Source organism: Tautonia sp. JC769 (assembly GCF_040717455.1).
GTDB lineage: Bacteria > Planctomycetota > Planctomycetia > Isosphaerales > Isosphaeraceae > Tautonia.
In genome coordinates, this window is sequence record NZ_JBFEFH010000023.1 from 1 (window position 1) to 57,671 (window position 57,671).

At 69.6% G+C, this 57,671-nt stretch carries 44 protein-coding genes (1 of these 44 running past the window's edge); 17 read left to right on the plus strand and 27 right to left on the minus strand.

Translation table 11 applies throughout. The features are described from left to right. The first annotated feature begins 865 nt into the window (after positions 1-865). Positions 866-2,023: a hypothetical protein gene (locus tag AB1L88_RS19915; protein ID WP_367098443.1), complete on the plus strand. Its 1,158-nt coding sequence runs from the start codon at positions 866-868 to the stop codon at positions 2,021-2,023. Between the two features lie 110 nt (positions 2,024-2,133). Here the strand turns inward: AB1L88_RS19915 and AB1L88_RS19920 are convergent, their stop codons facing one another. Next, complete coding sequence (locus AB1L88_RS19920) at positions 2,134-2,970, minus strand: hypothetical protein (RefSeq protein ID WP_367098444.1); 837 nt, start codon at positions 2,968-2,970, stop codon at positions 2,134-2,136. 207 nt (positions 2,971-3,177) lie between these two features. Between AB1L88_RS19920 and AB1L88_RS19925 the strand changes: the two genes are divergently transcribed. Next, on the plus strand, positions 3,178-3,837 hold the full coding sequence (locus AB1L88_RS19925) for an MBL fold metallo-hydrolase (RefSeq protein WP_367098445.1): 660 nt from the start codon (positions 3,178-3,180) through the stop codon (positions 3,835-3,837). A gap of 180 nt (positions 3,838-4,017) precedes the next feature. Here AB1L88_RS19925 and AB1L88_RS19930 read toward each other — a convergent pair whose 3' ends face one another. The 15 genes from AB1L88_RS19930 to AB1L88_RS20000 form a co-directional block, all read right to left on the minus strand. Further along, positions 4,018-5,172 (minus strand): iron-containing alcohol dehydrogenase, encoded by a 1,155-nt coding sequence (locus AB1L88_RS19930; protein WP_367098446.1) that lies wholly within the window; start codon positions 5,170-5,172, stop codon positions 4,018-4,020. 9 nt (positions 5,173-5,181) lie between these two features. Next, positions 5,182-5,478, minus strand: coding sequence for a putative quinol monooxygenase (locus AB1L88_RS19935; protein WP_367098447.1), 297 nt, complete (start codon positions 5,476-5,478; stop codon positions 5,182-5,184). 90 nt (positions 5,479-5,568) lie between these two features. Then, positions 5,569-6,063, minus strand: a complete 495-nt coding sequence (locus tag AB1L88_RS19940; protein WP_169972939.1) for a Fur family transcriptional regulator — start codon at positions 6,061-6,063, stop codon at positions 5,569-5,571. Positions 6,064-6,315: 252 nt separating this feature from the next. Next, entirely contained in the window at positions 6,316-6,735 is a 420-nt protein-coding gene (locus AB1L88_RS19945) for a flagellar biosynthesis anti-sigma factor FlgM (RefSeq protein WP_367098448.1), read from the minus strand. A gap of 88 nt (positions 6,736-6,823) precedes the next feature. Further along, complete coding sequence (locus tag AB1L88_RS19950) at positions 6,824-8,110, minus strand: MlaD family protein (RefSeq protein WP_367098449.1); 1,287 nt, start codon at positions 8,108-8,110, stop codon at positions 6,824-6,826. A 45-nt stretch (positions 8,111-8,155) separates the two neighbouring features. Continuing rightward, entirely contained in the window at positions 8,156-9,049 is an 894-nt protein-coding gene (locus tag AB1L88_RS19955) for an ABC transporter permease (RefSeq protein WP_367098450.1), read from the minus strand. A 47-nt stretch (positions 9,050-9,096) separates the two neighbouring features. Next, positions 9,097-9,489: a HEAT repeat domain-containing protein gene (locus AB1L88_RS19960; protein ID WP_367098451.1), complete on the minus strand. Its 393-nt coding sequence runs from the start codon at positions 9,487-9,489 to the stop codon at positions 9,097-9,099. 187 nt (positions 9,490-9,676) lie between these two features. After that, on the minus strand, positions 9,677-10,372 hold the full coding sequence (nfi, locus tag AB1L88_RS19965; protein WP_367098452.1) for a deoxyribonuclease V: 696 nt from the start codon (positions 10,370-10,372) through the stop codon (positions 9,677-9,679). A gap of 9 nt (positions 10,373-10,381) precedes the next feature. Beyond that, positions 10,382-11,440, minus strand: coding sequence for a low-specificity L-threonine aldolase (ltaE, locus tag AB1L88_RS19970; protein ID WP_367098453.1), 1,059 nt, complete (start codon positions 11,438-11,440; stop codon positions 10,382-10,384). Next, complete coding sequence (locus tag AB1L88_RS19975; RefSeq protein ID WP_367098454.1) at positions 11,437-14,610, minus strand: PVC-type heme-binding CxxCH protein; 3,174 nt, start codon at positions 14,608-14,610, stop codon at positions 11,437-11,439. The genes ltaE and AB1L88_RS19975 overlap by 4 nt, the downstream gene beginning before the upstream one ends. A 33-nt stretch (positions 14,611-14,643) precedes the next feature. Further along, positions 14,644-15,240, minus strand: coding sequence for a hypothetical protein (locus AB1L88_RS19980; RefSeq protein WP_367098455.1), 597 nt, complete (start codon positions 15,238-15,240; stop codon positions 14,644-14,646). Next, positions 15,237-15,818, minus strand: coding sequence for a hypothetical protein (locus tag AB1L88_RS19985; protein WP_367098456.1), 582 nt, complete (start codon positions 15,816-15,818; stop codon positions 15,237-15,239). Before AB1L88_RS19985 ends, AB1L88_RS19980 begins: the two co-directional genes overlap by 4 nt. Positions 15,819-16,063: 245 nt before the next feature. After that, the gene (locus AB1L88_RS19990) at positions 16,064-17,746 is read right to left on the minus strand and encodes a Gfo/Idh/MocA family oxidoreductase (RefSeq protein ID WP_367098457.1); all 1,683 of its coding nucleotides are present in this window, start codon (positions 17,744-17,746) and stop codon (positions 16,064-16,066) included. A gap of 100 nt (positions 17,747-17,846) precedes the next feature. Next, a complete protein-coding gene (locus AB1L88_RS19995) occupies positions 17,847-18,797 on the minus strand; it encodes a DoxX family protein (RefSeq protein ID WP_367098458.1) in 951 nt (316 codons plus the stop codon). 125 nt (positions 18,798-18,922) lie between these two features. Then, entirely contained in the window at positions 18,923-20,026 is a 1,104-nt protein-coding gene (locus AB1L88_RS20000) for an FAD:protein FMN transferase (protein WP_367098459.1), read from the minus strand. A gap of 516 nt (positions 20,027-20,542) precedes the next feature. Here AB1L88_RS20000 and AB1L88_RS20005 point away from each other — a divergent pair. The 4 genes from AB1L88_RS20005 to AB1L88_RS20020 all read left to right on the plus strand — a co-directional run bounded on the left by AB1L88_RS20005 (position 20,543) and on the right by AB1L88_RS20020 (position 27,457). After that, positions 20,543-22,090 carry a sodium:solute symporter gene (locus tag AB1L88_RS20005; protein ID WP_367098460.1) on the plus strand — a complete coding sequence of 516 codons (1,548 nt, stop codon included), beginning with the start codon at positions 20,543-20,545 and terminating at the stop codon, positions 22,088-22,090. Positions 22,091-22,153: 63 nt separating this feature from the next. After that, positions 22,154-24,481, plus strand: coding sequence for an exo-beta-N-acetylmuramidase NamZ domain-containing protein (locus tag AB1L88_RS20010; protein ID WP_367098461.1), 2,328 nt, complete (start codon positions 22,154-22,156; stop codon positions 24,479-24,481). Positions 24,482-24,603: 122 nt separating this feature from the next. Beyond that, a complete protein-coding gene (locus tag AB1L88_RS20015) occupies positions 24,604-26,328 on the plus strand; it encodes a M3 family oligoendopeptidase (protein ID WP_367098462.1) in 1,725 nt (574 codons plus the stop codon). A gap of 109 nt (positions 26,329-26,437) precedes the next feature. After that, positions 26,438-27,457 carry an HAF repeat-containing protein gene (locus tag AB1L88_RS20020; protein ID WP_367098463.1) on the plus strand — a complete coding sequence of 340 codons (1,020 nt, stop codon included), beginning with the start codon at positions 26,438-26,440 and terminating at the stop codon, positions 27,455-27,457. 84 nt (positions 27,458-27,541) lie between these two features. On the opposite strand, the gene AB1L88_RS20025 is transcribed toward AB1L88_RS20020, so the two are convergent. Next, positions 27,542-29,182 (minus strand): alkaline phosphatase family protein, encoded by a 1,641-nt coding sequence (locus AB1L88_RS20025; protein ID WP_367098464.1) that lies wholly within the window; start codon positions 29,180-29,182, stop codon positions 27,542-27,544. 25 nt (positions 29,183-29,207) lie between these two features. Next, positions 29,208-29,924: a class I SAM-dependent methyltransferase gene (locus AB1L88_RS20030; protein ID WP_367098465.1), complete on the minus strand. Its 717-nt coding sequence runs from the start codon at positions 29,922-29,924 to the stop codon at positions 29,208-29,210. Positions 29,925-30,192: 268 nt separating this feature from the next. Here AB1L88_RS20030 and AB1L88_RS20035 point away from each other — a divergent pair, with 268 nt between their 5' ends. Next, a complete protein-coding gene (locus tag AB1L88_RS20035; protein ID WP_367098466.1) occupies positions 30,193-30,774 on the plus strand; it encodes a sigma-70 family RNA polymerase sigma factor in 582 nt (193 codons plus the stop codon). Positions 30,775-30,828: 54 nt separating this feature from the next. Then, entirely contained in the window at positions 30,829-33,039 is a 2,211-nt protein-coding gene (locus AB1L88_RS20040; protein ID WP_367098467.1) for a YfbK domain-containing protein, read from the plus strand. Between the two features lie 31 nt (positions 33,040-33,070). Here AB1L88_RS20040 and AB1L88_RS20045 read toward each other — a convergent pair whose 3' ends face one another. From AB1L88_RS20045 to AB1L88_RS20055, 3 genes are all read right to left on the minus strand, one after another. Then, positions 33,071-34,663 (minus strand): FAD-dependent oxidoreductase, encoded by a 1,593-nt coding sequence (locus AB1L88_RS20045; RefSeq protein ID WP_367098468.1) that lies wholly within the window; start codon positions 34,661-34,663, stop codon positions 33,071-33,073. A gap of 71 nt (positions 34,664-34,734) precedes the next feature. Continuing rightward, positions 34,735-36,438, minus strand: a complete 1,704-nt coding sequence (locus tag AB1L88_RS20050) for a SpoIIE family protein phosphatase (RefSeq protein WP_367098469.1) — start codon at positions 36,436-36,438, stop codon at positions 34,735-34,737. Between the two features lie 175 nt (positions 36,439-36,613). Next, the gene (locus AB1L88_RS20055; protein ID WP_367098470.1) at positions 36,614-38,311 is read right to left on the minus strand and encodes a protein kinase; all 1,698 of its coding nucleotides are present in this window, start codon (positions 38,309-38,311) and stop codon (positions 36,614-36,616) included. Between the two features lie 399 nt (positions 38,312-38,710). On the opposite strand from AB1L88_RS20055, the gene AB1L88_RS20060 reads away from it, so the two are divergent. Beyond that, positions 38,711-39,463 (plus strand): hypothetical protein, encoded by a 753-nt coding sequence (locus AB1L88_RS20060; RefSeq protein ID WP_367098471.1) that lies wholly within the window; start codon positions 38,711-38,713, stop codon positions 39,461-39,463. 39 nt (positions 39,464-39,502) lie between these two features. Here the strand turns inward: AB1L88_RS20060 and AB1L88_RS20065 are convergent, their stop codons facing one another. From AB1L88_RS20065 to AB1L88_RS20075, 3 genes are all read right to left on the minus strand, one after another. After that, entirely contained in the window at positions 39,503-40,918 is a 1,416-nt protein-coding gene (locus tag AB1L88_RS20065) for a multiheme c-type cytochrome (protein WP_367098472.1), read from the minus strand. Further along, positions 40,918-42,531: a prenyltransferase/squalene oxidase repeat-containing protein gene (locus AB1L88_RS20070; protein WP_367098473.1), complete on the minus strand. Its 1,614-nt coding sequence runs from the start codon at positions 42,529-42,531 to the stop codon at positions 40,918-40,920. The genes AB1L88_RS20065 and AB1L88_RS20070 overlap by 1 nt, the downstream gene beginning before the upstream one ends. 158 nt (positions 42,532-42,689) lie before the next feature. After that, a complete protein-coding gene (locus AB1L88_RS20075; protein ID WP_367098474.1) occupies positions 42,690-45,359 on the minus strand; it encodes a pitrilysin family protein in 2,670 nt (889 codons plus the stop codon). A 396-nt stretch (positions 45,360-45,755) separates the two neighbouring features. On the opposite strand from AB1L88_RS20075, the gene AB1L88_RS20080 reads away from it, so the two are divergent. Both AB1L88_RS20080 and AB1L88_RS20085 read left to right on the plus strand, forming a co-directional pair. Further along, a complete protein-coding gene (locus tag AB1L88_RS20080) occupies positions 45,756-46,919 on the plus strand; it encodes a protein phosphatase 2C domain-containing protein (RefSeq protein ID WP_367098475.1) in 1,164 nt (387 codons plus the stop codon). A gap of 119 nt (positions 46,920-47,038) precedes the next feature. Continuing rightward, positions 47,039-48,244, plus strand: coding sequence for an aminotransferase class I/II-fold pyridoxal phosphate-dependent enzyme (locus tag AB1L88_RS20085; RefSeq protein WP_367098476.1), 1,206 nt, complete (start codon positions 47,039-47,041; stop codon positions 48,242-48,244). 142 nt (positions 48,245-48,386) lie between these two features. Here AB1L88_RS20085 and AB1L88_RS20090 read toward each other — a convergent pair whose 3' ends face one another. Further along, the gene (locus AB1L88_RS20090; RefSeq protein WP_367098477.1) at positions 48,387-48,824 is read right to left on the minus strand and encodes a CBS domain-containing protein; all 438 of its coding nucleotides are present in this window, start codon (positions 48,822-48,824) and stop codon (positions 48,387-48,389) included. Between the two features lie 356 nt (positions 48,825-49,180). On the opposite strand from AB1L88_RS20090, the gene crtI reads away from it, so the two are divergent. Together crtI and AB1L88_RS20100 are read left to right on the plus strand one after the other, a co-directional pair. Next, positions 49,181-50,725: a phytoene desaturase family protein gene (crtI, locus tag AB1L88_RS20095; RefSeq protein WP_367098478.1), complete on the plus strand. Its 1,545-nt coding sequence runs from the start codon at positions 49,181-49,183 to the stop codon at positions 50,723-50,725. Between the two features lie 14 nt (positions 50,726-50,739). Further along, a complete protein-coding gene (locus AB1L88_RS20100; protein WP_367098479.1) occupies positions 50,740-51,957 on the plus strand; it encodes a glycosyltransferase family 2 protein in 1,218 nt (405 codons plus the stop codon). A gap of 25 nt (positions 51,958-51,982) precedes the next feature. Here AB1L88_RS20100 and fhcD read toward each other — a convergent pair whose 3' ends face one another. Together fhcD and AB1L88_RS20110 are read right to left on the minus strand one after the other, a co-directional pair. Beyond that, a complete protein-coding gene (gene fhcD / locus AB1L88_RS20105) occupies positions 51,983-52,888 on the minus strand; it encodes a formylmethanofuran--tetrahydromethanopterin N-formyltransferase (RefSeq protein ID WP_367098480.1) in 906 nt (301 codons plus the stop codon). After that, positions 52,878-54,224, minus strand: a complete 1,347-nt coding sequence (locus tag AB1L88_RS20110) for a formylmethanofuran dehydrogenase subunit B (protein ID WP_367098481.1) — start codon at positions 54,222-54,224, stop codon at positions 52,878-52,880. The genes fhcD and AB1L88_RS20110 overlap by 11 nt, the downstream gene beginning before the upstream one ends. A 341-nt stretch (positions 54,225-54,565) precedes the next feature. Between AB1L88_RS20110 and AB1L88_RS20115 the strand changes: the two genes are divergently transcribed. The 4 genes from AB1L88_RS20115 to AB1L88_RS20130 all read left to right on the plus strand — a co-directional run. After that, positions 54,566-55,138 (plus strand): glutathione peroxidase, encoded by a 573-nt coding sequence (locus tag AB1L88_RS20115; protein ID WP_367098482.1) that lies wholly within the window; start codon positions 54,566-54,568, stop codon positions 55,136-55,138. Between the two features lies 1 nt (position 55,139). Next, positions 55,140-55,790 carry a DNA-3-methyladenine glycosylase gene (locus AB1L88_RS20120; RefSeq protein ID WP_367098483.1) on the plus strand — a complete coding sequence of 217 codons (651 nt, stop codon included), beginning with the start codon at positions 55,140-55,142 and terminating at the stop codon, positions 55,788-55,790. A 64-nt stretch (positions 55,791-55,854) separates the two neighbouring features. Then, complete coding sequence (locus AB1L88_RS20125) at positions 55,855-56,394, plus strand: hypothetical protein (RefSeq protein ID WP_367098484.1); 540 nt, start codon at positions 55,855-55,857, stop codon at positions 56,392-56,394. 9 nt (positions 56,395-56,403) lie between these two features. Beyond that, positions 56,404-57,671: the 5' portion of a D-aminoacylase gene (locus tag AB1L88_RS20130; RefSeq protein ID WP_367098485.1), read on the plus strand. 295 nt of this gene lie beyond the right edge of the window; only the first 1,268 of its 1,563 coding nucleotides appear in the window; the start codon lies at positions 56,404-56,406; its stop codon lies off the right edge, out of view.

The window sequence follows — 57,671 nt, forward strand, 5'->3', positions numbered from 1 at the left end:
CTTGTATCGGCGCGGGGTGCCACTGGCTCGGCCAGTGCCGGGCTGAACCGGAGCACTGGCTGATCCAGTGGAACCCAGACATCAGCATTTTTCACCCGCCAGTGCCACCCCGCCGCTCTTGACATCAGAGGCCATGAGAACCCTGAGGCGGTGGCCGGCCTCATCGGGCGGGCGCCTCTGCGACTCGCCCCCAATAGAGTTTCACGCCATCACCATGAAGTTCCCAGAGCTCTCCCGTGACGGTATCAACCATGTAGCAACGGCGGTTATCCTCACCGAAGGTAGAGATCTGATACCTTTGGCCGAAGCCTTGACCGTCGCCCTGAGCGGCAGCCTCCTGCCATCGTGTGCCCCCGATCAGCCCCAGGAAGACAAGACCAATCGCGAATGCCAACCATCGTCCGTGACTCATGCCCGATGCCTCCCGCCGCCTCACCTTGTTTCGGCGCACGTTTCATCGCAATCGCGACAAGCCGGCGCCCGAAAATCCGTGGTACAACACGACTGAACGGACGTCGAAAACCGAGCGTCACATCATCAATGTCTCGGCAGTCGACAGAGATTGCAAGGGAATTCACGGGCTCCAAACGCAGGACGGCGGGACCATCGGGGCATCGGCGGACTCGGATCGACGACACGTCGGCCCAGTCGTCGGCCTCCTGTCCCATCCTTGCGGCCGCCTCCGAGCCGACGCCCTCGACACCGAAAGGCTCGGCAATTAGATAATCTGGGTCCATTGCGCGATTTCGTATGACCAAAAACCCGTCCTGACACGATGGTAATGTCAAGGAGATCGTGCGCGGCCAACGCGTCGCGGTCCCGAGTGATGCACCTGTGAACGTCACCCGAGCCGGAATTCCCGATCATGCCCAGCCTCCGCCAGATCGAGGCCAACCGCCGCAACGCCCAAAAATCGACCGGCCCGGTGACCGACGCCGGGAAAGCCAGAGTCGCCCGCAACGCATTGAAGCACGGCCTGGCCGGCCACGGGGTCGTCTTCACCGACGAGATGACCGAAGCCATCGAGGAGCGCAAGCGGCACTGGATGTCCCAGTACCGCCCCGACAGCCCCGCCCAGCACTGGCGGTTCGAGCGGATCGTCATCGAATCGGTCCGGGCCGATTCCTGTTTCCACCGCTCGCTCGCGCTCCGCGATGAACTCGCCCGGCGGGCCTCCGAGACCTGGGACGACGACCGCGCCCTCGACGCCGAACGCCTCGGCCAGTCCCTCGCCGACCGCCCCGAACTCGTCCGGCCGACCCTCCTCCAGACCCGCCACGGCGCGCTCTGGCTGCTCGACCGCTGCGACGACCTGGCCGACCGCCTCGCCCGCTCGCCCGGCGACCCGACCGACGCCGACCTCTCCCGCCTGCTCGACCTGCTCGGCGTCCCCGCCTCCGACCGCGACGACGCCCGAACTCGTCTCCTGGAAACGGGTTCCGACCCTTCGGAGGCGATCGCCTCGCTCCTTGACGACACCCGCGCCGACCTCCGCCACCGCCTCGACGCCTCCCTCGACGACCGCGACGACCGCGCCCGGATCGACGCCCAATCCGGCCTCGCCGACGACCCCGCCGCCGTCCGCCTGCTCGACCGCTACGAAAACCAGGTCCTCCGCCGCCTCCGCCAGGCCGAGGCCGACCTCCGACGCCTCCAGTCTCCTCCCTCAGCCCCTCTCTCCACCTGCTCTGCCCCTCCGACCGATCCTGCCGTCCCTACCGATCCTTCCCGCTCTCCCGATGTCCCGTCCTCTGCCCACTCGCCCCACGCCACGGCACCACCCAATGCCCCCGCCCCCTACGCCGGACCCACTGCCCAGCACCGGCCGACGTCCCCTCCGAGCCGTCCCGATCGGACCCAGGCCCGCACCTCCCTGCCCTCGCCGCCGGTCCCCGCCGCGACGCCCCCGACCGAAGAACCTCCAGTGGCCGTCAATCGCCGCCAGCGGCGGGCCTTGAAGGCGTGGAAACGTCGCCACGCCGGCCCCCATGTCCCGGAGAATCGCCGGAATCCCCTGTCGTGATTCGAGAGGGGCCGAAACCCGTTCGAATCACCCTGGACGGAGCATCCTCCATCGACCCGGTTTCCCCTCGGAACCCGGCGAACCCAAACAAACCCAAATTCAAGCGACCCTCACACCTCGGTCGGCACCCGGACCAGTTCCCCCTCGAACCGATCCCAGCCGGACCAGACGCCCGACGCCCCCGGATGATGCTCCCGGACCCACCGGGTCGCCTCGTCGAGCCGGGCGATGCGTCCCGCGTCCGCCCCCGCGTTGAGCGCCTTCACCAGCAAGGCGGCCAGCCCCGCCTCGGGAGCTTCACCCCGGGCGATCTCTCGCAACTGCCTGTCCTCGATCTGGTTGTATCGCGACGACTCCGCCAGGGTGTACAGGGCCCACACCCGGATCATCGGGTCCTCATGCGTGCTCAGCTCGCGCAACGGGACCGGCTCGATCGCCTCCCCCGCCCCCGATCCATACGCCAATGGCCGCAGCATCAAGAGCCGGAACCAGGCCGGCCAGCCCTCCCCCCCGCTCCGTGCCACGGCCATCGCATAGGCCCTCGGGTCCCCCGTGGCGGCCTCGGCCGTCAGCGACTCGGCCATCAGATACCGGGCCAGGTCGGGCAGGTCGTTCCGAATGGCGATGTCGTACCGCTGCCGCTCGGTCGTCCGCGGGTTCCTCGCCAACCGGTCGGCCGCGTTCACCCGCTCGACCGTCCCCCGCCTCGGGTCGTGCAGGACGTACACATCCCGCCAGACCTCCCGGAGCGTCCAGACCCCCCAGGCGAACCAGAGGACCAAGCCCGCCATGACCACCAGCCCCGCCAGCGCCAGGTACCAGAAGGTCCCGTACTTCTCCAGGTTCGACCGCTGCTCCCACGGCTCCAGGGTCACGATCGGCAGGCCGGGCAAGGCCGGCTTCCCCGGCTCGTGCGGTGGTGGTGGTGTCGCCGAAGGGTCCGCCATGCCTCCCGTCCTCCTTCATTCGTGCCCAACCGCCGCCACCCGGTCCCGACGCTCCCCTTCGGTTGTACTCGATCCGCCGACCCGCTCCCAGGCCCGGCCCCGCCCTCGACTCGTGACCGCCCCGGCCCGGCGCGATACCCTTGGGCCATCATCCCGAGGCCGATCATCCCCCCGATGACCCCCGACCCCACCCAAGGACCCCTCGCCATGCGCATCCTCTGGTACGGACACGCCGCCTTCCTGATCGAGACCGAGGGACGGCGGATCATCCTCGATCCCTACACCTCGGCCGACGCCGGCTCCTACGCGCCGATCGCCGAGCCGGCCGACCTGGTCGTCGCCAGCCACGAGAACGCCAGGTACCACAGCGGCCTCTCAGAGATCGTCCCCCCCTTTGAATCGCTGATGGCGACCGCCTTCCCCCCCGAGGGGGTCGAGGCCCTCGGCCTCCGGTTCGAGGCCATCCCGGTCTTCGAGACCCCCGAGAAGCTCCCCGGCGACGAGGTCACCATCCTCCACTTCCGGGCCGAAGGGTTGCACGTTGCCTTCCTCGGCGACCTCGGCCACGCGCTGAGCCCCGACGAGCTGGCCCGCCTCGGCCGGCCCGACATCCTGCTGTTTCCCGCCGGGGGCCCGCCGACGATCGACTTCCCGCTCATCCCGCCCCTGGTCGAGGCTCTGGCCCCCCGGCTCATCCTCCCCATGCACTACCTGACCCCGAAGATCAACCTGAAGCTCCAGCCCGTCAAGCGATTCCTGGACACCCTGCCCGACTGGCCGGTCGATCGCCCCGGATCCTCGTCGATCACGGTCGATGCCGATCGTCTCGGGCCTCGTAGGATCGTCGTGCTCGACTCGGCCCGATAGCCCGTCGTGTCCGCTTCAACGGCCCGATCGCAACCAGAAGCCTGGGAAGACCCCGAGCGCTCGCCACCACTCGCGTCGACTGACGCACTCGGAGTCCTTCCCACAATGCCGCACACTGTCGCAGCCCCGGCCTCCGACCCGATTCGCACCGATGTCGCATCGATCCTCGACACTGCCGGGTCAGATCGCCGCGTCGAGAATCGATCGCAGCTCCTCGTCGGTCAACGGCAACGGGTTCCCCTTCATGCTGCTCGCGCGCCGGGCAACCGGGATGATCCGATCGCAATCGCCAACGGTCAGCCCCGCCTGCCCGAGCCCCGGGATCCGGAACTCCTCGCAGCGCGATCGAACCCACGCCGCGCCGTCGAGCGCACTCGCTTCGGGATCGCCGGTCAGGGTGCGAGCGACCTCGGCGTAACGATCGAGGATTGCCGGGTCGCCTCGCTCGGCGATCGCGCGGAGATTGGCCTCCATCACGATCGGCAAGAGCCGCGCGCAAATCGCCCCGTGAGCGTGGCCGGTGGCCCCTCCCAACACCCCGGCGAACCCGTGGACGGCCCCCAATCGAGCGTTCGCCAGGGCGATCCCGCCGCAGAGGGCCGCCAGCGCCATGTCTTCCCGGGCGGCCACATCCGAGCCGTCCCGATACGCGGTGCTCAGCGATCGCGCCACCCGCACCAGACCTTCCCGGCAGACGCCGTCGGTGATCGGATTGGCCATGTTGCCCACGAACGGCTCGATCAATTGCGTCAGGGCGTCCATGCCGGTGAAGGCGGTGATGTCCGGCGGCATCGAGACGGTCAACTCCGGGTCGATCACCGCCAGGCGAGGCAGCAGGTATTGGCCCCGCAAGCTGGCCTTCACCTTGTGCTCAGGGACGTCGAGCACGGCGTTCCGCGTCACCTCGGTCCCCGTCCCCGCCGTGGTCGGCACGGCCACGAAGGGCACGCCCGGCCGCTCCAACGGCCGTCCCTTGCCGACCAGCTCCAGGTAGTCGAGCACCGCCCCCGGGTTGCCGATCAAGGCCGCCACCGCCTTGCCGGCGTCGAGGACGCTGCCGCCCCCCCGGGCGATCACCAGATCGACCCCCTCGGCGCGGGCCAGATGGGTCGCCTCGTCCACCCGATCCGTCGTCGGCTCGCCCCCGACCGCCACCACAACCGACGCGATCCCGACCTCGGCCAGGCCCGCCGTCAACGCCTCTCGACCCCGCTCGGAGCCCCCGAGGACCACCAGGGCCCGACGGCCCCCCAGCTCCCGGGCCAGGCTGGGGAGCTTCGCGGCCGATCCCGACCCGAAGACGATCCGCCCGGCCGTGGCAAACTCGAAGTTCATGGGCTCTGCTCACGCCTCGGCATCGACCGCGTCGAACTTCACGCTGAACCGGGGCGCCGCCATCATGTCGGCCACCGCCTCGGCCCAGGCCTGGTAGTGGGCCGTCTGCTTGTGCGCCGCCGGGGCCTCGGCGGTCCGGTAGATCTCGACCAGGAGGAACCGGGTGGGATCGTCCTGCTGCTGGAAGACGTCGAACCGCGCGACCCCCGGCTCGTCCCTGCTGGCCCTTGCGTTCGCGACCGAGGCCGCCTTGAACGCCTCGACCCGATCCGGCTTCACCTGAACATGCACATGGACCGTCAGCATGGGAGCAATCCTTCGGAGCACTCGGGCCGCGTCCGTGGCTTCAGGGGTCGACCACGTCGTGCCGCCGGTCGCCGTCGCCCGGGCCTCGCATCAGATCTGGTCGAGCTTCCGCCTTCGGCTGCGGGCCTTCAGGCAGTCGGGGCACTGGCCGGTGATGACGAACTTGTGATTCTCGGCCCGGAAGCCGAACTGCTGGGCGATCACGTCCCGGATGCGCCGGATCTCGTCGTTGCGGAACTCGACGATCGCGCCGCATTCGGAGCAATGCATGTGGTCATGCGACGGGTAGCCGTAGTTGTGCTCATACGCGGTCCGGTTCGTCAGGCGGAGCTCGCGGAGCAGGCCGGCCTCGACCATCAGGCGGAGGGACCGGTAGACGGTCGACCGGCTGACCCGGCGGCCGGCCTCTCGCAGGTCGGCCACCAGCTCGTCGGCGTCGAAGTGCTTGTGAGAATTGAAGATATGGTTGACCAGGACCCGTCTCGGCTCGGTCAGTTTCTCGCCCCGGATCTCCAGAAACTCGCGGAACTTCTCCTCGGGGCTTTCTTTGACCTGGAGCGGTTCGAGGTCGGCAGGTGGCGTCACGATGCTCGTTCCTGTGGGGCGGTTCCCGGGACGTGGCGATCGGCCGAGGACCGGGTGGCTCCGGCAACGAATCGAGAACGATTCTCGATTATAGTGCCTTCGCCCGGCCGCGGCCAGGGGAGCCCGCCCCGGGGCGGTCGATTGGCCGATCCCCCGGGATCGGGGGCCGCCCCGGGTCTCGGGGCGACCCGGGCCGGGGCCGCCGGCCCGGGGTCACGCCCGCGGGGATCGGGGCCGATCGGCCCCGACCGGTCAGAAGCCGGAGAGCTCGGCGAGCAGGTTGTCGAGGGCCCGGTCGAGCTTCTCGGGCGTCTCGTAGGTCCCGTCGGCGATCTGCTGGCGGATCGCCTCGACCTTCTCGTGCCGGATCTCGGGGAGGCTGTGGATGCCGTCGAGCACCAGGCCGAGCTGCGAGATTTCGACCTGGTCCTTCGGCGCGGCGGCCGGGGCGTTGGCCGCGGATTCGACGCTGAAGGACGCCAGTCGGGGGTAGATCGGTTGCGAGCCCTGGGGGCCGCCGGCGCCGTGGATTTCCATGGTTTGCGTCTCCTTCTGCACCTGGGAGAGACCCGTGCCGATCGAGTCCGGCTCGGCCTCAGTGTTCTGGCCCGGCGATCTCGACCCCCCGCCCCCTGGTGGGGGCAAGGCCGCGGCCGAGGGCTTCAGGACCATCACAATCATCTCGTCTGCTACTTAGATCGGCCGGAAGCTGGAACGAATTTAACCGAAAATGCGAAAATCGGGGGATCGATCCAGGCGTCTACTCCCGATTCATCAGCCCGCCCCCCCGCCCCCGGTCCGGCTGCGGCTGGGCCTGGATCCCCTGCGCCAGGCCCCTCATCATCGGCTCGAGCTGCGCATTGATTGCCGAGGCCCGCTGGAGCATCTGGTCGACCGCCTGCTGCTGCTGCGGGCTCTCCATCTGCGTCCGCAAGGCCTGGAGGTGCTTGACCGCGTCGTTGAACTCGCTGGCGGCCTTCAGCACCACGTTGGCCGTGTCGAAGTTCGCCAGGGCGATCTCGGCGTCTCGGCCCGGCTTGTACAGGGGGCTGATCAGGAGCGGGTTGGCCCGGATCTTCTCCACCGTCATCCGGCCCGAGTCGGTGATGTCCCGCACGTTGCCGATCGTCCGCTCGATGTTCGCCCGGTTGTTGACCAGGATGCCCGAGATGTTCCCCAGCGAGATGTCGGCCTGGTACAGGACCCGGTCGGCCCGCATCCGGGTCTGGTCGAGGTTCTCGGCCAGCTCGCCGAGCTTCGGCCCGTACTGCTGGAGCATCACGTTCGACTGGGCCGAGAGGTGCCGGACGTTGGACACCGTCTCCGTGATCCCCTCGCGGTTCTCCACGACCGCCCCCTCCAGCTCGTCGATCAGGGTGACTGCCTGCACGAGCAGCCCCTCGATCCGCTCGGTCATGGCGTCGAGCTTGCCCGAGGCCCCGGCCACGGCCGGCCCGGCCACCTCGGTCGCCCGCTGCACGTCGTCGGCCGCCTGCTGGAAGGCGGCGAGGGTCTTCTGGAGCCTCGGCGAGACCTCGTCGATCGTCCGCCGCACCTGGCCGATCGTGTGGCTCAGGTGGCCGCGCTCGGCCGGGCCGAGCCCGACCTGCTCCAGCAGGGGGTCGAACAGGGAGCTCTCGATCCCCTCGATCGGCTGGCCCGGCACCCAGGCCACGCCCGACTCGCCGACCGAGGCGATGTTGACGCTCGACGAGCCGGTCAGGCCCGACGCGATGACGATCACCGCGTCCTGCTTCAGCCGGCCCGCCAGCTCCCTCGCGATCGACAGGCGGACCCGGGCGCGCAGGGCCCCCTCGTGGTCGACGATGTCGACGGCCGAGACCCGGCCCGCCTCCAGGCCGGCGATCCGGACCGGGTGGCCGGGGCGGATCCCCTGGCCGTCCCGGAAGAAGACGTCGATCGAGGTGCGATCGGTGACCAGGTAGCCCGGCCCTCCCCCGGCCACGACGACCAGGCCGAGCAGGCCGGCCACCGCCGCCACCAGGACCAGGCCGACGCGGGCGTCTCGGATCGTCGAGCGACTCATGAGGATATGCGTCTCCAGTGCTGGGTCGGGCGGGCCCGCCCCGAATCAGGTCGGCAGGACCGTCGGGCCGAACGCCGGCCCCGCCAGATAGGCGAAGAGGAACCACGAGAGGTTGAATCCGAGGATCAGGGCCATCGACAGGCAGCAGGCCCTCAGGGCGGCCATGTGCGGCGGGAGGGCGTCGCGCCGCGACCCCTCGAAGCAGGCCACCGCGGCCGCGATGGCGCCGAAGGCCATCCCCTTGACCACCAGGCCGAGGATATCACGCATCCAGAGCATCTCGGCGAACGTGTCGAACAGGGTTTCGAGCGGGATGCCCAGCACGACGTTGGCAATCCGGTAGCCGACGAACGTGCCCACGGCCGTGCCCCATGCGGCCAGCACCGGCCCCATCAGGGCCGCGGCGATCAGGCGGGGCAGGGTCGCCCTCGCGTCGCTCGGACCCGATCGGTCGTCGGCCCGGAGGCCGAGCGCCACGTCCCGGTCGGCGATCCAGCCGGGATCGGCGTCGAGCTCGGGGCGGGGCCGGGTCCGCAGCTCGACCGTCGCCCGGCTGGCCAGCAACCCGGCGAGGATGAAGCCCGAGAGCAAGGGGCCGCCGTTGCGGATCAGGCCGACCCCCACCACCGGGCCGACCCCGGCCTCGAAGGTTGCGCCAAAATATGCTTGCATGGACAAGAACGAACCCATGCCGACGTGGACGAGGCCGACGATGGGGAGCCCGGCGAGGATCAGCCAGTCGAGCTGGGCCATCGTGGCGGCGCGGATCGAGAGGGTCCCCGTCGGCCTCGGCTCGGCGACCGCGGCCAGCGACCGGATCGGCCAGACGGCCAGGCCGCCGAGGTAGGCCAGCAGCAGGACGACCGGCCGGAGGGGCGCGAGCATGCCGGGCAAGGGGTCGGGCTCGGGTTCGATCGTCGCGGCGATGCGGTCGGACATGGTCCGGCCCTCCCTGGCCGGGGGTCGTTCTCAGGGTGGCGACGCGATTACGGGCGAGAGGAGCGATCGGTTCCGGGGAATCGCCGGCGATCCGAGGGAGCATTCGATTGCGTAGCCCACCATGACCGCCAACGGGCCACGGCGGCGGCGCGGTCCTCGGGGGTGCCGTACGGCACGAAGCCGAAGTCCTGGCCGGTCCGCTGCCGGAGCGTCTCGTGGCTCGACAGGCGGACGACCGGGTCGCTGTCTTCCAGGTGCGCGATCAGGGCGGGGATCGCCTGGGCATCGCCGACCGACTCGTCGAGCCCGGCCGCCCGGGCGCGGACGAACGGGGCCGGATCATTCAGCTCGGCGAAGTCGCGCACGCCGGTCCGACACCCGGCAATCGGGGCGATCGACAGCCCAACGATGAGCACGATCCAGCAGTGCCGGCGATCCATCCCTGCGTCCTTTGATTCCTCGGGTCCTTCCGAAGACTCGCCGTGCTCCGGGCGACCCGTTCAGGGAACACCCGGCGCGATCGGGGCGAAGCTTACCCGAAGCCTCCCTGTGGGGCAATGCCGGTCGGGGCGTCCCGTACCTTTCCGCGGCGAGGGGAGCGGCGAACCCTCGGCGGGAGGCGACAATTCAGGGGGATTCCGGACGGTCGCCCGCCTGGCGACGCAGTTCGTTGACGAAGGCGTGGGCAAATCGGATGGGCGTCGAGAGCCGGTATTTGCCGGTCGTGTCCAGGACGATCCGGAGGGCGCTCTCGAAGTCGCAGCGATGGCCGGGGGAGACGAAGACCGGGTTCGTCCGTCGCTTGGTGCGGAGGGCGATCCCGATGGTTTCTCCCTGGTGGATCAAGGGGGAGCGATCCCCTCGCTCCGGCCCCGGTTCCTCGAAGGTCCCGCAGAGGCGGGACTTGGCGCAGCCGACGGTCGGCAGGTCGAGCCAGAGGCCGACGTGCGAGGCGATGCCGAGGCGCCTCGGGTGGGCGATCCCCTGGCCGTCGCAGATGAGGACGTCGGGCCGGTGCCGCAGGCGGTCGAAGGCTTCGAGGACGGCCGGGGCCTCCCGGAACGAGAGGAGGCCGGGGACATAAGGGTAGCGGGCAGTGGCGATCAGGCCGCTCCGCTCGACGATCGCGTCGGTCTCGGCGTCGATGACGACCACGGCGGCGAACAGGCGGTCGTCCCCCCGGTTGTACGAGACGTCGGCCGCGCCGATCAGGCGAGCGGATGGGAGCGGCGAGGAGGTGTCGATCCGGGCGGCCAGCTCGCGCTGGAGGACGCGGGCGTCGGCGGGGGAGAGGTCCCAGGAGTGGAGCGGATCGCGGGGCATGGGAGGGCCTCAGGCGGTTCGGGCCATCCCCGCGGTGACCTGGGCGATGGCCTCGGCCGCCCGCTCGGCCTGGGATCGGGAGCAGTCGAGGTGCGTGACCGCCCGGAGGATCTGCGGGCCGAGGGCGCTGACCAGGACCCCGACCTCGCGGAGCCGATCGGCCACCTCGCGCGCCGAGCCGACCTCGGGATCGACGGCGATCCAGACGAGGTTCGTCTCGACCGGGCCCGATTCCAGGGACAGGCCGGGGGCCTCTTCGACGGCTTGCGCGATCAGTTGAGCATGTCTGTGATCGTCTGCGATGCGGTCGACGTGGTGCTCCAGGGCGTGCAACGCGCCCGCCGCGAGGATGCCGGCCTGGCGCATGCCGCCGCCGAGGGCCTTGCGGAGCCGGCGGGCGCGTCGCATGAGGTCCGCCGACCCGGCGATGGCCGAGCCGACGGGGGCCCCCAGCCCCTTGCTGAAGCAGATGGAGACGGTGTCGAACTCGCGTGCCCAGTCGCGGGCCGGGACGCCCGAGGCGACGACGGCGTTGATCAGGCGGGCGCCGTCGAGGTGCATGGCCAGGCCGTGCTCGCGGGCCCAAGCCGAGATGGCGCGGACCGACTCGATCGGCTGCACCCGGCCGCCGGCGCGATTGTGGGTGTTCTCCAGGCAGACGAGGCGGGTGCGGACGTAGTGCTCGTTGTCGGGCTGGATCTTGTCGCGGAGGTGGTCGACCGTGATCAGGCCGCCGTGCGGGTTGATCGTGCGGGCCTGCACCCCCCAGTGGCGGGCGATGCCGCCGGCCTCCCAGACATAGACATGAGCACGGGCGTCGCAGATCAACTCGTCTCCCGGACCGGCATGCAAGCCGATGCCGATCTGATTGGCCATCGTGCCCGAGGGGACGAACAGGGCGGCCTCCTTGCCGAGCAGGTCCGCCACGCGGGCCTCGAGGGCGAGGACGGTCGGGTCCTCGCCGTAGACGTCGTCGCCCACCTCGGCCTCGGCCATCGCACGGCGCATGGCGGGGGTGGGCTGCGTGACGGTGTCGGAGCGGAGGTCAATCAATGATCGGGTACTCATTCCTGAGATCCTTCGGACGAGGCGGCGGGCGATGGGGGGGTGATGAGGGTGCGGGGGGTGCCGTCGATGGGGCGGGCTTCGGGGTCTTCCGGGGCGCGGTCGAGGCAGAGGAAGGCGAAGAGGTCGGCCATCTCGCTCGGGGTGATCTGCTCCTCCAGGTTCTCGGGCATGAGGGAGAGCGGGCTGACCTGGACCTCCTCGACCTGGTCGCGGGGGATGACCGCCCGCTCGCCCCCCTGGAGCTTCAGGACGATCCGGCGGTCGTTGTCCTCCTCGACCAGGCCGGAGAGGATGCGGCCGTCGGCCGTGGCCACGATCGTGCCTTGATACGAGGCGCCGATGACGAGGCTGGGGTCGAGGACGTTCGAGAGCAGTTGTTCATACGAGCCTCGGCCGTTGCCGGTGAGGTCGGGGCCGACCTGCTCCCCCTTGCCGTAGATTTGGTGGCACTGGGCGCAGACACGCTCGAAGACCAAGCGGCCGGCGATGGGGTCGCCGTGGGCCTCGGCGAGTTCGTCCCGGACTCGGGCGAGGACCTGTTCCCGGGCCGGGTCGCGGCCTTCGCGGACGGTGCCCCAGGTCTGGCGGACGAGTTCGGCCAGCTCCCGATCGGGGCTCTCCAGCAGGGCGCGGACCTGATTGACGTTGAGGGCCTGGGCGGGCAGCTCGCCGCGCCCGATCGCTTCGAGCAAGGCCCGGGTCCAGGCGGGGCGCTGGGTGAGCAGGGCGACGGCGCGGGGTTTCAGCTCCGGCTCGAAGGCGGAGTAGGAACCGAGGATCACGTCGGCGATCCGCGGTTCGTTGATCTGGCCGATCGCGGCCAGCACCTCGCCCCGGAAGTCGACGGAACCGGCCTCGGAGCGGGCGATCACGTCGGCGATCGCGGGGAAGACGTCGGCATCCTCGGCCGCGACGAGGACATCGAGCGACGCGCGACGCTCGGCGTCCTCGGCCTCGGGGTCGGCGAACCGCTGACGGACGTGGGCCAGGGCGTCGGCGTCTCCCCAGAGGGCGGCGAGCCGGGCGAAGGCGGGGCGGAGCGGGTCGTCCTCGTTGGCGAGGCCACGAGCAGTGGGGTTGATCGGGTCATTCTCGTTGGTCAGACTGCGGCGAGCGGCCGGTTGAAGTCCCTCGCGGAGCGAGACAAGGCGGTCGCGGTCGAACCGCCCTTGCCTGACCTGATCGGCGATCGTGGCGAGGCTGGATCGTTTCGAATCATCAGAAACCATGACATGCCCGAGGATGAGTCGTGTGAACTCGGCGATCTGCCTCCCCTCGACCGCATCGACGGCGATGATACGGTCGAGCATCCTCGGCAGCATCTCGGCCAGGGCGGGCGACCAGCGTTGGTCGACACCCTGGAGCAACTCGGCCAGGCGGACGACGGCCTCGGGGTCGTCGAGCATCGGGTGGAGGTTCTGCCAGACGACGCGGGGGAGCAAGGGGTCGGCGGATTCGGTCGAGCCGAGGACGGCGAGCAGGGTGGCCATGCCGTCCAGCCCCTCCACCTTGCGGGAGGCGATGGCGAGCTGGAGGCGGACGTCGGGCGAGGGGTCGGCGGCGAGGTTGGCCAGCGATTCGAGGACGTCATCCTCGACCCGTCCGAGCGTGGCGGCATAGCGGACGCCCCAGGCGCGGAAGGTCGAGTCGTCGTGGGCGAGCAGGTCGCGGAGGTAATCGGACGTCAGAGTGACGAGGGATCGGGCGACGTCGGGAACATGATCCAGCGAGTCGAGGCCGTCAGCTTGCCAACTGACAAGGGCCCAGAGGGCGTGCAGGCGTCCCTTGCGGCCCAGGTTGTCGGAGAAGACGGCGGAGCGGAGCTTCTTGTAAAGTGGAACCTCGTGGCCGACCCCTCCGAACTTGAGGCGTTCTGTCAGGAGACGCTGGGCGATGTCGCGGTCGTAGACGTTTGGGCTGTCGAGGAGCCGGATGAGGGAGTCATTCGATTCGGAGCCGAGGTCGAAGTTCGCCCGGCGCGGGGTGTCGCCGTAGCGGACGCGGTAGAGGCGGCCCTTGAGGCGGTCGATGCCGGCGGGGTCGCGGTTGGCGTCCTGATAGCAGTGGTAGCGGTCGTACCAGTCGAGGATGTAGAGGGAGCCGTCGGGGCCGACCTTCTGGACGACGGGCATGAACCAGGCGTCGTTGGCGGAGAGGAAGTCGGGCTCGCCGTGCCCCTGGTAGGTGGAGCCGTTGCGGGTGAGGGAATCGACATTGATGGAATTGCCGTGGATGTTCCCCATGTAGAGCTTGCCGCGGTACTCGGGGGGATAGGCGTCGCTGTCGAAGTAGGTGATGCCGCAATAAGCACGTTTCTGATGGAAGTGGTCGACGATGGATTCGATCTTCCAGATGAACGGCGGGTACGGCCCACCCTGCCGGTGGTAGTAGCCGGTCTCGACCAGGTGCCAGAGGTGGTCGATCACGCAGGCCGAGGCGAAGAGCGAGCCCTCGGGGTCGATGGCGATGCCCCAGGGATTGCTGGTGCCCTCGCAGAAGAGTTCGAATTTGCGTGTCCAGGGATGGATGCGGAAGATCGCGCAAGTGAATTCGAAAGTCTTGCCGTTTTGCTCGACCTTGCTCGGGTTGAAGACGCCGTTCCAGCCGTAGAGCCAGCCGTCGGGCCCCCAGGTGAGGCTGTTGGGCAGCTCGTGCGTATCGAAGCGGCCGAAGCCGGAGACGACGACCTCGGGGGGGCCGTCGGCGACGCCGTCGCGGTCGCGGTCGGGGTAGAAGAGGATGTCGGGGGCGTTGGCCACCCAGACGCCGCCGTGGCCGACTGCGATCCCCGAGGGGATGTTCAGCCCTTCGGCGAAGATGCGGACGGAATCGGCGGTGCCGTCGCCATTCGTGTCCTCGAGGATCTTCACGCGATCGCGGCCGGGGCCGGGCTCGCGGCGGGGGTATTCGAGGCTCTCGGTGACCCAGATGCGCCCCTTCTCGTCGAAGGTCATGGCGACGGGGTTGACCAGGTCCGGCTCGCCCGCGACCAGCTCGACGGTGAAGCCGTCGGGGACGGTCATCGCGGCGACCGCCTCGGCCGGGGAGCGGGCGGGGTTGGGGGGGCGGTCCTGGCCGTGGGGGATGGGGGTTTCCTGTCGCGCCCGGAGCGGCAATGACGCACCGAGCGCCAGGAGGACCATCGCGGTGAGGGCCGACTTCCGTCTCATTGGTTACGCTCCTCGACCGCGATGGCGGCCGGATCAGGGGATGACTGCCGGGTCGACGGAGCCGAGGAGATCCGGCCGTCCTCGCCGAAGTTGCGGGCGGGGCGGGACCTCGTCGTTCGGGACGACGCGGATCGTGCAGACGGTGTCTCGGAGGCGGAAGACGTCGAGCGGCGGTCCGATCGGGTAGTCCCCGGCTTTCAAGAAACCCTCGACCAACCGTTCCGTGGGGAGGCCCGGCGGGACGTCGGGGATCGACTGGATGCTTTGACTCCGGCCGGCCTTCGTGATGCGAAGGCATGATTCGCCGGGCATTCTGCCAGACCCGGGGTCGGTCCGGAAGACCCCGAAGCGGTCGATCACGAGGGAGAAGCGCTCCCGGGCGAACGGCCGGTCCCCCTCGGCGGCGGGGATTCGCGTGGTCATGCCCCCGAAGTCGTCGATCAGGAGGGTCGTCCCGGCCGGGATGTCGATGTGGAATTCGATCAGGGCCAGGTGGGCGGTCTGACCGAAGTCGGAGGAAGGGACGCGGAAGTGCCCCTCGGGGATCGCCGGGCCGGGCGGGTTGTCGTCCGCCGCCGGGGGGGCGGCGGGGAGCAGCGCGGAGGCGATCAGCAGTGCTGGCGTCATCATCGGCGGTTCTCCCCCACCACGGCGCCGGGGTTGGTCACGGTGATCGTATACGTCTTCCCCTGGAATCGGAAGGCATCGGCGCTCGAACCGAGCCGGTGGAGTCCGGGCTTCATGACGGGGGTGAGGATCTCGTCGAGCGGCTGGTCGGTCGGGATGACGACGGAACCGCCGCCGCCCCCGCCGCTGCGGGCGGCCTTGGTGAAGAGCATGAACGTGCTCAGGCCCTCGACATCTCGGGCGATCGGGGACTGGTAGACCCCGAAGCGGTCGAGCAGCGCGAGCATGTGGAGCCGGCCGGTGGGCTTACCCGAGGGAGACGAGATGCTCGACCGGCTCCGCGAGCCGCCCGGGCCGGGGCCTTCCGACCGGATGTCGACGATCGAGCCGACCGGGGCCTCGATCTCGGCCTCGATGGCCATGATGTTGGCCGTCTCGGCGAATTCGAACGAAGCGATCCGGAAGTGCCCTTCGGGGAGCGGGGCGCGGGGATCGTCGGGCTCGTCCTGGGCGGCGGCGGCTTGGGAGAAGGCGACGGCGAGCAGGAGGCTGAGCGAGACGGCTCGGGAAGGGAATGTCATCGGTGTCCTCCGGAAGATGGGGTTCCCGCCACGCGGGCCGGTGCGATCCCGGCCCGAGGGGATGAGGCTACCCGCCACCGAACGCCTCGTCCAATGAAATTCCAACCAATCCTTCCTGGATGGATTCGAGGATGCGAGACCGGTCGCGCCCCGGGAATGACAAGGCCCGGCCCGGGGGAAGGACCCCGGGCCGGGCTCGCTGGGACCGAAGGGGGCGGTCGGCCTACGGGCCGATCGGGTCGAGATCAGGCGCGGCCGCGGGCGAGGCGGCCGGAGAAGTCGGCCTCGGGGACGGCGGGGGACTCGGGGTCGAACCACTCGGGCTTGAACTCGATCCGGGCGTTGTGCCGCATGGCCAGGTTGCTGGTCAGGGCGATGACGGCGTCGGCCAGGGCGACGGGGCCGGGGCAGCGGGGCTGGTGGTCGGTGTCGCCGTTGTAGTTGTTCGGGTCGCCGTTGCGGATGCAGTAGGCGAAGTGCTCCAGCTCCTCGCGGTAGCCGCGGGAGGGCAACTCGCCGGCGCCGGCGGCCATGGTGCCGAGCGACTGGGCCTGCGACGGCCCTGCGAGGCTCGGGCTGGTGGCCAGGGCGTTGCCCGACTCGACGGAGATGGTGGTCGACCGGCCGGCCCAGTTGTCCTGCGGGCGGTTGCGGTCGTATTCCTTGTAGAGGTAGATGTCGTATTCCTTGGAGACCATCAGGGTGCCGTAGGTCCCCATGACGGTCTCGCCGTAGTCCTCGAAGGCATTGGTGGTGATCGAGGAGTAGGAGACGACGACGCGCTCGTCGGTGTCGGGGACGCCTCGGCTGTCGAGGTTGGCGCCGATCTTCGGGAACTCGAAGTTGACGAAGACGTGGTCGTCGACCTCGCGGCCGTCCTGGTAGTAGTAGGTGCCGCCGAAGCCGGAGACGGCCAGCGGGTGCTGCTTGCCGAGGAAGATGGAGCAGGCGTCGAGCTGGTGGCTGCCGAGTTCGGCCATCAGGCCGGCGCCGGTCTTGTCAAAGAGCCGCCAGCGGACGAGCTCGTCGTGGTTGTTGCACTTGTAGACCTTGCCGTCGGACGCCTTGTAGGCGATGGCGTCGAGGTCGACCTTGTCGTCCCCCTCCATGTAGGGGGGCTTCCAGGAGTCGTAGTAGAGGGGATTGCCGTCGTCGTCTCGGAGGATGACGGGCTCGCCCTTGTCGTCGCGCTTGATGGTGCCGTCGTCGTTCTTGGCGAACTGGAGCTGGCCGTTGTTGCGGTGCCACGAGGCCCGGATGTGGCGGATCTCGCCGAGCATGCCGGCGCGGATCAGGGCGTTGGCGTTGTCGTAGATGGCCGAGTAGTGCCGCTGGTGGCCGATGGCCAGGAGGCGGTTGTTCTCGCGGGCGGCCTTGATCATGGCCTTGCATTCGCTGATGTCGTGGGCCATCAGCTTCTCGCAGAAGACGTGCTTGCCGGCCTTCAGGGCGTCGATGGCGACCGGGGCGTGCAGCCAGAGCGGCAGGGCGATGACGACGACCTCGACCTCGGGGTCGTCGAGGACCTCCTTGATCGTGCCGTAGTTCTTCAGGGCAGCGATGTCGGACTTGGTGTACTGGTTGAGGTCGTGGCGGGGGCCGAAGTAGTCGAGGGCGCGCTTCTGGTTGTAGGGGCGGGCGTCGCAGAAGCCGATGTAGTTGATGTAGTCGCGGTTCGACTGGCGGATCATGGCATCGCAACCCTCGTTGCCGGTGCCGATGATGGCGGCCTTGACGGCCGGCTTGTCCCCCAGGGGCTTGTAGCCGAAATAGAGGGCGCCGAGGGCGGGCCCGGCGGCGGCGGCGGCCACGAGGAAGTCGCGACGGGTCGGGTAGCCCGCCCGGGGGCCGGTCTCCAGCCCGCCGATCGCGGCGTAGGCGTTGGCCCGACCGATGGCACGCTGCTCGTCGGTGAGATGGTTGGTCATGCTTGGCAGCTCCTGTCGGTTCGAAGCGGTCCGGAAACGGTTGCGGACCGGTCAACGTCGGGGCGATCGGGCCGGGGCGACGGCCCGGAGAAGGTAAGGATTACGCGGTGGCTCGATGCTCGGCGGCCTCGGCGGCCGGGGCATTGCGGCGGTCGATCCAGCCGAACAGGAGGCGGTCGACGCCGAACCAGAGGCCGTTGGGGGTGGCCGCCAGGGCGAGCAGGGCGATCATCTCGATCAGGGTCTTGTTCACGATCAAATACGTCCCCTCGGCCCGAGGGTTCGGGGGCAAACCCGGGAGCGGGGGCATGCTGATGTAAAAGAGGAACAGCAATCCGGCGCCCCCGAGGGCGGCGACGGGCGTGAACATGCCCGCCATCAGCAGGAGTCCGAAGACGGCCAGGCCGTACATCGTGATCAGGTCGATCCGATCGAGCGACGAGGGAGGGGGGCCGAGTTCGCCGGCCGTCTCGCGCTGATCGGGCTCGGCCAGGGTGGCCCACGAGGAGCGCAGGTCGGCGGTCCACTGGTCGATCGGGGCCACGAGTTCCTTGCGGAGGGTCTCGACCTCGTACTGGAGGTCTTGCAGGCGGTCGCGCTGGAAGTCCATGGCCGGCGGCTGGCGGCGCCCCTGGCGGATCAGGTCGACCTTCTCCTTGTAGTCGGCGATCTGGTCGGCGTTCTCGTCGTCGGCGAACCAGGCGGCGGCGCGGTCCCTGGTCTGGGCCAGCTCGGCCTCGGCCTGGGTGAGCTGGTCGGGGGTGAACTGGTAGTGGGCCGAGGCCCGTCGCAGCTCCTCATCCCACCACTGGTCCAGGAGTTCGGGGTCGAGCCGGTCGAGGCTGTCGACGTCGGGGACGAGGTTGCGGAAGTTCTCGGCGAACGGCCCGGTGGCGTTTCGGAGGTAGGAGTCGGAGGAGAAGGGCTGGGCGGTGTCCTGGCTCCGGATCTTGTCGCGGCCCTCGTAGTAGAGATGCCAGCCGATCGCGATGCGGAGCAGCACCAGGAACAGGGCGCCGAAGAATCCAGGATAATACCAACGCGGGGCCATCGTGGGCGACCCTCCTTCAAGGCAGGGGAAACGAGACGCGGCTCCGTTCGAAGGGGCGAGGAGCGGCTCTCCCGGGGGGGGCTCCGGCAGGCGGCCGGGGGATCCCGGGATGCGATCCCGCCAGTTTACGGCGGGGCGGTCGCGCCTTCGAGGGACTCGGGGGAGAAATCGTGATCGGAGAGGTTGAACGTCACCGTCCGGGAGCGGCCATCTTCTCCCCGGAGGATGAACAGGGCGGCGATCTCGGGGCGATCGCGGAGGATCGGGGCCGAGCCGTCGGGGCCGAGGATCGAGAAGGCGGTGGACAGGGCATCGGCCTCGGCGGCGGTGGGCGCGAGGACGGTGACGCTGGCCGGGGCGTCGGCGTCGAGCGGCTCGCCGATCCGGGGGTCGAGGATGTGGCTGTAGAAGCGGCCATTGGCCTCGAACCACTGGATCGAGCCGCCGGAGGTCGAGAGCCCTCGGTTCCGCAGGTGCAGCGTGCCGACCGATCGGGACAGGTTGAACGGGTCGACCACGCGGATGTCCCAGCGTCCGCCGAGGCGGTCGGGGGGCGAGCCGAGGGCGTACAGGCTCGACTGGCCGCCGTGGACGAGGGCGGAGGTCGGGAACCAGGAATCGCGGATGAGCCGGGTGACGCGGTCGAGTGCGTAGCCTTTGCCGATCGCGCCGAAGTTCAGGACGACGCCGGGGCGGGCGAATTGGACGGTCGATTGCTCGGGGTCGAGCCGGACGAGGTGGCTGCCGGAGCGGTCTCGGGCGTCGGCCAGTTCGTCGGGCGAGGGGACCCGCTTCGGCCCCCGGATGAAGCCCCAGGCGAGGCTCAGGGCGCCCGAGGCGAGGTCGTACGCCCCGTCGGTCTGGCGGCCGATCTGGAGGGCGTGTTCGATGAGGGCGAACAGTTCGGGGGAGACGCAGACGGGCCCCTCGTGGGCCGAGGCGTTCAGGCGGCTGACCTCGGAGTCGTCCCGGTAGATGGTCAGCAGGAATTCGACGGCGTCGATCACGTCGAGGGCCGACTGGGCCAGCGCAGCGGCCCCGGGGGTCCGGACGGGGATGCGGACCTCGAAGAAGGAGCCCATGCCCGGCCGTCGGGCCAGGATCAATTCGCCGCCGTTGAGCCGTTCGAGCGCCGGGGACGGTGCCGGGACGTTCGGCTCGGACGCTCGGCCGGGGGAGCGGAACCGGAACAGATCGCGGCGGCTGACGCTCGATGGGGGAGGGAGCACTCCGGACCTCGTTTTCGCGGGGGTCGGCGACCGGCAACGGGCGGGCGGGAGGGGCCATCACGCCTGGCAAAGGCTCGGTGATGACCGACCTGCCAGCAGACATTCTGTGAACATCGGACCGTGAGGGCACCCTTCATTATAACCTCACGGCAGGGTCGGTAGGAAGATCCCCGGACGACAAAAGACGTGGCGGGCGATCAACGTAGGGCTCCGGGAGGCCGATTGGCGAGGGTTTTCGGGGATGGGGCGAGGGGCCTCCCGCAGAGTCGCAGAGACGCGACGAGGAGGGAGAGTGAGGAGTGCGGGGAGTTTCTCCGATGCCCTGTGATTGTTCCACTCTGCGGCTCTGCGGCGTTGCGAACGGTCCCCTGCCCTGCCTCGTCGGGGGGAATCGGCCGGGAGGCCGATCGGCGGGCGGGAGTGGTCAATCGGGGCCGGGGCGGGTACGCTGATTCGCTTGATTCACCTCGATTCGCAGAAGATACGAGCAGCCGCCGAAGGCCCGGTTCCTTGCCCATGAGCCCGATCGATCTCGGAATCATCGTCGTCTACATCGTTGGGGTGACCCTGTTCGGCTCGATCCTGGGGTCGAGGAGCAAGGGCCTGAAGGGGTACTTCCTGGGGGGGGGGCAGGTCCCCGCCTGGGCGGTGATGCTCTCGATCGTCGCGACCGAGACGAGCACGGCCACCTTCCTGAGCGTACCGAGCCTCTCGTATCGCGAGGGGGGCGATTTCACCTATCTGCAACTGGCCCTGGGTTACATCGTCGGCCGGGTCCTGGTGTCGGTGGTGTTGCTGCCGAGCTACTTCCGCGGGCAGATGTACACGGCCTATCAGGTGCTCAACGACCGGTTCGGGGGGGCGACCAAGACGGCGGCCTCGGTCCTCTTCCTCCTGTCGAGGACCCTGGGAGACGGCCTGCGGCTGTTCCTGGCGGCGCTGGTGCTGCGCAACCTCCTCTTGCTCAGCGGCGTGGTGGGGGACGGGCCGGGGGCGATCATGCCGATCGCCTGGGCCATGCCGGTCGCCATCGTCGTGATGGGCGTCTCCACCATCGTCTACACCTTCCTGGGCGGGATGACGGCGGTCGTCTGGACCGACGTGACCCAGTTCATCATCTACATGATCGGGGCGGTGGCGGCCCTGTTCCTGATGGTCGGCCGACTCGACGGCGGCTGGGCCGATCTCTGGGAGACCGGCGCCGCGCTCGACAAGTTCCGGATGTTCGACTTCACGTTCGACCTGACCCGGCCGTTCACCTTCTGGGCGGGGATGATCGGCGGGGTGGTCCTGAACACGGCGACCCACGGCGCCGACCAGATGATGGTGCAGCGCTACCTGTCGGCCCGGTCGCAGCGGCAGGCGGCGGTGGCCTTGATCTGCAGCGGGTTCGTGGTGATCGCCCAGTTCGCGCTGTTCCTGCTGATCGGCGTGGCGCTCTCGATCTTCTACGCGGAATATCCGCCCGAGCGACCGTTGCAGGTGGATAACGAGTTCGCCTCGTTCATCGTCAACTACCTGCCGACGGGCCTGGTGGGGCTGGTGGTGGCGGCGATCTTCTCGGCGGCCATGAGCACCCTGTCGAGTTCGTTGAACGCCTCGGCCTCGTCCACCGTCAACGACCTGATCCGGCCGATGACGCCGACGATGGGCGAGGAACGCCTGCTGCAAATCTCGAAGGTCATTACGGTGGTCTGGGGCCTGGCCCAGATGGGGATTGCCGGGGTCGCGGCGGCGAAGTTCCAGGACAGCCCGGTGGTCGAGGATGCGCTGGCGATCGCCTCGTTCGTGACGGGGATCATCCTCGGCGTCTTCCTGCTCGGCATCCTGACGACGACGGTGGACCAGCGATCGGCCCTGATCGGCCTGGTGGCGGGCCTGGTGGCCGTCTCGTATGCCCGGTTCGGTCCGGAATTGATCGAGCCGCTCTATCCGTTCGAGGGGGCACTGGCCTGGCCGTACTTCGCCCTCGTGGGATCGGGGACGACGTTCCTGGTCGGCGTCCTGGTGGCTCGGGTGGGCCGGAGGGGAGCGGCGGAGACCTCGGCATCGCCCTCGAGTTGACGCGGCGCCTTCCATCGCAGGCCAATCACACGGCGGATTTCTCTTTTCTCTCGTGGAGTGATCATGTTTTCCCATTGCGTCATGTTTGTGGTCGGTCTCGCGATCGGCCTGTCCGACCCGGCGAGGCTGCCGGAGGCCCCGGCGGAGTCGCTCGGATTCGATCCGGAAGCCCTGGCCGAGGTGAGCGCGGCCGTCTCGGAGGCCGTGGACGACGGGTCGGTGCCGGGGGCGGTAGTCCTGGTCGGGCGCCAGGGGCAGATTGCCCTGGTCGAGGCGGTGGGGCGGCGGGCCGTCGAGCCGGAGGCCCAGGAGATGACCCGGGACACGGTCTTCGATATGGCCTCCTTGACCAAGCCGGTCGCGACGGCGACGGCGGTGATGGTGCTCTGGGAGCGCGGCCAGATCGACCTCGACGAGCCGATCACCACCTACCTTCCCGAGCTGGCGAACCACGGCAAGGAGGCGATCACGGTCGAGATGCTCCTGCGGCACCGGGCCGGCTTGATCCCCGATAATGCCATCGGCGACTACCAGCACGGGGTCGAGGAGGCCTGGAGGCGGATCAACGAGATCGACCTGGTCGGCACGCCGGGCGAGCGGTTCCGCTACACGGATGTCGGGTTCCTGATCCTCGGCCGGTTGGTCGAGCGGGTCTCGGGCATGACGCTCGACGCATTCGTGCGCGAGAACGTGTTCGGGCCGCTGGGGATGGCCGATTCGACCTTCCTGCCGCTCGACAACGGGATCGAACTCGATCGGGTCGCCCCGACCGAGCGGGAAGGGGACGATTGGGTCCGAGGGGTGGTGCACGACCCCCGGTCGCGGGCCGTGGGGGGGGTGGCCGGCCATGCCGGGCTGTTCAGCACGGCGGATGACCTGGCGGTGTATGCTCAAACGCTGCTCAATGACGGTGAGGGGCCGAATGGCACTCGAATCCTGAGCCCGCCGACGGTTCGGGCGATGATCGACGCCGGAGACACGCCGGACGGGGAACGCCGAGGTTTGGGATGGGACCTGAACACCGGCTACAGCGTCCCGAAGGGGGAGCGGTTCGGCCCGGAGAGTTTCGGCCACACCGGATTCACGGGGACGAGCATCTGGATCGACCCGGACACCGAGGCGTTCGTCATCCTCCTGACCAGCCGGTTGCATCCGGGGGGGGACAAGCCCTCGCCGACGGCGCTCCGGCGGCGGATCGCGACGATCGTGGCCTCGGCGATCGTTGATGGGCCACCGGCCCCGAGTTCGGTCACGGAAGGGGAGGTCCTCTGCGGGATCGACGTGCTGGAGGCCGACGACTTCGCCCCGATCACGGGGAAGCGGATCGGCCTGATCACGAACCACACGGGTCGGACGCGGGACGGCCGGACGACGATCGACGTGCTGTTCGAGGCGGAGGGCATCGAGCTGGTCGCCCTGTTCAGCCCCGAGCACGGGATCCGCGGCCTGCTCGATACGAACATCGACGACAGCAAGGATGAACAAACCGGCTTGCCGGTCTACAGCCTGTATGGCGAGCGCCGCAAGCCGAGCCCCGAGCAACTGGAAGGGCTGGACGCCCTGGTGTTCGACATCGCGGACATCGGCACACGGTTTTACACGTACATCAGCACGATGGGCCTGGCGATGGAGGCGGCGGCCGAGGCGGAGATCCCGATCTTCGTGCTCGACCGGCCGAACCCGATCGGCGGGCAGGCCGTGCAGGGGCCGGTCCGGGACGACGACCTCGGCTCGTTCATCGCGTTCCACCGCCTGCCGGTCCGGCACGGCATGACGATCGGCGAACTCGCCTTGATGTTCAATCAGGAACGCGAGATCGGGGCCGAGCTGACGGTGGTGCAGTGCCGGGGGTGGCGGCGGTCGCTCTGGTTCGATCAGACCGGGTTGCTCTGGGTGAACCCCTCGCCGAACATGAGGAGCCTGACCGAGGCGCTGCTCTATCCGGGGGTGGGCCTGCTGGAGGCGACGAACCTGGCCACCGGCCGGGGCACCGACACGCCGTTCGAGCGCTTGGGTGCCCCCTGGATCGACCCGCAGCGCTGGGCGAAGGAACTGAACGCCGAGGGGCTGGACGGGGTGCGCTTCGTGCCGATCCGCTTCTCTCCGACCGAGCGGCAATATGCCGGGGAAGACTGCGGCGGCGTCTACATCCTCATCAAGGACTGGGAAACCATCGACCCGATCGAGGTGGGGATCGCCCTGGCGGTGACCCTGCGTCGGCTCTATCCGGATGACTGGAAGCCCGATGCGTTGAACCGCCTGATGACGAACCGGGCGGCGTATGATGCCATCGTCAATGGGGCGAGCGTCCGGGCCGTCGAGCGGACCTGGGCGCGTGAGCTTCGTGAATTCCTGGCCGTTCGCGAACACTTCTTGCGTTACGAAGACTAAAGGCCCCGCCGGTCGAGATCGTCCTCGCCCTCCCCGGAGCGTTCGAGTGCCGGGGAGGGCGACGACCGGCGAGTTTGGGTGACTGAAATGCTGCCCGGACCCCTGCCCCAGGTTGAGAACCGATGAGCACCGCGACCTATACCCCCGAAGCGTTTCCGCACCGATGGCTCCCGGCCGAAGTGGTGTTCACCTCCTGGGAGCAGATCGAGCCGTATTATCAGCGACTGCTCGACCGGGCCATCTCCTCGCCCGAAGAGCTGGAAGACTGGCTCAAGGACGTGGGAGAGCTGAACGCGGCGGTCTCGCAGGAAGGCTCGAAGCGCTACATCGCCATGACCTGCCAGACGGACGACCCGGAGCGCGAGGCGGCGCACCTGGCCTTCGTCCGCGAGATCGAGCCGAGGCTGAAGCCCTATCTGAATCAGTTGCGGAATCGGTATCTGGACTCGCCCCACCGCCCGGGATTGCCGTCGGAGCGGTATCACGTGTTCGATCGAGCACAGGAGAACCGAAGGCGGCTCTATCGAGACGCCAACATCCCCCGGGAAACCGAGCTGGCCGAGCTGGGGCAGACGTATCAAAAAACGATCGGATCAATGACGGTTTCCTTCCGGGGGGAGGAGAAGACCCTGGCGCAGATGGCCCCGTATCTGGAGGAGACCGACCGGGCGCTCCGCCAGGAAGTCTGGGAGCTGGTCTCCCGGCGGCGGCTGGAGGATCGGGAGACGCTCGATGCCCTCTTCGATCGGATGATGACCCTGCGGGAGGAGATCGCGCGGGAGGCCGAGTTCCCGGATTACGTCTCGTACGCGTATGCGAGCCGGGAACGGTTCGACTACGGACCGGAGCAGGCCGAGGCGTTCCAGACGGCGATCGAGCGCGAGGTGGTGCCCCTGGCACGGGCACTTCAAGAAAAGCGCCGGGCCGCGATGGGCCTGGACTCGCTCCGGCCGTGGGACCTGGCGGTCGATCCGAAGGGCCGAGCGCCCCTGAGGCCGTTCACCGACGCCGACCAGCTTGCGGAGGGGGCGGCCCGGATCTTCACCAAGGTCGATGAAGAACTGGGGGCGCAATTCTCGTTCATGCACAAGCAGGCGTTGCTCGACCTGGCCAACCGCAAGGGGAAGGCGCCCGGCGGTTATCAGGCGAATCTCGAAGATGATCGGCTCCCGTTCATCTTCATGAACGCGGTCGGGGTGGATGGCGACCTGCGGACGGTGCTCCACGAGGGCGGGCACGCCTTCCACACGCTCGCGGCGCGGGGCGAGCCGCTGGCCGAGTACCGCGACGCGCCGATCGAGTTCTGCGAGGTGGCGTCGATGAGCATGGAACTGCTCGGCGCCCCGGAGTTAACCGTCTTCTATTCCGAGGCGGATGCGAAGCGGTCGTATCGCGAGCTGCTGGAGGGGATCGTGCTGATCCTCCCCTGGATCGCCACGGTCGACGCCTTCCAGCACTGGATCTACCGCAACCCAGGCCACTCGCGGGACGATCGGCAGGCGGCCTGGAATCGGTTGATGGATCGGTTCGGGGGCGAGGTCGACTGGTCGGGCTACGAGGAGATCCGGTCGAGTTCGTGGCATCGGCAGTTGCATATTTTCCTCTATCCGTTCTATTACATCGAATACGGGATCGCGCAGCTCGGCGCGCTTCAGGTCTGGCGGCGTTCCCGGGCCGATCGCAAGGCGGCGGTCGCCGCGTATCGGTCGGCCCTGGCGCTGGGGGGGGCACGCCCCTTGCCCGATCTGTTCGCGGCCGCGGGGGCGACCTTCGAGTTCTCGTCGGCGACGATCGCCCCGCTGATGAAGGACATCGGCGAGGAACTGGCGCGGCTGGGAGACTCCTGAGGGATCACGCGGGGTCGGTGGGGCATGGACTTCGGTTCGATGGCCCCGGACCACGGCGTTCGACGGTGATTGACGGCTCGCTCGACGATCAACACGAAAGGGAAGTGACATGCGATCTTCCGTCCTGGCCGCGGCCCTGGCGCTGGGCGCGACGTGGTGCGTTCGGGCCGAGGAGCCATCCCCGCCGATCACCGTGGTGAGTCCGAAACCGCAGGGGATCATCGCCACGGGGATCAACTCGGGTGGAGATGTGATCGGGTTTGAGTGGATCGAGGAGGAGGAGCACCCGGGGGTGGTCGCTCAGGTTCCTTTTTTCGCCAGGGGAGACGCGATCACCTATCTCCCCCTGCTGGAAGGGTACACGGCGACCTTCCCGGCGGCCGTCAGCGACGGCGGCCTGGTGGTGGGCCGGGTGAGCAAGCCGATGACGCCGGGGGTCCGCACGCCGCTCCTGAACCAGGGGTTCGTCTGGGACGAGGGGCGGGGGATTCGAGGGCTGGGGGCGCTTGAGGGGGACTACTCGTCGTTCGCGACCGGCGTTTCGAGCGACGGGGGGCGGATCAGCGGGTTCTCGGTCGGCGAGAATCGGGTGCGGGCCTGCGTGTGGAATCTGGAGGGAGAAACGTGGATCGGGACCGCGCTCCCGCATGAGGACCAATTGGGATCGAACGTGGTCGCGATCAGCGACGACGGCAAGTCGGTGGCGGCGACCGACGGCGTCTTCGGCTGCCTCTGGACCGAGGACGAGGCCGGATCGTGGACGCGGACGGTCATCTCGGAATCGGGGGGATTGATCCCGAGGGCGGTCAACAATTCCGGGATGGTCGTCGGCCTGACCTCGGCGGGAGACGGCCTGCCGCACGCCGTCGTCTGGACCCGGGACGGCGGGTATGAACGCCTGGCCGAGCCGGAGGGATATCTCCGATCCGAAGCCAGTGATGTGAACAACCGCGGGGTCGTGGTGGGGATGATGGACGGCCCGGCGGGCTCGGACATCGGCCCCGACCCGTTCGTGTATGAGGACGGGGCCTTGCGGCGGATCGACGAGGGCGGGCCGATGTTCTCGTCGGCCTCCGCGATCAACGACCGGGGGCAGGTGGCGGGGATTCTGGAGTCGGACGACTTCTGAGCCATGAGGCGCACGACAGGGACCAGGGGCCTTGATACGCCCCTGGTCCCTAATTCGTTCAAGAAATCGGATGTGTGAACGTGCTCAGCCGAGATAGCCGAGGTCGATGAGCCGTTGTTCGACGATCGCCTCGTCTTCGGGATCGAAATCGAAGCCGGGGGCGTTGGCGTGGGGCGGCTTCACGGCACCCGATGCCGCGTCGGATCGGACGGTCCGGCCACCGAGGCCGGCGAACGGGACGCCCCGGATGTGCCCCGGGATCGGCTCGCCGAGCATCGCCAGGACCGAGGGGGCGACGTCGCGGAGGTCGGCGTCGATCGCCTGGTCGGTCGGCACGCCGGGGGCGGCGAGGGAGACGATCCCTTCGGGGCGATGGGTGCCGGGCAAGGAGGGGTCGGCGGCGACCCAGGAGCGGTCGTTCGTGAGCTTGGTGCGGACCCAGTAGTTCTGGTCGGGCAAGGCGAGGAGGTCGGGGTAGCCGAGCTCGCTCGGGTCGAGCCGGTAGTCGGCCCCGAGGTCGATGACCTTCGGGAAGAGCGGGTCGCCGGTCTCCGGGTGCCTGGCCTCGGCCAGGGCGGCCAGGGTCTGCTCGCGGACCTCGTCGATCTGCCGAGGCGTCGCGGGCAAAGGGCCCCCCGGGCGACCGTTGCGGGGGATGTAGACCATCGCCCCGCAGTCCTGATGGGGGGCGAAGGCCACCGTCCGCGACCAGTCGAACGGGTAGCTGGCGGCGATCGAGGCGTGGAAGGAGGCGCCTCGGGCGTTCGGGTCGCGCCGCTTGTCGCCCCAGAGGCGGAGGCGGTCGATGGCCTGGGTGGCCCGGCGCCGCAATCGTCCGGTCAGGCCGGGGAGGGTGATCAACCCGCGATCCACCAGGATCCGGTTGACGTGGATGCGGCCGAGGCAGGGACCGAAGCCGTGGTCGCTGACGCAGAGGATGGCCGCCCCTCGGCGGTCGGCCAGCTCGCAGAGCAGGCCGATGGCCCGGTCGAGGCCGCGGAGGACCTCGGCGGCGGCGGCGTTCCAGGCGGGCCGGTCGATCCCCGTCTCATCGACGTTCAAGAATTGCCAGGCGCGATGCTGGAAGGGGTCGAGGTTCTGGAACTGGACCATCAGGGCCGACCAGTCGGGGACCATCCGGTCGGCGAGCACGGCCCCCTCGGCGCGGCCGAGGAACCCCTCGGTGGTGTCGAGGGCGTTGGCCTTCAACTCATCGAGGGTCTCGGGGACGCGCTTCCACTGGTATTTGAGGCCGTAGCGCGGCACCTGCTGGCGGAGGGCCGCGGCGAAGTCGGCGGGGACCCCGGAGAGGGCTGCCTCCAGGTGGGGGGCGTCCATGCCGGAGACGATGACCCCGCGGACCTTCGGCGCGGGGTAGGTGCCGGGGAGGTTCAGGCTGATGACGCTCCGGCCGGCCCGGTCGAGCAGTTGCCAGAGGGTTGGCACGCGGAATCGCCCGGAGTGGTTGACCCGCATCATGTTGGATGAGGGGTCGAAGTAGCGGTGGTCGAAGATGCCGTGATCGGCCGGGTCGCAGCCGGTCTGCATCGTCGTCCAGGCGGCGGCGGTCATGGGGGGCTCGGACGATCGGAGCGTCCCGCGGGCCGATCGCGCGAGCAGGGCGTCGAGGTTCGGCATCACGCCGCGGCGGCGCATCGGGTCGAGCACGGACCAGGTCGCGCCGTCGAGCCCGAGGATCAGGACCCGGTCGATTGAGGAAGTCATCAGCGGTCGTCTCCTCTGGGTCGAATCAGGCTGCCCGGGCGACGGCGTCGGCCAGGGCGGCCGTCCCCTCGATCGCGAAGTGGACCGCGAATTCGTCCCGGAGGACCTGGCGCTCGGCCTTCGAGCGGTAGAGCATGGACAGGCGGCGGCGGACCCTGTCGAGCGGGGCGATGGCCGCTTCCCGGTCGAGCAGCCAGGCCTGGTAGCGGGAGACGAGGTTCTCGGCCCGCTCGACGGCGTCGGCCGGGGCCGGGTGCTTGATGCCGAGCGACATGACCGTGTGCGGCGTCTTCTTCGGCCCCTGCTGGCCGACGACCCGCAGCGCGTAGCATTCGAGCATTCGGCCGAGGCACGACGGGGTCATCCGCCAGTAGTCATCCGGGTAGCCGTGGATGCGGAAGTGGAACGGCGAGGTGAGGATGAACAGGCCGCCCGGCTTCAGGACGCGGTAGACCTCGTCGAAGGCCCGGCGCACCTCGAAGACGTGCTCGAAGGTCTCGAGGCAGATGATGGTGCCGGCCGATTCGTCGTTGAGCGTCATGGCGCTGACGTCCTCGACCCGATCGACCCCGGGGCCGGATCGCATGTCGCAGCCGAGGAAATCCTTGCCCGGGAAGAGGGTGCGGAGGTCGGCGAAGCCCTCCTGGCCCTCGACCTGATAGGCGCCGAACTCGACGATCGGCCCGGGGCAGTCGAACGTCTCGGAGACGAGCTGGCAGAACGCCTTGTTGTGGTCTCGCATGGGGGGCGATCCTCCCTGGGCCCTGTGTCGTGAACGCCTTCTTTGGAATCGACGTGCCCCGCGTCCTGCGGGGATCTCGGGCGGGATCATAGGGAGGACGGCCGAATCGGTCAATCGGAATGATGGGAGGCGAGGGCGAGGGGGGCTCCGGGGGTGTCCGTTTGTTCGCGATTCCGCAGATCGGGCTATTCGTTCTAAGATGGTCGGCCTGGCGGCGTTATTCTTGAGGGAGGGCGAACGGGCCGGCCCCCGAACCCCGGGAGACGTGATGGCTCGCGGTGACGCATCGACGACAATCGATCGGAATGCCTGGGTCCGGGCCGCGGTCGAGCGGTTCGAGGGGCCTTTGGCGCGCTATGCGTTCCGGATCGTCGGGGAGATGGAGTCGGCGCGGGACATCGTGCAGGAGACGTTCCTGAAGCTCTGCGTGCAGGACCGCGATCGGGTGGAGCCGCACCTGGCCGAATGGCTGTTCACGGTCTGCCGGAATCGGGCGCTCGATGTCCTCCGGAAGGAGAAGCGGGTGAGTCGATCTGCCGAGCCCGAGCTGTCGCTGAGCATCGTGCCGGCGACCGACCCCGACCCGAGCGAAGGCCAGGAGCGGCGCGACGAGCTGGAGCGCGTGCTCCGGGTGATGGCCAAGCTCCCCGAGACGCAGCAAGAGGTGATCCGATTGCGGTTCCAGGAAGGGTTTTCCTATCAGGAGATCAGCCGGATCACGGGTTTGAGCGTGAGCAACGTGGGGTATCTCTTGCATGTCGGCCTGAAGTCGCTCCGGGGGCGCTTGGGGGCGTCGCACGGCGAGGCGGGCCCCTCCCCTTCCCCCTCCGGCAGCAGCCGGCATGCCTGATTCGCGTCCGAATCGTCCCCGAGACCGCGGCCGGAACGGCCGGGAAACGTGCCGATGACCTTCGATCCTGATGACCCGAAACTGACCGCCTTCGCGCTGGGCGAGCTGGACGAGGCCGACCGGCGATCGGTCGAGTCGTTGCTGGCGAGCAGCCCCGAGGCGGCCCGGTTCGTGGCCGAGGTCCGGGAGACGGCGGCGCTGCTTTCCGACACGTTGCGCAAGGAGCCGATGCCGGGGTTGTCGATCGTCCAGCGGCTCGATCTGGACGCGAGGATTGGGGCGGTCGGCCCGCCCTCGACGTCACTCTCGTTGCCGGAGCCGACGACCTCGCGGCGGTTCCCGGTGCGTCGGGCGTTGGTCGCGGTCGCGGCCTCGGTCTTCCTGGCGATGAGCGGATTCGGGATCGGGGTCCTGGTGACTGCTCGCGAACTGTCGAACGCCGATCGGACAGTTGCCTTCACCCCGTCCGAGGCGCCGGGGGCCATCGGGGCGGCCGCCGAGCCGGATCGCAAGGACGCTCGCCTTGCTGCTCCTCGACCGGTCGAACCGTCGTCGGAGGCTCCTGAAACCGAGGCTGATGCCTCCATGGGGATGGAAGGGATGATGGCCAGGTCGAACGCCGTCGCCTCGGACGAGTCGAGCGAGATGCAGCCAGACCAACTCGGAATGGAGTCGGTTCTGCCGGAATCGCCGCAGGAGTTTGCCCGATCGCTCCCAAGCCGGGCCAAGGAGGCGGAGCCGCGATCGGAAGCCGGAGCGATGGCTCCCTCGTCGGTGGTTGCTCGGGAAGCCCCGCGCGACCAGGCCGAGGCGGCTGACGGGGTCGTTGCCGGTCGACTTGATAAGGACCAGCGAGGCGGCTTCCCCGGGTTGCGAGGAGGTGGTGCGGGGGTGGGACTCGGGGGACGGCAGACGACCGATCAGGCCGAGGAGGCTCCCGAGGCTCCTGCGCCCGAGCCGAGCATGATCCCCCCCCCTGCTCCGTTGTTCGACACCAGCCGGGAACGTCGAGGCGTGGATCGGGCCCTGGGCAATCCGGCGTCGGCCGTGGTGGGGACTCCGGGGATCGAGCGAAGCGAAGGAGCGAAGGCTTCGCAAGCCCTGGCCGTGCAACCGGGGAACGTGGTGGAGGTCCTGAACCTGCCCGACGGGACCCCGGCACAACGGTTTGCGCTGGGGGAACCGATCCGTGAGGTCCTGGTGGACCCGTCCGGGTCCCGATTGCTGGCCTCGACCGCCGATCGCTCGCTCGCGGTCTTCGACCTCCGGAGCGGCCTGCTGACCAATGAGTTCCAGGTCGATCGGGGGCCGGTGCCGGTGGCCCGGTTCGGCCAGGGAGGGGAGCTGATCCTCTCGAATCTCGAGGCCGGGGGTGATCGCGGCGGGGAGGATGCGGTCGGCTTCCTCTGGTTCCAGACGCAACTGGAGCCGGTGGCCGCGGTCCCGGTCGATCCGGGTCGCGTCTCGATCCCGGAGCTGGGCCGCCGGATCGAGCTTGAGGGAATACCGGTGGGACCGGAATTCTTGACCGGGAGCCTGGTGAATACGCCCGCCTATCCGTATGACCCGCCCGAGGCGGGGGAGCCGCTGGCCGTCGACGTGGGGATCGTGCCGTCGCCCTGGAGCGAGGGGAACCGCCTGGTCCGGCTGGCCCTGATCGCGGGCGAGGCGGCCCCGGACGACGCGGACGCGATGCCGCCGGTGGTCGTCGAGGAGGTGACGGCGGAGGTCGAATTCAACCCGGCCCGGGTGGCCCGATACCGGCCGATCGGCTTCGAAGCGCGGCCCCTGACGCTGGCCCGGATCGGCGAGGAGCCTCAGGTCTTGCGGGCCGGGGAGTCGAGCACGGTCCTCTTCGAAGTCGAGCCGAGGGAGTTGCCGGGTGGTCCGACCGACACCGGGCCTCGTCGAGCCGGGCGATACCAGCGAGCCCCGTCCGGGGTGGGGGATGACGAGCTGTTGACCGTCTCGGTGGCCTATCGGGAACCAGGAGAGGGAGAGCGACGGTCGGTCACCACGCACGTGGTCGATGCGCCGACGCCGATCGACGAGGCACCCGATGACGTCCGCCTGGCGATCGGCCTGGGCTGGATCGGCCTCCTGATTCAGGGGATGATCGACGGGGATCGGGCCACCCTCGATCGCATCGAAGCGCTGGTCGGATCGACGGATGAGGGGTTCCTGCCCGACGTTCACGCGGATCTGGAGAGGCTGCTCCCGCTCCTTGAGCGAAGGCTGGAGCAGGATCACGAAGCGATTCCCTGAGTCCTGTGAAGCCTGGGTAAGGCGGTCAGGATCAGGATTCGGGCGTGGCGAAGCGGCCGACGAGGGCCCGGGCGGTCCGGAGCCCGTCGACGGCGGCGCTGACGATCCCCCCGGCGTAGCCGGCCCCCTCGCCGCAGGGATACAGCCCGGCGACGGTCGGGCTCTCGCGGGAGTCCGGATCGCGGGGGATGCGAACGGGGGAGCTGCCACGGGCCTCGGGGCCGGTCAGGGTCGCTCCCTTGAGGAAGAGGCCGCGGAAGGAGCGGTCGAACTGGGGCAGGCCGCGCTCCAACGCGGCCAGCACGACCGGGGGCAGGAACAGGGCGAGGTCGGTCGAGACGGTCCCACGGGGGTAGCTGCTGGGAAGCGATCCCGTGCTGGCCCGGCCGGCGAAGAAGTCGCGGACGGCCTGGATCGGTGCGGTGTAGGACCGGCCGCCGATCAGGTAGGCCGCCCGCTCGGCCCGCTGCTGGAAGTGGATGCCGGCCAGGGGGTGCGCCGAGCCGACGTCCTGGGCGCCGATCGTCATGACGATCCCGCTGTTGGCGAAGGGGGAGTCGTGCCGGCTCTCGCTCATGCCGTTCGTGCAGAAGTAGCCGGGCTCGGCCACCGATCCCATCACGTAGCCGCCGGCGCACATGCAGAAGGTGAACAGGTCGCGATCGCCGGCCCGGGTGGCCAGCTCGTAGTCGGCGGCGCCGAGGGCCGGGTGCCCGGCCGAGGGGCCGTAGCGGGCGCGGTCGATCGATTCCTGCGGCTGCTCGATCCGGACGCCGAACTGGAAGGGCTTGAAGGCGATCGGGACGCCGCGACGCAGGAGCATCTGATACGTGTCCCGGGCGCTGTGGCCGGTCGCGAGCACGGCGACGTCGGCCGGGATGTGCCCGGAGCTGGTCATCAGGCCGCGGAGGCGGCCGTCGACCAGGTCGAGATCCTCGACGCGGCAGGAGAAGCGGACCTCCCCGCCGGCCTCCTCGATCTTGCGGCGCAGCGTCCGGACGATCAAGGGGAGCCGGTTCGAGCCGAGGTGCGGCCGGTGTTCGTAGACGACCGAGGGCTTGCCGTGGCAGTCGGCCACGACTTCGAGGATGCGGCGGACGTCGGGGCCGCTGCCCCGGGAGGTGAGCTTCCCGTCGCTGAAGGTGCCGGCCCCGCCCTCGCCGAACAGGTAATTGCTCTCGGGATCGACGGCGCCGCCGTGGTCGAAGGTCCGGACGTCGGCCACGCGATCCTTCACGGCCCGGCCCCGCTCCAGCACGAGCGGCCGGTAGCCGCTGATCGCCAGGAAGTAGGCGGCGAATAACCCGGCCGGGCCCGAGCCGACGACGACCGGCCGGTGCCGGATCGGCTCCGCGCCCGGCTCGGGCCAATCGAACCGCTCGGGGGTGTAGGGCGAGAGGCCGGAGCCGGCGAGCGAGGCCTCTGCGCCGGGGTCGGCCAGCTCGACCTCGGCGGAGTAGACGAAGCGGATGTCGTCTCGGCGGCGGGCGTCGAGGCTCTTGCGGAGGATCCGCCATCGGCTGATGTCGGCCGGCCCGACGCCGAGCCGGGAGGCCAGGTGATCGACCAGGGCCGACTCGTCCTCACCCAGGGGGGTCGAGATGTTGGCAACGCGGAGCGACATGGGATCGGTTGGGCTTCGATGTTCGGGGGGGAGAGGTCTCGGAACGGCCACGGCCGGGGGACGGGACGCGATCAGACGCGGCCGAAGCAGATCATGGTCATGTCGTCGGCCTGGGGTTCGCCGGTGGAGAACTCCCGGATCTCCTGGAGGATGGCGCGGCCGACGGCCTCGGGGGTGCCGGACAGCTCGGCGAGCCTCGTGTTGAGGCGGGGCTTGTCGACGGAGTGGTAGATCTCGTCCTGGGGGCTGCGGGCGTCGGTGATGCCGTCGGAGTAGATGACGACGATGTCGCCGCGCTCGAGCTGGACCTCGGCCTGCTGGTAGGGGAAGTCGGGCAGGATGCCGAGCGGGAGCCCGGAGACGTCCACCCCGTGCTCCTCGACCCGGCCGTCGGCGCGTCGGATCAGGACGGGGAGGTGCCCGGCCGAGCTGAGGGTCAGCTTGCCGCGTTCGAGGTCGAGGACCGAGAGGCTCAGGGTGATGAATTTCTCCTCGAGCCCGGCCTCGCAGAGCTGGTCGTTGAGGATGGTGACGGCCGGGGCGGGGGCGTTCTCGGTGAGGATGCAGTAGCGCGTGTTGCCGGAGAACTTGGCCATCATCAGGGCCGCGGGGATCCCCTTGCCCGAGACGTCGGCCAGGGCGATCCCGAGCCGGTTGCCGGGCAGGGGGACGAAGTCGTAGTAGTCTCCGCCGACGTTGTTGGCGGCGTGGTAATAGGCGAAGAACTCGTAGCCGGGGATCTTCGGCTCGGACTCGGGCAGGAAGCTGATCTGGACCTGCTCGGCGAGGCGGAGGTCGCGATTGACGCGCTCTTGCTTCAGCATGTCCTCGTACATGCGGGCGTTCTGGATGGCGATGGCCGACTGGCAGGCGACGGCGGCCAGCAGGTCGAGGTCCTCCTGCTGGAACTGCCGGGCCGAGGTGGTGTCGAGCTGGATGATGCCGATGGCCTGGCCGTCGGGGGTGAGCAACGGGGCGCACATGACCGACCGGATCTTCAGGTCGGCGATGGAGGCTGCGACCGGCAGGTTGGCGTCGTTGCCGGCGTCCTGGCTGAGGACGGCCTGCTTGTGGTCGAGCACGTGATTGACGATCGACCGGCTGATGTTCATCGGCGGCTCGTCGTCCTTGGAGTGCCCCTGCTGCAGGCGCTGCAGGCCGGCCCGAGAGGGGCGGAGCTGCCGGTGCTTGAAGGCCTTGCGCAGGAGGCGGCCGGTCGGCGGGTCCTTGAGGATCAGGAAGGCGCGCTCGGCCGTGGGGAAGATCTCGAAGAGGGTGTCGAGCACCTTGGGGGCGACGGCGTCGATCTTGACGGTGCTGGAGAGGTTCCGGGTGATGTCGAGCACGGCCTCGAGCTTGCGCTCGGCCGAGACCCGGGTGCCGCCGCTGGAGGTGGAGGAGGCGTCGAGCGTGTGGATGGTCGACGCCCCCCCGTGATCGGTGACGATCACCTCGGAGGCGTCGGACTCGGGCGGGGCCATGCGGGTCAGGTAGACGAACTCGACGTCGCAGATGTTGATCCGGTCGCCGGGGTTCAGCGACAGGCGCTGCCAGGGGGGGACGACCTGATTGTTCAGCTTCGTCGTGTTCCGGGAGCCGAGGTCCTCCAGGTAGTATTTGCCCGAGTCGACGCCGATCTGCGCGTGGCGGCGGCTGACGCCCTGCGGGTCGAGCACCAGATTGCAATCCGGGGCGCGGCCGATCAGGAACGCCTCCTCCTTGAGGTCGATGCACTGACCGCGCTGCTCGCCGTTCTCTCTGCGGAGGAATGGCATCGCGGGAAAACTCCGAAGACCTTGACCTGGGACCGTGTCGTGAAGGTGCGAGCGGGAGAACGAAGGAACAGGAACAGGAACGGGAACGGGGCGGAGCCGGGTCGCGTCGAGGGACACCAGTCCTTCGGGGACCGGCCCCGATCCGATACGATCGCGAGCGGCCCGGGGTTCAGGATCAGGGGCGGGCCTGGGGGCGGCGTCGCCCGGGTTCGAAGCGCTCGGCGGGGTCGAGGGTGACGACCCGGAGCGCCTGCAGGAGATCGTCTCGGACGTTGGCCCACTGGGGCGTCAAGGGGCCCGCTCCGGGGCCGCTCCGGGCCCACTCGGCCACCTCGAGCGCCAGCTCGGCCAGGGCGGGGTCGAGGTACGACGGCGCCGGGGCCCGGGCGGTCAGGTGCTCGAGGGCGAGGTCGGGCCGGTCTTCGAGGGCGCTCGACGCGGCCCGGCAGATGTCGGCCAGGCGGAGGCGCTGGGGGCCGGCCCCGGGATCGGCCTCGAGCGAGTCGGCCAGGGCGACCAGGCCGAGGTGGTCGAGGCGGTCGAACAGGGAGCGGGCCAGGTGCGTGTAGGCGGCCGACGCCTGGGGCTCGGCCCCCCGGAAGTGGCCGGGGACCGCGAGCAGGGCGGCCGATCGCTCCGAAGGGCGGGCGAGGAGCTGCGCGTAGCGGAGTTGATCCTGCGCCGTGGCCTGCTTCGGGATCGACTCCCAGCCGGGGGCCATCCAGAGGGCCGGCGGGCCGGTCGGGGCGCCTCCCCCCGAGAGCAGGTCGCCGGGGCGGGCCGACCAGCCGGCCGCCGCCCCCACGAGCAGGCCGAGCGCCCCGAGCATTGCCAGCGTGCCGCCTCCGAGCCGGGCCCGGCCGATCGCCCCGGCGGCGCGTCGCAGGATCGACGGCCCCGGAGGATCGGCGGAGGCGGGCGCGGAGGGGGCGACGGCCGAGGGTTCGAGGGCCGGGAGGGTCGGGATCGACCGGGTGGTGGCGACGATCCCCTTGAGCCGGACGAGTTCGCGGTCGAGCTCGGCGGCGGATTGGTAGCGGTCCTCCGGTTTCTTGGCCATGAGCTTCATGACCATCTTCGTCAGCTCGGGGGGCAGGTCGGGCCGGTGGACGGCCAGGTCGATCGGCTGCTCCTGCAGGTGTTTCAGGGCGACCGCCACGGCCGTCTCGGCGCGGAACGGTGGCGCCCCGGCGAGCATGTGGTAGAAGGTCACCCCCATCGAATAGAGGTCGCTGCGAGGGTCGAGGCCCAGGCCCCGGACCTGCTCCGGGCTCATGTACATGGGGGTGCCGAGGGTGACGCCCTCCTGCGTCAGGTGGAGGGCCTCGTCTCCCTGCTCGCGGCAGAGGCCGAAATCGGCCACCTTGACCTGCCCCTTGCGGGTCAGCATCAGGTTCTCGGGCTTGATGTCGCGGTGGATCAGGCCCAGCTCCCCGGCGGCGGTCATGGCCTGGCAGGTCTGACGCATGATCGAGAAGGCCAGGGGGAGCTCGACCGTCCCTTTCTTGCGGAGGTATTCCCGGAGGTTGGTCCCCTGCACGTACTCCATGGCGATGAAGTGCAGGTCGCCGGACCGGCCGAGGGTGTACACCTGGACGATGTTCGGATGATTTAAGCGGGCCACCGCGGTGGCCTCGATCTCGAACCGGCCCAGATACGTGGGATTGGACGCCAGGTCGGCGCGAAGGACCTTCACGGCCACCGGCCGGTTCAGGCCTTGCTGGTGGGCGAGGTACACCTCTCCCATGCCCCCCCGGCCGATCAGGCGATCGACCAGGAACTCGCCGCCGAGCAACTGGCCGATGAGGTCTCGCGAAGCCTCGCCGGACGACGAGGAATGGTCCCATCCGGTGGTCGTCTCGGAATCACTCATTGGTCCGCCCGGACTCCGTGAGGTTCGACCGATACCCCGGTGGGTTGACGCGACGTTTGAACGACGATCCGACCAGTGTAGTGACCGCCTGACCCCCCTGCAAACAGGAAAACGGACATGCAGGCACGTCCCGGCCGCCCGACCCACGCCATCGGCACGGACCCCTGGGTGCTCCGGGGGATTGGGGAAGCCTTGATTGGGGGATCCAGTGCGATGATGCAACCAGGCAGCATCGCCGAGGGGGTCGGGGCGGGGCGACCCGGGGAGATGCCCCTCGCCGCGGGCCAGAGGGGCGGGGTAGAATAGGCGTGATTGAATCGAGCGGTCTGCTCCTGGCCGATCCCGAGGCGTGGGGATGACGAAGCAGGCCCGGAGTTCTCGACCCGGGAGGTTTCCGAGATGACTCGCAACAGGCTCCGGGGCGTGATCCTGGGAATCGCCGTGGTCGGCCTGCTGGCGCTGGGGGCGTCGGCGAGCCGCGCCCAGGTCCCCTTCGCGGGGGCGGGGGCGATGGCCGGCTTCAACGCCCCGCAGTTCCGGCCGGGCGGAGGCGAATGGGCCCGGGTCGTGACCGCGACGCCCAAGTGGATCGTGCTCGAGAATGCGGCCGGCCAGCAGTTCCCGGTGTCGTTCAACGCCATCGAGGTCTTCGTCATCCGATGGCCGGCGAATCCGAGGATGGCCTCCCCCGGGACCCTGGCCGAGGTCACGGGCATCGACCTGATGAACGGCAGCGTCGTGGCCGGCCACGTGGACCTGTTCGAGGGGTCGGCCCGGGCCCTGGTGACGCCGACCTCGCTGGTGATGACCGGGTATCCCCGGGCATTGGGGCGGAACAACCTGTTTCAGATGAACGTCTTCGGCCGCTACTCGATGATCCCCGGAGAGGAGTGGATGCCGCAGCGTCGCCATCTGGTCGGGGCCTTGATCGCCGGCAACCCGATCGTGATCGCCCCGCCGAGGGGGCCGTCGTCGACGGTCGTCCCGGGAACGGGTGGGATGTCGGTCACCCAGGTCACGATCGGGTCGCCGTCGTTCGTCCGGCCCGGCGACCTGGTCTGGTACCTGCCCGTCAACGCCACGCCGCAGACGCTGGCGGTCGGTCGCCTCGTGATCCACAAGACGATCCCGCTGGCCCAGTTCGTCCCCTGATCGGGGCGCGATTGACGACGAGACGGGGGCCGAACCGGGTCACTCGTCGGCCCGATCCGCCTGCCGATCCGGGGTCCCGGGACCGGCCGGAGGGAGGTCGCGTTGGACCCGGATGTGGTGGTCGGTGAACGTCGTGTTCCGCATCGAGCTTTCCCGGGGCGGCATGTGGCAGGAGACGCAGCCCCCGGTCGGCTCGATCGGGCAGAGGGTCCGGGCGACCGACGGGATCGGGCCCGCCGACTCGGCGGGAGGATCGGCCGGACGCCCCCCGGAGTGGCAGGAGAGGCAGACGGTCTCGTAATGCGCCGGGTCCGTCTCGACGTCCCGATGGGGGTTGTGGCAACTGACGCAATCGAACGCGGCCGGCGCGGGTGACCGGGTATAGCAGGCGCTCCTGACGAATGTCGTCGCCTGGAACCGGACCAGCAGGGGGCTGCTTGAGGCCTCCAGCGGGCCGGTGTCGGAACTCCGGTGGCAATCGCCGCAGAGGTAGATCACCTGATCGGCGGAGGCCAGCCGGGGGCGGGCGATGGCCGGCTCGGAGAAGCCGGCCGCGACGGCCGCCACGTGATTCCCTCCGGGGCCGTGGCAGCGTTCGCACCCGATCCCGCCCTCGACGACCGTCAGCCGTGCCGGCGCGTCGGCGGGTTCGACGCGGGTGGTGTGGCAGCTCAGGCAACTCTCCTGCTCGTGGGCGGGGAGCGTCCGGCCGAGGAATTCGGACGGGAGGCCCGGGCGGGGGGCATGGCCGGTCGTGAGATCCCAGCCGACCCCCCCGGCGTAGTACGAGAGCCGGAGCTCGACGACGTTGCCGAGCGGGTCGATCCCGACCGGGGTGGTCCCGTGGTGCCCCGATCCCATCAGGTGCGAGAGGACCATCGCGAACCGCTCCCCCTCGACCTCGGTCTCGACGAGGATCTGATCGCCTTCCCGCCGGAAGGAATGCCGCACCGCGGGGACCTCGGGGTCGGCGATGGGGCCGTCCGGCAGGGGGAGCTGGCCCAGCTCCGAGCGGTCGGCGAAGGTCAGGGCGTGGTGGCTGGAGCGCTGGTCGTGGCCGATCTCGGCATGGCAGGAGACGCAACGCGCCGAGCCGACGTGCGGGGCCGGTTCGGTGCGCATCGGGTCGTCGACGAACCCGAGCGACCGGGCCTCGGCCAGCGCGGCTTCCGCGGTGGGACGATCCAGGCGCTGCAAGGCGGCCCGGCTGATGAGCCAGTGGGCCTCGGCATCGGGCCGGAGCCTGGCGGCGAGGGTTTCCCAGGCCAGCTCGGCCGCCCCCTGTTCGAGTTGCGACCGGGCGATCGCCAGCGAATCGGGGTCGGGAGGGGCGTCGGCGGCCGGGTCAGGCCCCGGGATCGACCACCAGGCCCCCAGTCCCAGGACCACGGCCGCTAACACCGTCGCGAGCAAGGCCCGCCCTCCTCGGACGGGACCGGAGCGTTCCGTGGTCATCAGTCGGCCGCGTCGTCGGAGGGGAGTGGAGGGGGAGGGCTCATCGGGCGGAGGTCGCGTTCCTGATAGAGCGGAAGGTAACGATAATAGACTTCGAGGGTGAGGATGGACAAGCAGGTGGTGTAATGGCGTCCGGCGTTGCGGCCCCAGCGGTCGGGCTGGGGGCTGTTCGGGTCCCAGCTCCCGCGGTCGCAGCCGTCCCCCTTGGTCTGGTTGGCGATCAGGCCCTCTCGGATCCGGGTGTTCCAGCGTTCCCAGGGCGTGCCCCCCAGGTTGTGGAGCAACTGGGTGGCGTAGTACCAGTAGTAGATGTTGCGGTCGCCGGAGGTCATCAGGTCCTGGAAGACCTGGGCCGCCCCGGTCCGCAGGGCGGGGGTCGAGCGTTTCCAGCCGAGGTACTGGCGGCAGAGCAAGGCCTCGGCGGTCATCACCGGGCTGGGCTTGCGGCCGGGCATGTAGCCGTAGGTCGCCCCGGTCGGGTCGGACGCGGCGCCGTCGAGGTAGCGTCGGCAGCCGACGACCACGTGATCGGGGAGTTTGATCCCCGCCAGCGAGGCGCTGCGCAGGGCGAGCATCTGCCAGCCGAAGACGGACGTATCCCCGGCGTCTCCCGGCTGATAGCGCCAGCCGCCGTCCTGCTGGTTCTGGGCCATGATGATGAAGCGGATCGCCCGCTGAGCGGGTTCGAGCAGCTCGAGGTCTCGGGAGACACCATACGCCTCGCACAGGGCCATCGTGGCGATGGCGTGGCTGTACATCCGGGTGTTCCCTTCGCCGCCGAGGTACAGTTCTCCATTGGCCTGCTGAGCGCCCTTGAGCCAGGTCAGGCCGCGGTCGATGCTGGTCTGATAGCGCCCCGGCTCGACGTGCGAATGCCCGGCGCCGAGCATCGGGAGCAGGGCCAGGCCGGTCGCGGCCGTGTCGGAGATCATCTGATCGTTGCCGGGGCACGGGCCTTCGGTGCAATGCGGGGCACAGTTCAGGGACCAGTTGCCCGCCGGCCCTTGATGCCGAAGGAGCCATTGCAAGCCGCGTTCGACGGCCTCCTCCGATTCCGCGGTCCCCCCTTCTCGGCGGAGCAAGGCGGCCTTCATGGCGGCGCTCCGGCCCGAAAAGGGGGCAATCTGCGCCTGGCTGCCGAGCTGGGTCGCCAGCGGAGCCTCGCCCAGCTTCAGGCGATCGGGGCGTTCGACGACCAGGTCCAGCGGGCTCGATTGCAACGACGGCCCGAACCGGGTGGCCAGCTCGGGCACGTTGACGAGATCGGGGTCGATCGCCGTCGGGTCGATCGGCAAGGAAGGGGTCGGGTCGTCGAGCCGGGTGAAGGGGTCGCCCGACCGGTCGAGCCTGTCGAGGGTGGTCAGGTCGTCGGTGAGCTGGTCGGCCATGCTGGCCTCGAAGCCGGGCCCGCCGCCGCCCGGGTCGGTGATCGGCCCCCAGAACGCGAGGATGGCGATGAGGATGACCAGGACCAGGTGGGTCAGGAGGCTGGCCGACCAGGGGGTGAGGTCGTCGGTCCAGGCCGGCGGGTTCCGGTCGAGGCGGAGGAGGGCCCGACGCAAGGCGACCCGAGATCGGCGGAGGATTCGAAACCGCTTGGCTCGGGTCGGCATCGCTCGCTCCGCTGGGCCTCTCTCGGATCCGGCCGTCCTCAATCAAGGGCTCGTCACGAATTGTAGCGCGCCGGGCCAGCGAACCCGACGGGTCGGCCGGCCGGGCTCGCCGGACGCCCGAGGTTCCAAGAGGAACGACGACGCCGATCGCGATTTATTCAAGGCGCCTCGACCCGATCGACGGGGCCCCAGCCGAGGGCCTCGAGCGGCCCGAGGACGTCGTCGGCATCGGCCACCACGACCGCCACCAAGCCCTCCGGGTGCAGCCGACGCGCGGCGGCCCGGGCCATCGAGTCGAGGCTGACGGCGGCCAGTCGCCCCGCGAACGTGGCGTGGTGGTCGGCCGGGAAGCCGTGCAGGAACAGGCTCGCGAAGCGCGAGACGAGGTCCGAGGGGGTCTCGAAGTGCCGGGCGTGCCCTTCGAGCAGGCTTCGCCGGGCGTCGTCGAGCTCCCGGTCCGACGGGGGCCGATCGCCGAGCAGGAGCTCGATCTCCCGGGCGATTTCCCCGACCGCCTCGGCGGCGCGGTCGCTCTGCACGGCGGCCGAGACGGTGAACGGCCCGGCCCCCCGGCGGGCGTCGAAGGCGCTCCGGACGCCGTAGGTGATGCCCCGCTTCTCGCGGAGCGACTCGTTGAGCCGGGACGAGAACTGGCCGCCGAGGATCTGGTTCAGGACGATCGTGTCGAGGTAATCGTCCTCGCGGCGATGCAGGCCGATCTGCCCGACCCGGACGCTCGCCTGCGGGGCGTCGGGCCGGTCGACCAGGATGATCCGGCGGCGGGCGGCCGGGGCCGGGGCGATGGGGGGGATCGGCTCGGGGGCCGTCCCGGACCAGTCGCCGAGGCGATAGTCGAGCTGCCGGGCGATCGCCTCGGGGTCGATGTCTCCGGCGACGATCCAGGCCGACCCGGCCGGCCGATATCGCTCGGCGTGGAACTGATGCAGTTGCCCCCGGTCGAGCCGATCGACGGTCTCGGCCGTCCCGTCGGCCGGGACCCGATAGGGGTGATCGGCCCCGAACAGGGCGCGGAGCAGCGTGAGGGCCGCGACCGTCTCGGCCCGGTCGCGGCGGGCCCGGAGCGCGGCGAGCGACTGGTGCCGGATGCGGTCCCACTCGGGTTCCGGGAAGGTCGGGTTGCGGAGGATGTCGATCGCCAGGTCGAGGCTGGCGTCGAGGTTGGCGGTCAAGGATCTCAGGCCGACGTAGGAACCGTCCCAGCCGGCCGTCGCCCAGATGCTGGTCGCGATCGATTCGGCCGCTCGGGCCAGGTCGAGGGCCGACCGCGAGGCCGTCCCCTCGTCGAGCATCGCCGCGGTCAGGCTGGCCAGGCCGGCCCGGTCGGGGGGGACGACCCCCGCCCCCCCGGGGATCGCGAGGCTGGCGGTGACGACCGGCAGGTCGCGCCTCGGGATCGCCCAGAGCTCGGCCCCGCACGCGAGGGTCAGACGCTCGGGGACCGGAGGACGAAACGGGACGGGAGTGGCGGCGGTCGGCGCCTGATCGCGTCTGATCGGCTCGGCAACGGCCGGTTGGGAGCGGCCGAGGACGACCAGTTCGACCCGGGGAGGCTTCGAATCGCCCCCGCCGCGGAGGAATCGCCGGACGACCTCGGCCACCTGATCGGGGGTGACCCGGGCGAAGCGGTCGAAGTCGGACGTGATCCGGCCCGGGTCGCCGAGGTAGGTGTTGTAGGCGTTGAGCCGATCAGCCACGCCGCCGAAGCCGCCGATCGACTCCAGGGCGTAGACGAGGGAGCCGAGCCGGCCAGTCCGGACCCGAGTCAGGTCGTCGGGATCGACCCGCAGGGCGAGGGCCGATAACTCCTCGTCGATCAGGTCGCGGGCGGCCTCCCACGACCGACCGGGCCGGAGCGTGACCATGATGCCGAAGGTGCCGGCCAGCTCCCGACCCGACTGATAGGCCGAGACGTTCTGGGCGAGCTGGGTTTCCAGGACCAGTCGGCGATAGAGGAGGCTCGACCGCCCCCGGGCCAGGAGGTCGGCGGCGAGGCCCAGGGGGGTGTCGTCGGGGTGGAACTGCCGGACGGTGTGCCAGGTCAGGTAGAGTCGGTTCAGCTCGACCCGATCGCGCAGCAAGATCGGATCGCCGGGGGGCGGGGTGACTTCCGGGACCGGGGGGACCATCGCCGGGACGCCCCCCGGGATCGGGTCGAAGTAGCGTTCGGCGAGGGAATAGGCCGCGTCCTCGTCGAGGTCGCCCACCAGGCAGAGGCTGGCGTTGCTCGGCACGTAGAAGCGGCGGAAGAAGGATTCGACCTGGGCCAGGGAGGCCGAGGCGACGTCCTCCATGGCGCCGATGGTCGGCCAGTGGTACGGGTGGTCGGGGGGATAGAGGGCTTCGGGCAGGACTCGGGGGACGCTGCCGTAGGGGCGGTTCGCGTAGTTCTGTCGGTATTCGTTCTGGACGACCCCCTTCTGGATGTCCAGCTTCTCCCCGCTGAGGGCCGGCAGCAGGTGGCCCATGCGGTCCGACTCCATCGCCAGGGCCAGCTCCAGGTGGGCGGTCGGCAGGTCGATGATGTAATTGGTCCGGTCGGGGGAGGTCGAGCCGTTGACGTAGGCCCCTTTCGGCTGGAGCGGCTTGAAGAAATCGCCGGGGAAGTGCTGCGACCCTTCGAACATCAGGTGCTCGAACAGGTGGGCGAAGCCGCGCTGGCCGTGCCGCTCGTTCTTCGAACCGACGTGATACCAGAGGTTTACGGCCACGAGCGGCAGGCGGGGGTCGCGTCGGACGATGACGTCGAGGCCGTTGGACAGGGTGTGCTTCCGGAAGGCGATCTCCGGAGGCCGGGAGAAGGGAGTCATGCCGGATCGGGTCTCGGTCGGGTGGGGCTCGGGCCGTTGCGAGGGGGATCGGGACGGGGAGGGACATCCCGGGTCCCGGGTCGGTCACAATCTCACCTTAGTCGAAGTACTCTTCCGTGCCTACCATGAGACGCGTTACCCTTGAAGAAGACGCAATCCTCTCGAGATCGGGTGGAGCTTGGTCCGATTCCGGTCGGCTGGGGTCTGTTGGGCCGTGGGATCGGTCGGTAAGATCGGCTCAATGCTCGCGGGCGATCATGGATCGACCCGGGCCGGGCCTCGGGGTGGGATGGTCGTCGCGTCCGAGTTGATTGTGTCGTTGAGGAGAACGCCCCCTCGATCGAGGCGCTGCGGCCGACCAGCAGAGTGCGATCGACGAATCAGCGGGAGCCGGTCGTGAACTGGCAAGAGATCATTATCGACGCCGCGGCGACCGACACCGGGATGCGTCGGTCGAATAACCAGGACAGCCATGCGATCGTCCGCGCCAAGACGGTCGAGACCTGGAAGAAACGCGGTCATGTGTTCATGGTCGCCGATGGCATGGGGGCCCACGCCGCCGGGGAGCTGGCCAGCAAGCTCGCCTGCGACAACATCCCCCACAACTTCGCGAAGCTGAAGATCGACAGCCCGGCCGAAGGGCTGACCCGGGCCTATCGCGAGGTCGCCAAGATCATCCATACCAAGGCCTCGGCCAACAAGGATTTCGAGGGGATGGGCACCACCGCCTCGACCCTCGTCCTGCTGCCGGCCGGGGCATTGATCGCCCACGTGGGAGACTCCCGGGTCTACCGCGTCCGCAACGGCTCGATCGAGCAATTGACCTTCGACCACAGCCTGATCTGGGAGCTGATCGAGCGGGGGCACCTGTCTCGCGAGGAGGCGATGAAGTCGGTGCCGAAGAACGTCATCACCCGGAGCCTCGGCCCCGACCCGAACATCGAGGTCGACATCGAGGGGCCGTATCCGGTCGAATCGGGCGACGTCTTCCTGCTCTGCTCGGACGGGCTCTCCGGCCCCGTCGAGGACCCGGAGCTCGGGGCCTTCACCTCGTCCTTCCACCCCGAGGTGGCTTGCAGGTACCTGCTCCACCTCGCGAACCTGCGGGGGGGGCACGACAACATCACCGTGATGGTCGTGCGCACCGGGGCCTGGGACGACCCCGATGACCCTTCGCGGTCGGTCTCGCCCGACGCCGGGGCGGCCGAGGGGGAGAAGAAGGGGAAGGGCTTCTCGCTGGCCGGCCTGAGGAACGCCTTCCAGCGCAAGCCGGCCGAGGACCCGGTGGACGAGAACATCTACGTCACGGCCCCCTGCCCGCTCGACGCCGCCCTGTTCGATCGCCTGGGCGACGACATCCGGCGCGTCCATTCGCTCGCCGTCGAACACGCCTGGCCGGTCGACTGGGCCGAGCTGGCCAGCAGCCGCCAGGAGGCCAAGGCGGCCCGATCCGCCGGCAATGATCGCCTCGCCCTGCGACACCTGGGTGAGGCCATCGTGCGGCTCGGCGTCGCCGGGCGGCTGCACCGCAAGGAGTACGGCCCGATCGGGGCGAAGTGAGCGATCGGGCCTGCATCGAGCCGTCCCGGCCTTGACCGGGCTCGGCCGGTCGCCGTCCCAGATTGCGTCAGTATTGCGTCCGGACCCCTGGATTGAGCCCCTCGAACCGAATCGAGCCGATGGACCCTTCCGACCCCTCGCGCCTCTCTCCCCCCCGGGCCGCCCCGGAGACGATCTGTGCCCGATCGACCCCGCTGCCCCGGTCGTCGTCGCCCCCCCTGGTGCCCGCTCCCCAGTTGAGCGTCGTGTATCGGTTCGAGGGGCTCGACCACGTCGATGCCGTCTACGCGGGGCAGGCAGACGGATTCGTCTATGCGAGGGACGGGCACCCGAATGCCGCGGCCCTGGCCGACCGGGTCGCCGCGCTGGAAGGGGCGGAATCGGCGGCCGTGTATGCCTCGGGGATGGCGGCCACGGCCGCGGTCCTGCTCGCGGAGCTGGGGTCGGGCGATCACATCGCCTTCGCCGAACAGCTTTACGGCAAGACGATCTCGCTGATCGATCGCGAGCTGCGCCGCTTCGGGATCGAGGCGAGCGGCTTCGACGCGACCCGGCCCGAGACGCTCGCCTCCGTGCTGCGCGACCGGACCCGACTGGTGATGGTCGAGACCCTCTCGAACCCGCTGCTCCGCGTCCCGGATCTCCCGAGCCTGGCCGAGATGGCGAACCGGGCCGGCGCGAAGCTGGTGGTCGATCATACGTTCGCCCCCCTGCTCTGCCGCCCGCTGGAGCTGGGGGCCTCGTACGTCGTGCACTCGGGGACGAAGCTGATCGGCGGCCACAGCGACCTGACGCTGGGGCTGGTCGCCGGCCCGGCGGAGGCGATGGACCGGGTGCGGCGGCTCGGGTCGACGTTCGGCCTCTCCGGGAACCCGTTCGAGAGCTGGCTGGCCTGCCGAGGGCTCGCGACCTTGCCCCTTCGGTCGGCACGGTGTTGCGCGACGGCGATGGAACTGGCCGAGCGGCTGGGCCGATCGCCGGCCGTCCGGGCGGTCCATTATCCGGGGTTGCCCGACCACCCGGATCACGACCGGGCCCGATCGCTGCTGCAGGGCGGGTTCGGCGCGATCGTCACCCTCGACCTGGGGGACCGGGGACGGGCCGACGCCTTCATCCGGCACCTGGGCCAGATTCCCTTCGCGCCGAGCCTGGGAGACGTGGCCACGACCCTGAGCCATCCCGCGACGACGAGCCATCGCGGGCAGGAGCCCGAGTTGCTGGCTCGGCACGGGATCACGCCCGGCCTGATCCGGCTCTCGATCGGCCTGGAAGACCCGGCCGACCTCTCGGCCGACCTGGAGCAGGCACTCGCGGCCGTCTCGTGAACCGGACGCCGTCTCGTGAATCGGACGACGAACCTCGCCCATCCCGAGACGAGGAGCCGCCCGGGGGAGACGGGGCGGCAGGAGACGAGACGGGGGATGGGGCGAACTGAGCCGCCACGACGATGGGAGCCCGGGCGACTCGTCAGGCGGGGCCGTAGACGTAATTCATCAGGTTCTTCCGCTCCTCCTCGGCCGATTCATGGAGGAACCGGATCAGGTCGCCGACCGAGACGAGGGCGACGAGGCTCCCGTTCTCGTCGAGGACCGGGAGCTGGCCGATGCTGTGTTCGCTCATGCGGCCCATGGCGTCGTGCACCGATTCGGAGACCGAGCAGGAGACGACCGGCTCGGTCATGACCGAGCGGATCGGCTCGTGGCAGAATTCCTTGCCCTGGTTGTGAATGCCGCGGAGGATGTCCCGCTCGGTGAAGATGCCGACCATCGCGCCGGCCTCGTCGACCACGGGGAGCGAGCCGATATTCTCACGGACCAGGACGTCGACCGCCTCGGAGACGGTCGCGTCGGTGCCGATGGTGATGATGGACCGAGACGTTCCCGACAGGACACTTCGAATGTGCATGATTGACCCTCCTTCGCGAATGGCCCGGGGCGGTGACGGGAATCTCGATCGGAAGTCGAGGACCCGGGCCAGGGAGATTGGAGCGACGCGCAGGGAGACGGGAACAGCATGAATATCTTGAAGCATCCGTGACGGGTGTGCAATACAATTCGCGATCAAATTTCCGGGGTCATGGGCCGACCGCCGCGATGAGTGGTTCGAATCGAGCGTGATCGTGCGCCGGTCTCGTTCCTTTGGATCGGCGTGGCCGCCGCGCCTATACTGTTGGCTCCGGGATCGGAGGAATGGTGGTGCGGCCGACGGTCGGCCCCTCGGCGGTCTCGCCCGGAATCTTCATTTTCGATCGAGAACGCGGCATGGCAGGATCGCATGTGGTGGTGATTGGGGGGGGCGTGGGCGGGCTCTCCTCGGCGCTCGAGCTGGCGAGGCGGGGATTGCGCGTGACGCTGCTGGAACGGCACGCGGACCTGGGCGGGAAGGCCAGCGAGCGTCGCGAGGCCGGATTCCGATGGGACGAGGGGCCGAGTATCGTCGTCATGCCCTGGGTCTATCGCGAGCTGTTCGCGCAGGCGGGGCTCGACCCGGATCGCTACCTGCCGATGACCCGGCTCGACCCGGCCTTCCGGGTGGTCTTCCCCGACGGCCGGCGACTGGACCTGCCCGCCGACGAACCCGGCCTCCGCGATGCCTTCGCCTCGATCGACCCGGTGGACGCCGACGCGCTCGGGCCGTTCCTCGACCGGCTCGACCGCTTCGCGGCGAAGATCGGCCACGCCTACTGCGATCGGCTTCTGGAGAGCTGGCCGCAGGTGCTGACCTCTCCGTTGATGAGTTCGGCGATGATCATCTCCCCGTTCCAGCAGTACGCGGCCGAGGTCGACCGCACGTTCCGATCCGGCCCGATCCGGGAACTGCTGTACGGGTTCCCGACCTACTCGGGCTTCAACCCGATCACGGCGCCGGCCTCGCTGCTGGTGATCCCCTGGACGATCATCCGGGAGGGGGTCTGGTATCCCGCCTCGGGGGGCATCGCCGCCATCCCCCGGGCGATCGCCGCGGCCTGCCGCGACCTGGGGGTCGAGATCCACACCGGGGTCGAGGCCGAGGCCATCGAGCTGGACGCCTCGGGGCGGGTGCGGGGCGTCGCGACGTCGCACGGGCCGGTGCCGTGCAACGTCGTCGTCTCGAATAGCGATTACGTGCACACGCACCGACTCTTGCGCGGCGGCCGCGGCTTCAGCCCCGAGGTCGACACGATTCGGCAGGGGAAGGTGGAACCCTCCGGCTCCTTCTTCACGGTGCAACTGGGCTGCAACCGGACCTGGGACCTGTCGGCCCATCACCTGCTCGTCTTGACCGAGGGCTCGGGCCGGGTCTACGACGAGGTCTACGACCGCGGCGAGTTCCCGAGCGACCCCCCCTTGTATGTCAACGTGACGAGCGCGACCGATCCGGGCGACGCTCCCGAAGGCGGGAGCAACCCGTTCGTCGTCATCGGCGCCCCGGCGATGCCCGACGAGAGTGCGAGCGACCCGGACTTCGAGCAGCGGTACGCCGACCGCCTCATCGATCGCCTGGAACGGGCCGGGATGCACGGCCTGGCCGACGCGACCGTCTCGCGCAAGGTGACGGGGCCCGCCGAATTCTCCCGGAAATTCCACGCCTTCCGCGGGGCGATTTACGGATTGAGCAGCAAGCATAACATCCTGGGCGGGGGCTTCCGCCCCTTGAATTACCGGGCCGATGTTCCGGGATTGTACTTCGTCGGTGGGGGGGTCCAACCGGGGGCGGGCCTGCCGATGGCGGTGCAGAGCGGCAAGATCGCCGCCGGCCGGATCGCGAAGGACCTGGGGGTTCGGGGCCGACACCGGCCCGCGACCACGCGACCCGAGACACGGTGACGGGAGATCGCGTGATGATTCTTGGATTGATCCCGGCCCTGGTGGTCGCCCTCGGCTGGGTCGCGCTGGCGGTGGTCTGCGTGAAACGCTCCCGGTCGTCTCGGTGGCTTCGGCCGACCGATCGGTGCTGGGGACCGGAGGCGCCGACCGTGTCCGCGGTCGTGCCCGCCCGCAACGAGGCGGACCACATCGCCCAGACGCTCGATTGCCTCTTGTCGCAGCAATATCCCCACCTCTCGATCCACGTGGTGGATGACCAGTCGGTCGATGGGACCGCCGCGCTGGTCCGGCAGGCAGTCGCCGGCAACGGCCTCGATCGGCACCCGGTGCGGCTCTTGCCCGGGGCACCGCGTCCGGACGGCTGGGTCGGCAAGACGTGGGCCCTGCACCAGGGGGTCGAGGTGACGGAATCGGAGTGGATCTGGATGGTCGATGCCGACCTCTGGCTCCACCCCCGTGCCCTGGCCTCGGCGGTCGATCGGGCCGAGCGCACCGGGGCGGATTTCGTTTCCTTCCTCGGCCGGCCGCGCTGCGAGACCTTCTGGCAAGGATCGATCGCCCTGGCACTCATCCAGATCCTCTCCCTGCTCTATCCCCTCCGGCGGGTGAATGACCCGGCCCGGGCCGAGGCGCTGGCGCACGGGGCGTTCGTCCTGATCCGACGGTCCACGTATGATCGCGTCGGCGGTATCGAATGCGTGCGCAGCGAGATCGTGGAGGACATCCAGTTCGCCGCCCGGGTCAAGGGGCGGGGGGGGCGGCTCCAGGTCGACGCCGCCCCCGAGCTTTCTCAAACCCACATGTACGGCTCCTTCGCCGACATCTGGCGCGGATTGCGCAAGAATGCCTATGCGGGGATGGATTACACGTTCCACAAGTACGCCACCGGGGCCGTCCTGGGCCTGCTGATGGCCTGGACGCCCTGGGCGGCCCTGGTTTTGGGGATGCTCGGCGCGTGGGGCGCCGAGGGCCTGGCGCCGATGGCCGTGGCCTGGTCGGTGGTCGGGGTCGTCGGGGTGCTCGGCCAGGCGGCGGCGGCCATGCCGGTGGTGGTCTTCCTCGACCTGCCGAGGGCGTTCGCCTTCGCCCTGCCGGCCGGGATTTCGGCCTACATCGCCATCACGACCGCGAGCGTCTGGCACTATGTCCGGGGGCGGGTGCTCTGGAAGGACCGCGAATTCTGCGCCAGGAGCATCAAGGAGCAATCGGTGCGGAATTCAGGAGGTGTCTGACGGGGACGTCCCGGCCCGACCGTCCTCAGTCCGAGGACCGCTTCAAAAGTTCGTGCAAGTGGAGATGGAACGGGCCGAGCTTTCCCCCGTAGTTCCCGGCCGTGATGGCGACGAGGTCGTGGCCCGACCCGGCCAGGATGCCGGCCACCGTGGCCGACTCGACGTCGTGGAGCGTTAAACCGTCGATCACGATCTCATACACGCATCGGACCTCGGCCGGCAAGTCGGTCGGGACCAGGCCGCGCAGCATGGGGGCGTAGGCGGTGTTCGTGCTGGCGAGCAGGGCCTTGTACTTGCTGCCGACCTTGGAGCCGGATCGGGCGATCCCGCCTGGGAACGGGAGGACGACGCCGGGGATGGCTCGCATGGCGTTGACCGCGGTTTCGGTGGCTTCCAGGGTCGATCGGGGATCGGTGCCCAGGAAAATCAGGTTCCCCCCGGCCACCCCCTTGACCGAGCCGAACCGGTCCTCGCAGGTGAACTCGCCATCCATCACCGGGATGCGCCAGAAGCGGCGATCGCCGAGCTTTTTGCTGATTTGCCAGCCATCGCCGAAGTAGCGGAGCTTGCCGCCGATGGTCAGCGTTTTGTCCCCCGGCGCGATGGGCAATCCGTTGTAACAGGCGGTGGTCGGGCAGGTCATGACACACTGGCCCACCCGTTTCACCAGCGCCTTTTCCAGGTGATCTCTGCTGAAGGCGAACGCCAGGACCGCCACGCCGGGCCGGCCGTCGGGGGTTTCGTCGGGCGGCAACGGGCGTTCGATGCCCGCTTCGGCGTCGCACGAGATCACGCTGGAGGCATAGCCGCTCATCTCCCGAGCCGCGACCTCGGCCCAGTGCGCGGTGTCGGCGGTGACGATCAGGCGGGTGCCGACCATCGGGAAGGCTTCGGCGAAGGTCTCAACGATGGGGACGCCGTTAACCTGCATCGTGCGCTCCGGCCGAGGGCGGGAGAGAGGGGAGTGACCGCTCGGCCCGGAGCGTCTCGCAGCGGTCGAGCAGGCTTGCCAGCACCTCGCGGGCCGGCGGGCGATCGGGGGCGATCGCCGGGCGCAGGGGGAGGGAGACCTCGTCGGATCGGCTGAAGGTGCCGCCGTGGTCGATCCCCGGCGTGGCGGTGGCGATGGCCACGACACCGGGGGCGGCGCGGGCGGTTGCCCTCGGCCCGACGACGATCAACGGCACCGATTCCGGACGGTCCGCGGCGAGGTCGTCGGGCAGATCCCCGACCACGAGGACGGCGTCCGCCTCGCCGGATCGCACTCGGGTCCAGGGTTCGGCGTCGCTCGGGCGATAGCGGGCCGTGCCGCCGGCCAGGTCCACCGAGACCGGGGCGCCCAGCCTCCCGGTCAGGACGGCCTCGGCCCCGGAGGGGTTGCCGGGGCCGGCCAGGGGGACGCCCACGCATCGGGTGATCGTGTTCAGGTCGTCGAGCAGTCGCATCAGGGTTTCCATCGCCGCGGCCCCCTCGCGGGCCAGCTCGGTGCCGAAGACGATGGCGCCGTAGGGGGCGGCCTTCAGGAGGTCGGCCCAGGAGTGCCAGAGATCCCTCGGCGTCCCGGACTGACGTTCCAGGCGAAGCGGATCGGCGGCGACTCCCCGGACCGCGGCGCGGAGGGCCTGGATCGCCTCGGTGTGGCGACCCTCGGAGACGGCGATCGCGCCGTCGGCCCAGCCCCGGCAGGCCGAAGCCCCCTGATCGACGACCAGGACGGTGCGGCCCGCCCTGCCCTCGGGGACGAATCGCCCGGGGCGGTCGATCAATCGTTCCCGGAACCGGGGGTGGGAGCGGTCCGGGTCGACCCCCCAGAGCAGGATCACCCTGGCCCGATGGATCACCTCGCCGAACGAGGCCAGGACCGCCCCGGCCCGCTGCATGGCCAGGATGCGAGGGAGGGCCTCGGGGGCATGATCAGGGCTGATCGTCGCGCCGAGGCGATCGGCCAGCAAGGCGGCGAGCGACTGGGACTCGATCGTCGCCGAGGTCAGGCCGGCGATCACCGGCGCTTTGGCGGCGACGAGGATCGAGGCGGCCCGATCGAGGGCCGAGGCCACGGGCGCCGCGTCTCCATCGACCGACGCGGGCGGGAGATCCGAGGCCCGGTGGTCGCCCAGGAACCACGATCGGCCCCGATCGCACGCCCGGTCGGCCGCGATGATCCGATCCCCCGAGCAGGACAGGCGGATGTCGTCACAGAGCAGGCCGCAGGCCGGGCACGTCGCGTCGCGGAGCACTCGGAGTTCGTCTGGCGAGGTCGAGGTCATGGCGGGTTGGTCCGAGCGCACCCGAAGCGTGGGGATTGATCGTCGGAAGAACGGTCCTCCACGATCAATCGATCGATCTGGCGATCGCGGCTCATCCTATCACGCTCGTTCGAGAGAGGCCACCGTCGAACTGATCGAGGAAAAGCGGCCGTGGACCGCGGCCGGGTCGAGAACCAAAAGCGCATCTCACTTGATTCCTCGGCCCGGCCAATCCATCATGAATCTCAACCGCTTTCGAGGAGCGTCTGAAGGCTCGATCGAGGTTTCTCGGTCGGGGTTTCGGCGCGGTGCCCCCCTCGCTCGCCCCCCAAAGGATTGAGATCTCGCCGGAGACTGTTTCGATGATGCGATCCCTGCTCGCGTTCTTCTCGATCGCCCTGCTGATGGCAGGCCCCGCCCGTTCCGAAGAGGAGGCCCAGCGCCGCGTGCTCGACTTCACCGTCAACGACATCGAAGGCAACGAGGTCGACCTCAAGCAGTACGAGGGGGACGTCCTCCTGATCGTCAACACCGCCAGCTATTGCGGATACACGCCGCAGTACGACGGCCTGGAGAGCCTCTACCGCACCTACGGCGACAAGGGGTTCAAGGTGCTCGCCTTCCCGGCCAACGAGTTCGGCCAGCAAGAGCCGGGCACCAATGCCGAGATCCGGGCCTTCTGCAAGTCGAATTACGAGGTGAGCTTCCCCTTGTTCTCGAAGGTCGTCGTCAAGGGGTCGGGCATCCACCCCTTGTTCGCCTTCCTGACCGACTCCGAGGCCCACCCGGAGAACGGCGGGGCGATTCGGTGGAATTTCACCAAGTTCCTCGTCGATCGCCAGGGCAAGGTGATCGCCCGGTTCGAGCCGGGAGACGACCCGAAGTCGGAGAAGGTAGTCAATGCCATCGAGCAGGCCCTCGCCGAGGCCCAATGAGTTGCCCCCCGCGTCCCCCAATCGCAAGGCCCGCGACCGCGTCGATCCCTGGGCCGACGCGGTCGCCCACCTCCGCGAGATCGACCCGCGCTGGTGCCCCCTGATCGATCGGGCCGGCCCGTGCCTGCTCCGGCCGAAGCCGGATCGCTTCGGGATCCTCGTCCGGGCGATCGTGGGGCAGCAGATCTCCTCGAAGGCCGCGGCCTCGATCAACCTCCGCTTGCTCCACGGGCAGGGGGCGAAGCGCCACCGGGCCGAGTCGCTCCTGGCCCTCGGGGCCGAGGGGATCCGGGCCGCCGGCCTCTCGGGGGTCAAGGCCTCGTACGTGCTCCACCTGAGCGAGGCGGTGGCGTCGGGCCAATTGAAGCTGGCCCGGCTCGGCCGCCTCGACGACGCCGAGATCAAGGCGCAACTGACGGCGATCCGGGGGATCGGACCCTGGACGGCCGAGATGTTCCTGATCTTCGCCCTGAACCGGCCCGACGTGCTCTCGGTCGGCGATCTCGGCGTCCGGGTCGGGATCCGGGACTATTACGGCCTGGAGACCCTGCCCGACCCTCGGTCCTGCGTCGAACTGGCCGAACCGTGGCGTCCGTACCGATCGGTCGCCATGTGGTACCTCTGGCGAACCATCGACACCCCGGCCAGCTGACGCGCCGCCGGGCCGCCTGGTCGATCCTCCCGCCCCCTCTTGTCCCCCGGACGGCCTCTTCCCGATGATCGATTCTCCGCGACGCGGCCCGGCGATCCTGGCCCTGATTGTCCTGGTCGTGCTCCCGGTGGCCCGGGCGGACGAGGAGGGGGAACCGTTCCGCCCCGAGGCCGACCGGCACGGCGTCCTCGAGCTGCCGGCCGATCGGGCGATCCTGCTCGGCGACCGGCTGCGACTGGCGGGAGAGCCGGCGACTGTGGTCGACTGGGCCTCGACGACCGAGCTGGTCCGCTGGGATTTCGAGCTGGAGCATCCTGGGGCATTCGTGGTCGTCGTCGAGTATGCCGCCCCCGCGGGCCGAGGGGGGGCGGTGGTCCGGGTGGTCTCGAACGACCAGGTCCGGGAGGCCCCGGTCCACGCGACCGGCAGCCCGACCCGCTTCATGCCGCAGCCGATGAAGGGGGTGATCCGACTCCCGGGCGGCCGGAACCGGCTGGAGGTCCGCGCCGTCGAGGCCCCCGGCGGGCTGGTGATGAACCTGCGCCGGGTCCGACTCGTCCCCGCCAATGCCAACGCCAACGATATCGACAACGCCAACAAGTGAGCCATTTTCATGCGGTTTGATCTGGTCATCCGGGGCGGTATGGTCGTCGATGGGACCGGTGCTCCCCCCTTCCGGGCCGATGTCGGCCTGCTGGACACCTCGATCGCCGAGGTGGGTCGGCTGGACCAGGCCGAGGCGGGGCAGGTCATCGACGCGACCGGCCTCTACGTCGTGCCGGGATTCATCGATGCCCACGTCCACGGCGACCTGATGCTCCTGGCCGATCCGGTCCACCGGGCGGCCCTGAAGCAAGGCGTGACGACCTACATCATCGGCCAGGACGGCGTCGCCTTCGCCCCCGCCTCGCCGAAGACGCTCGACTACATGCGGCGCTACACGGCCGGATTCAACGGCAACCCCGACTGGATCACCTACGACTGGAACACGGTCGCCGAGTACCTGGCCCGCTTCAACCGGACGACGGCCCTGAACGTGGCCTATCTGATCCCCAATGGTAACGTCCGAATGGAGGTCATGGGCCTCGACACCCGGGCCGCCACCGACGACGAGCTGAAGGCCATGCGCCGGCTCGTCCGAGAGGGGATGGAGGCCGGCGCCGTCGGCGTCTCCAGCGGGCTCGACTACATCCCCAGCCGATACGCCGACGTCCGCGAGATCGTCGCCCTCTGCGAGGAGATCGCCCCGCTCGACGGCGTCTACGTCTCGCACATCCGCGGCTACGGCCCCAGGGCCCCCGAAGGCGTGGCCGAGATCGCCGAGGTGGGCAAACGCTCCGGCGCGGCCGTGCACATCTCCCACTACAACGGCCCGGCCGAGCTGTTGCTCGGGCTGGTCGACCAGGCCCGGGCCGAGGGGGTCGACCTGACCTTCGACAGCTACCCGTACCTGGTGGGAAGCACGATCCTCGGCATGATCGCCCTGCCCCCCTGGGTCCAGGAAGGGGGCATCGAGGCCACCGTCGAGCGCCTGGCCGACCCGAAGATCCGGGCCAAGCTGCACGCCGAATGGTTCAACGGCGGCCTGACCTACGGGCTGGACACGATCACGATCACGATGACCGCCAACCCCGACGACCAGTGGACCGAGGGGATGAACCTGGTCGAGGCCGCCCGGCAGGCCGGGGTCTCGCCGGGAGACATGGTCTGCGACCTCCTGATCCGGTCGGGCATGGCCGTCGGCATCTTCGGGGCCCGCGCCGGCGACCGGACCGAGGAGGACATCCGGACGATCCTCCGCCACCCCGCCCATATGGCCGGTTCGGATGGGATCTTCCGGGGCAGCCATCCCCACCCGAGGGGCTGGGGGGCCTTCGCCCG

Coding starts and splice junctions, on each gene's coding strand:
- AB1L88_RS19915 (WP_367098443.1), top strand. CDS start 866: ATGCCCAGCCTCCGCCAGATCGAGGCCAACCGCCGCAACGCCCAAAAA.
- AB1L88_RS19920 (WP_367098444.1), bottom strand. CDS start 2,970: ATGGCGGACCCTTCGGCGACACCACCACCACCGCACGAGCCGGGGAAG.
- AB1L88_RS19925 (WP_367098445.1), top strand. CDS start 3,178: ATGCGCATCCTCTGGTACGGACACGCCGCCTTCCTGATCGAGACCGAG.
- AB1L88_RS19930 (WP_367098446.1), bottom strand. CDS start 5,172: ATGAACTTCGAGTTTGCCACGGCCGGGCGGATCGTCTTCGGGTCGGGA.
- AB1L88_RS19935 (WP_367098447.1), bottom strand. CDS start 5,478: ATGCTGACGGTCCATGTGCATGTTCAGGTGAAGCCGGATCGGGTCGAG.
- AB1L88_RS19945 (WP_367098448.1), bottom strand. CDS start 6,735: ATGGTCCTGAAGCCCTCGGCCGCGGCCTTGCCCCCACCAGGGGGCGGG.
- AB1L88_RS19950 (WP_367098449.1), bottom strand. CDS start 8,110: ATGAGTCGCTCGACGATCCGAGACGCCCGCGTCGGCCTGGTCCTGGTG.
- AB1L88_RS19955 (WP_367098450.1), bottom strand. CDS start 9,049: ATGTCCGACCGCATCGCCGCGACGATCGAACCCGAGCCCGACCCCTTG.
- AB1L88_RS19960 (WP_367098451.1), bottom strand. CDS start 9,489: ATGGATCGCCGGCACTGCTGGATCGTGCTCATCGTTGGGCTGTCGATC.
- nfi (WP_367098452.1), bottom strand. CDS start 10,372: ATGCCCCGCGATCCGCTCCACTCCTGGGACCTCTCCCCCGCCGACGCC.
- ltaE (WP_367098453.1), bottom strand. CDS start 11,440: ATGAGTACCCGATCATTGATTGACCTCCGCTCCGACACCGTCACGCAG.
- AB1L88_RS19975 (WP_367098454.1), bottom strand. CDS start 14,610: ATGAGACGGAAGTCGGCCCTCACCGCGATGGTCCTCCTGGCGCTCGGT.
- AB1L88_RS19980 (WP_367098455.1), bottom strand. CDS start 15,240: ATGATGACGCCAGCACTGCTGATCGCCTCCGCGCTGCTCCCCGCCGCC.
- AB1L88_RS19985 (WP_367098456.1), bottom strand. CDS start 15,818: ATGACATTCCCTTCCCGAGCCGTCTCGCTCAGCCTCCTGCTCGCCGTC.
- AB1L88_RS19990 (WP_367098457.1), bottom strand. CDS start 17,746: ATGACCAACCATCTCACCGACGAGCAGCGTGCCATCGGTCGGGCCAAC.
- AB1L88_RS19995 (WP_367098458.1), bottom strand. CDS start 18,797: ATGGCCCCGCGTTGGTATTATCCTGGATTCTTCGGCGCCCTGTTCCTG.
- AB1L88_RS20005 (WP_367098460.1), top strand. CDS start 20,543: ATGAGCCCGATCGATCTCGGAATCATCGTCGTCTACATCGTTGGGGTG.
- AB1L88_RS20010 (WP_367098461.1), top strand. CDS start 22,154: ATGTTTTCCCATTGCGTCATGTTTGTGGTCGGTCTCGCGATCGGCCTG.
- AB1L88_RS20015 (WP_367098462.1), top strand. CDS start 24,604: ATGAGCACCGCGACCTATACCCCCGAAGCGTTTCCGCACCGATGGCTC.
- AB1L88_RS20020 (WP_367098463.1), top strand. CDS start 26,438: ATGCGATCTTCCGTCCTGGCCGCGGCCCTGGCGCTGGGCGCGACGTGG.
- AB1L88_RS20025 (WP_367098464.1), bottom strand. CDS start 29,182: ATGACTTCCTCAATCGACCGGGTCCTGATCCTCGGGCTCGACGGCGCG.
- AB1L88_RS20030 (WP_367098465.1), bottom strand. CDS start 29,924: ATGCGAGACCACAACAAGGCGTTCTGCCAGCTCGTCTCCGAGACGTTC.
- AB1L88_RS20035 (WP_367098466.1), top strand. CDS start 30,193: ATGGCTCGCGGTGACGCATCGACGACAATCGATCGGAATGCCTGGGTC.
- AB1L88_RS20040 (WP_367098467.1), top strand. CDS start 30,829: ATGACCTTCGATCCTGATGACCCGAAACTGACCGCCTTCGCGCTGGGC.
- AB1L88_RS20045 (WP_367098468.1), bottom strand. CDS start 34,663: ATGTCGCTCCGCGTTGCCAACATCTCGACCCCCCTGGGTGAGGACGAG.
- AB1L88_RS20050 (WP_367098469.1), bottom strand. CDS start 36,438: ATGCCATTCCTCCGCAGAGAGAACGGCGAGCAGCGCGGTCAGTGCATC.
- AB1L88_RS20055 (WP_367098470.1), bottom strand. CDS start 38,311: ATGAGTGATTCCGAGACGACCACCGGATGGGACCATTCCTCGTCGTCC.
- AB1L88_RS20060 (WP_367098471.1), top strand. CDS start 38,711: ATGACTCGCAACAGGCTCCGGGGCGTGATCCTGGGAATCGCCGTGGTC.
- AB1L88_RS20065 (WP_367098472.1), bottom strand. CDS start 40,918: ATGACCACGGAACGCTCCGGTCCCGTCCGAGGAGGGCGGGCCTTGCTC.
- AB1L88_RS20070 (WP_367098473.1), bottom strand. CDS start 42,531: ATGCCGACCCGAGCCAAGCGGTTTCGAATCCTCCGCCGATCTCGGGTC.
- AB1L88_RS20075 (WP_367098474.1), bottom strand. CDS start 45,359: ATGACTCCCTTCTCCCGGCCTCCGGAGATCGCCTTCCGGAAGCACACC.
- AB1L88_RS20085 (WP_367098476.1), top strand. CDS start 47,039: ATGGACCCTTCCGACCCCTCGCGCCTCTCTCCCCCCCGGGCCGCCCCG.
- AB1L88_RS20090 (WP_367098477.1), bottom strand. CDS start 48,824: ATGCACATTCGAAGTGTCCTGTCGGGAACGTCTCGGTCCATCATCACC.
- crtI (WP_367098478.1), top strand. CDS start 49,181: ATGGCAGGATCGCATGTGGTGGTGATTGGGGGGGGCGTGGGCGGGCTC.
- AB1L88_RS20100 (WP_367098479.1), top strand. CDS start 50,740: ATGATTCTTGGATTGATCCCGGCCCTGGTGGTCGCCCTCGGCTGGGTC.
- fhcD (WP_367098480.1), bottom strand. CDS start 52,888: ATGCAGGTTAACGGCGTCCCCATCGTTGAGACCTTCGCCGAAGCCTTC.
- AB1L88_RS20110 (WP_367098481.1), bottom strand. CDS start 54,224: ATGACCTCGACCTCGCCAGACGAACTCCGAGTGCTCCGCGACGCGACG.
- AB1L88_RS20115 (WP_367098482.1), top strand. CDS start 54,566: ATGATGCGATCCCTGCTCGCGTTCTTCTCGATCGCCCTGCTGATGGCA.
- AB1L88_RS20125 (WP_367098484.1), top strand. CDS start 55,855: ATGATCGATTCTCCGCGACGCGGCCCGGCGATCCTGGCCCTGATTGTC.